Source organism: Nocardioides jejuensis (genome assembly GCF_004337475.1).
GTDB lineage: Bacteria > Actinomycetota > Actinomycetes > Propionibacteriales > Nocardioidaceae > Nocardioides > Nocardioides jejuensis.
The window spans coordinates 57,672-113,210 of record NZ_SJZJ01000001.1 but is presented as its reverse complement, the minus strand read 5'-3'; the positions used below and the strand labels follow the sequence as shown (position 1 = coordinate 113,210).

The window sequence follows — 55,539 nt, the reverse complement described above, 5'->3', positions numbered from 1 at the left end:
CCGTTCTTGGAGACGAGCTGGCGGTAGGCGGTGGAGTTGACGAGGCCCGGCGAAGCGGCCTCCTCCCACGTGAGGTGCTCCGGCTTCGGCATGAGCTGGTTGGCCTTGACCATGGCGACGTCGGCGAGGCCGCCGAAGTTGGTCTCGAAGCCCCAGATGCGCTGCGAGGGGTCCATCATCGTGTCGTTGTGGCCGTCGGGGGCCTCGAGCTCGACCGAGAGGCAGTGCGCGACGACGCGGTCGCCGGCCTTCCACTTGGTGACGCCCGCGCCCACGGCGAGGACGACACCGGACAGGTCGGAGCCGACGATGTGGTACGGCAGGTTGTGACGGGCGCCGAGCGCCGACTCCTTGCCGTAGCGCTCGAGGAAGCCGAACGTCGAGACCGGCTCGAAGATCGAGGTCCAGACGGTGTTGTAGTTGATGGCCGACGCCATGACGGCGACGATCGCCTCGCCCGGGCCGAGCTCGGGCATCGGGACCTCGTCGAGGTGCAGCGACTTGCGCGGGTCCTTGTCGCGGGACTTGACGCCCTCGAACATGTCGACCTCGTCCTTGTGGACGGTGACGGCGCGGTACGACTCGGGAAGCTCGAGGTTCGCGAACTCCGCGGCCGGTGCTTCGGCCAGGATCGCGTCGAGGATGTTCTGCACTGGGTTGACTCCCTGTGATCTCAGGTACGGCGGTGTTGCCAGCGTTGATTGGGGCGAAGCATAAGCGCGCGCACGGCCTCACGGGGGAGGCTGTGCGCGACGTCTCAGACCGGCATGAAGGAGTCTTCAAGCGGTCATTTCTGCAGGTTTCCCTGCAGTGGATCAGTGGTGCGCGTTCGGGTTCGGCTCGACGAGCTCGACGAGCACGCCACCGGCGTCCTTCGGGTGGATGAAGTTGACGCGCGAGTCGGACGTGCCGCGCTTCGGCTCCGGGTACAGCAGGCGCAGGCCACGCTCGCGGAGGATCGCGGAGACGGCATCGATGTCGGTGACGCGGTAGGCGAGCTGCTGGAGGCCCGGGCCCGACTTGGCGAGGAACTTGCCGATGGTCGTGTCGGGGGAGAGGGGGGCCAGGAGCTGGATGTGGGAGCCGGTGTCGCCGACGGCGACCATGGCCTCACGGACGCCCTGCTCCTCGTTGGTCTCTTCGTGGGCGACCTTCATGCCGAACTTCTCGGTGTAGAAGGCGATCGCCTCATCGAGGTCCGGCACGGCGATGCCGACGTGGTCGATGGCGATGAACAGGTGCTCGGGAATCTCGAGGGTCATGGGGTCATCCTGCCCCAACCGCGCGGGGGAGCGCCGTTCGCGGACGTCCTGTCACGGACACCGTGACGGGGTCCACATCCCAGTCACCTGTCTCGGGGTGCCAGGCGAGGACTACGCTCGATCTGTTCACAGATTTCGCTTCAGGAGGGACTTTCATGTCCGGAACTGTCATCGTCGCGGGTGCGCGCACCCCGATCGGTCGCCTTCTTGGTGGCCTCTCGTCGCTCTCGGCTGCTGAGCTCGGCTCGGTCGCCATCAAGGGCGCTCTCGAGAAGGCCGGCGTCTCGCCGGAGCAGGTCGACTACGTGATCATGGGTCAGGTCGTCCAGGCCGGTGCCGGCCAGAACCCGGCGCGCGTCGCCGCGGTCGGCGCGGGCATCCCGATGAGCGTCCCGACCATCACCACCAACAAGGTGTGTCTCTCCGGTCTCAACGCGATCGCCCAGGCCTCGCAGATGATCATCTCCGGCGAGGCCGAGATCGTCGTCGCGGGTGGCATGGAGTCCATGACCAACGCCCCGCACGTCCTGCCGAAGTCGCGTGACGGCTTCAAGTACGGCGACACCACCCTCATCGACTCGCTGGTCAACGACGCCCTCACCGACGTCTTCACCAAGCAGGCCATGATCAACCTGACCGACGCGTGCAACGCCGCCTCGGACAAGTTCACCCGTGAGCAGATGGACGCCTTCTCGGCCCAGTCGCACCAGCGTGCGGCCGCGGCCCAGAAGAACGGCGTCTTCGACGACGAGATCGTCCCGGTCACCATCTCCTCGCGTCGCGGCGACGTCGTCGTCTCCGCCGACGAGGGCGTCCGTGGCGACACGACCGTCGAGTCGCTCGCCGGCCTGCGTCCGGTCGCCAAGGACGGCTCCATCACCGCTGGTTCTGCCTCGCAGATCTCCGACGGTGCTGCCGCTGTCGTCGTGATGAGCAAGGCGAAGGCCGAGGAGCTCGGCCTCGACTACCTCGCCGAGATCGTCTCCGTCGGCCAGACCGCCGGTCCGGACTCGACCCTCCAGCTGCAGCCCGCCTCCTCGACCGCCAAGGCGCTCGAGAAGGCCGGCCTCACCGCCGCCGACCTCGACCTGGTCGAGTTCAACGAGGCGTTCGCCGCGGTCGGCATGGCCTCCGCTGCGCAGCTCGGCATCTCCGAGGACATCGTCAACGTCAACGGTGGCGCCATCGCCCTCGGTCACCCGCTCGGCATGTCGGGCACGCGCGTCGTGCTCCACGTCGCCAACGAGCTGAAGCGCCGCGGTGGCGGCCTCGGTGCCGCTGCCCTCTGTGGCGGTGGCGGCCAGGGTGACGCGATGATCGTCCGGGTCAACGCCCAGGCGTGAACGACAGCCTGAACACCGCAACGGCCGGCCGACCCTCGGGTCGGTCGGCCGTTGCCGTTCCCCAGCTCATCGAGCAGGCGCGTGCCGGGTCGCCCCGCGCCATCGCCCGGCTGATCACGCTGGTCGAGGAGGCCTCGCCGCTGCTGCGCGAGGTCATGGCGGCGCTGGCGCCGCACACGGGCCATGCCCGGATCGTCGGCCTGACCGGATCGCCGGGCGTCGGCAAGTCGACGTCCACGTCCGCGTTGGTCACCGAGCTGCGCAAGCAGGGGCAGCGCGTCGCCGTGCTCGCGGTCGACCCCTCCTCGCCGTTCTCCGGGGGAGCGCTGCTCGGCGACCGCGTGCGCATGTCCGAGCACGCGACCGACCCCGACGTCTACATCCGCTCGATGGCCTCGCGCGGCCACCTCGGCGGCCTGTCCTGGGCGACGCCGCAGGCGCTACGCGTCCTCGATGCGGCCGGCTTCGACACGATCCTCGTGGAGACGGTAGGCGTCGGGCAGAGCGAGGTCGAGGTGGCGGGCCTCGCCGACACGACGCTGGTGCTGCTGGCACCCGGCATGGGTGACGGCATCCAGGCCGCGAAGGCCGGCATCCTGGAGATCGGCGACATCTACGTCGTCAACAAGGCCGACCGCGACGGCGCGGCCCAGGTCAGCCGCGACCTGCGCGGCATGCTCAACCTCTCGGCTGCGATCGCGGGCCCTCCCGGCACCGTGTGGAAGCGGCCGATCCTGAAGACCGTCGCCCAGCAGGGGACCGGTGTTGCCGAGGTGGTCGAGGCGATCGCGGAGCACCGTGCGTTCCTCGTGTCGACCGGCGAGCTCGCCAGGCGGCGGGTGAGGCGGGCCCGGGTGGAGGTCGAGGAGATCGCCCTGGGCGAGCTGCGGCGCCGCTGGGGCGCCGTCTCCGGCAGCGCCGAGCTCGACGTCCTCGCCGCGCGGGTGGCGACCGGGGAGCTCGACCCGTACACCGCTGCCGACGAGCTGCTGGCCTGACCGCGCGCCGGTTGGCGGCGAGCCTCCGAGCGTACGCATGGGACTGGTGTTACCAATGAGGCGTAGAAGTGTGCGCCCGGTCCGGGGCACGCATCCCGGGACGTGAGGACGACGGAGAGCATGAACCTCAAGAAGCTGATCCTGCTGGTCGGAGCGCTGTTCATCGCGTTCTGGCTGTTCCAGGACCCGCAGGGTCTTGCCGACGTCGCTTCGACGTTCGGACAGAAGGGCTGGGACGTGACCCAGCAGCTCTTCAACTCGATCATCTCGTTCGTCCAGTCGCTCTCCTCGAAGTGAGCCGGGACCGATGGGCTTCGCCCGGCGGCTGACCGATCCCGACATCGGCAAGCACCTCCTCCGCGACGAGGGCGAGGTCATCGTCGACGAGGTCGGCCACCACTGGGTGGTCTTCCTCTTCCCGGCGCTCGAGGTGCTCGGCGCGCTGGCGCTGCTCCTCGCCACGCCGTTTGTCTCGGTCGAGATCGCCTGGCTGCCCATGGTGCTGGCCGTCGTGGTGCTCCTGCATGCCGGTTGGCGTGCCCTCGAGGAGCACATGGACCGCTTCGTGGTGACGAACATGCGGGTCTTCCGCGTGCGCGGGGTCCTGGGCCAGCAGGTCGCCACCATGCCGCTGAGCCGGATCCTCGACATCACGGTGCGCAAGCCGCTCCACGGCCGCATGCTCGGCTTCGGCCACTTCGTCTTCGAGTCCGCAGCCCAGGAGCAGGGTCTCCGCGACATTCGGTACGTCGCCCGTCCCGACGCCCGCGACCTGGCCATCCAGCGTGTGGTCGCCCGCGCCGGACTGCGACCCTCGGTCAACTGAGGCTGGCGCTGTTTGGAAGGATGGGGGCATGACGCAGCAGCCGTTCTCCCGTCCTGGTGCCATCGACCTCTCCGCGCTCAAGCGGCCGGCGGCTGCCGCCGCTCCGGCCGGTGACGCTGCAGCCGGTGGCATTGCCGGTGCCTATGCCGTGACGGTCGACGAGCAGAACTTCCAGGGTGTGCTCGAGGCGTCGATGCACGCGCCCGTGGTCCTCGCCTTCTTCGCGCCGGACCGCTCGCCCGAGACCGCGGCGTACGCCGAAGACGTCGCGGCGGCGATCGAGGGCTACGAGGGCCGGTTCCTCTGCGGCCTCGTCGACGTCGACGCGAACCCTCAGCTGGCCCAGGCGATGCAGATCCCGACCGTGCCGCTGATGCTGATCCTGCTCGACGGTCGCCCGGTGACTCAGCCGATCACCGGCCTGCTCGTCCGCGAGGAGATCGACACCCTGCTCCAGACGATGTCCCAGCAGCTCACCGCGCAGGGCATCACGCAGCGCCACCAGCCGCGTTCCACCGTGGTCGAGGGCGACGAGGACGCCGTGGACCCGCGCTACGCGCCTGCCCAGGCTGCGCTCGAGGCCGGCGACATCGACGCCGCTGTCGCGGAGTACGAGAAGCTCGTCACGGGCAACCCGGCCGACGTCGAGGCAGCCGCCGGGCTGGCGATGGCGAAGGTCCTCCAGCGGACCAAGGACGTGGACCTCGGCGCCGCCCGGACCGCGGCCGCCGAGAACCCCGACGACATCGAGGCCCAGACGCTGGTCGCCGACCTCGACCTCCTCGGTGGTCACGTCGACGACGCGTTCAACCGCCTGGTCCGGCTCGTAGCCCGCACGGCCGGCGACGAGCGCGCGAAGGCCCGGGAGCACCTGATCGGCCTCTTCGCCGCGGTCGGCAACGAGGACCCGCGCGTGCTGCGTGGCCGGCAGAACCTCGCCTCCGCCCTCTTCTGACGCCGACAGGGCAGCGCTGCTGCCCTCTTGGCGGAAATTGTGTGGCATCAGCATGCGTCGGCCGGGCAGACTCCGGGCATGAGCCGCCGTGACTCGCTCCTCGCCCTGCTCGTCATGGTGATCTGGGGCGTCAACTTCCTGGCCATCGAGTGGGGACTCCAGGACGTGCCGCCGCTGCTCTTTGCCGCGATCCGGTTCGTCGCGGTGGTGCTGCCGGCGGTCTTCCTCGTGGCGCGCCCGGCGGTGCCGTGGCGGACGCTGGCCGGCATCGGTCTCTTCATGTCCGCGGGCCAGTTCGGCTTCGTGTACGCCGCGATGGAGGCGGGCCTCCCGCCGGGCATCGCCGCGCTCGTGCTGCAGGCACAGGTGGTCTTCACGATCGTCATCGCGGCCGGCGTGCTGCGTGAGCTCCCGACGCCCGTGCAGGTGCTCGGCGTCGCGGTCGCCACCGTCGGACTCGTCGTCGTTGGTGCGGGGCGCGGGGGAGAGGTGCCCCTGACCGCGCTCGTGCTCTGCCTCTGCGGTGCCCTGAGCTGGGGTGTCGGCAACACCATCGCCCGTGCCGCGAAGGCGCCCGGCGGGCTCGGCGTCACCGTCTGGTCGGCCCTCTTCGTGCCGCTGCCGCTCTTCGCGGTGTCGCTGCTCGTCGAGGGGCCGTCCGCGATCGGCGACGGCCTCGCGGCGTTCGGCTGGAAGGCGGCAGCGTCGACGGCGTTCACCGCGGGCGTCAGCTCGCTGCTCGGCTACGGGATCTTCAACTCGCTGCTCGCTCGCAACCCCGCGCACCAGGTCGTGCCCTGGGTGCTGGTCGTGCCGCCCGTCGCGATGGTGTCGGCGTGGATCGCTTTCGGCGACCAGCCCAACGCAGCCGAGGTGATGGGTGGTCTGGTGATGCTCCTGGGCGTGCTGATCGCACTCCGCCCGCCCGCACGGGTGCGGACCGTCGTGCCGGTCGAGGCGCCCGCCTAGGGCCTGCCTGACAAACCCTGCGTCAGCGCCCGGACTCGGTGTACGCCGGACCGTCGGTCACCGCGGCCAGCGCGGCGCTGATCCGCCGTGCCGTGAAGTCGGCCGCGCGCTCGGCGACCTCTTCGGGGGTGCACCAGGCGACCGAGCGGATCTCGCGCTCCTCGCGGACCACGCGGTCAAGCGTGTCCGTGGGCAGGACGCCGCCGTCGAACACCAGGCAGATCGCGTCGTCCCAGCCGCCCCACGGCGGTAGCCAGTCGGTCAGCAGGAGGTCGCCGGGCGGAATCTCGAGCCCGAGCTCTTCCTCGGCCTCGCGCACTGCCGCGAGCTGCGGCGACTCGCCGACCTCGACGACGCCACCCGGCAGGTCCCAGTCCTTCTTGTAGGTCAGCTGGCACAGCAGCACGCGCCCCTCGGGGTCGCGCACCAGCACCTGGCCGATCGCGCGCTTGCGCGGCAGGAACGAGTTGAGCAGTGTCCGGAACCCGACCGGCTCGCTCACCGGGACGTCGGTGCTGAGGCGGGCATAGAGGATCCGGTCGACGCCGTCCGCGTAGCCCCGCAGAACGCCTTCGCGGTGCAGGCCGGACCACGTGGCGACCCGCTGGGCGACCGTGTCGTCGGGGTCGACCAGGACCTCGACGCGGCCGTGCGACGACAGTGCCTGCTGGACCGCCTCGGAGACCTCGCCCACGGCGTCGAGGAAGCTGCGTTCCTGCACGTGCAGGGCCCAGCTCAGCCGGGCGATGCCGTCGGCGATGGTCTGGACGTCGGTGCCGGGCTGGGTCACGGGATCACCCTACGGGGCTGGCGGGCGCGGGTCAGCCGGCCGTCAGTCCGCGCTGTCGGCGGCGTCGCCGGCCATCTCGGCCAGCTTGCGGGAGAGCTTGCGGGTCTTGCGCTTGTCGTTCCAGCGCATGACGCCCCAGACGACGAGCAGCAGGAAGACGCCGACGCCGATGGTGATGCCGACGTACGTGCCCGTGATGACCCCGTTGCCGTCCGTCTCGAGGACGTTGCGGGCCACCTCGGAGCGATGGCTGCTGCCGAAACGGATCGCGAGCGTCGCGATGTTGGGAAGGGCCACGATCGCGGCGAAGGCGAGGATCGTCAGGCGCACGCCGAACCCGAATCCACGCAGCGCCTGGCGGGCGATGATCAGCGGGATCAGGGTGCACACGAAGCCCAGCGAGAGACCCCAGAGGGTGCCGTTGACCATGCTGCCGTCGATGCGATGGCCCAGGAAGTTCGCCCACATCTTGAAGCCGAACAGGGTGGCGATCACGAAACCGATGAGGGCACAGACGCCCAGGAAGACGAGGAGGCCGACAGCCAGTGCGAACGACCTGAGGCCGCCCTTCGCCTTGTCGCTGCCGGAAGTGCCCGCGGTGCCCGAGAGGGTGGTGTCGTCCGTCATGGGCGTCACTCTCCCTCAGGGTGCCCCTCTTGGCTACACAGACGCGCCACGGCAGCGAGCGGGATGTCAGCCCAGTCCGGGCGGTTGCGGATCTCGTACGCGCACTCGTAGACGGCCTTGTCGGCCTCGAACGCGTCAAGCAGCAGCCGCTGCTCCGGCGACAGCTCGCCGCCGGCGTACGCCGTGAGGAAGGCGCGCCGGTTGTGCTCGACCCACTCCGCCCCGCGGTAGGCGCGCTGCTCGCGGGTCTGGCTGTCGCCGTCGAGCTCGCGCTGGACCACCGCGGACACGTAGTCGAAGGAACGCAGCATGCCGGCCACGTCGCGCCACACAGGCTCGGGCAGGCGGCGCTCCGCGAGCGGCCGGGCCGGCTCGCCCTCGAAGTCGACGAGCTTCCAGCCCTTGACGGTGCGCAGCGTCTGCCCCAGGTGCAGGTCGCCGTGGATCCGCTGCGCCTGTACGCCGGCCGCGTCACCCACCGCGGCCATCAGCGGCCGCAGCCGGTCGGCGTACGCCGCCAGGGCAGGCACCGCCTCGACCGCCGCGTCGAGTCGGCCCAGCATCACGTCGGCCAGGTGCTGCGCGCCTGCGTCGGAGAGCAGCTCGGTGGGGAACTCGGCGGCGAGCGTCGCGTGGGTCTCGGCAAGTGCCTCGCCCAGGCGTGCGGCCTCGGAGGCGAAGTCGCCGCCGACCTCGTGCGCGTGCAGGTCCGCCTCGGCGAAGAGGCTCCGGACGCTGCCGGTGGCCAGCGTCCACCCGTCGCTCGCGGTGCGCAGGAACTGCTGGAGCATCGCGAGCTGGATGACCTCGCCGTCGTTCGTACGCCAGTCGACCCACCCGTGCAGGGCAGCGACGTGGCTGGAGCCCGCCCGCGTCAGCAGGTCGTGGATCTCGATGTCGGGGTTGCCGCCCTGGGTGACCTTGCGGAAGACCTTCAGCAAGGTGTCCTCGCCGAAGGCGACCGAGGAGTTCGACTGGTCGGCGGTCATCAGCGCGGGGCGCTGGCTGGTGTCGAGCTGCGTGCGGTCAGAGCGCTCGAAGTGGAGGGGACCGGTGCTGCCGGGCGAGACGAAGGCCTCGAGCCAGGCAGACATGGCGGCGCGGTCGTGCACGGCGTCGTACGCGTGGACGTCGTCCCACTGGCCGAGCCACGCATGCTCGAGGCCGTCCTGCGGTTCGCGGTGCAGCGAGACCGGCAGCTGGTAGAGCTCGCTGTCGTCGCCGGCGTCCGGGTAGTCGACCTCGGCGAGGACCACCAGTGCAGGTGGACCCTGACCCGGGACCACCGCGACGCGCGTGCTGCTGACGCGGAAGGCGCGGCCCTTGCCGGCGAACCACCGCGCCGTGGCGAGGTAGCGCTCGATGTCGATCGGAACTGGAGTGATCATGCCGTCGTCTCCCGAGTGAGGCGGAACCAGTAGAAGCCGTAGGCGCCGAGGCTGAGCGCGTAGGGCCGCTCGCCGATGGTCGGGAACGGCACGCCGCCGAGCAGCTCCACCGGCGTCCAGCCCTCCCAGCGACGCAGGTCGAGGTCGACCGGCTGGGGGAAGCGCGAGAGGTTGTTGACGCAGAGGATGACGTCGCCCTCGCCCGTCGCGTCCGTGTGCTCGCGGATGAACGAGAAGACCGTCGGGTTGGAGCCTCCGAGGTCGTGGAACGCCCCCAGCCCGAACGCCGTGTGGCCGCGGCGGGCCTGGATCATCCGGCGCGTCCAGTGCAGGAGCGAGGAGGAGTTCTCCAGCTGCGCCTCGACGTTGACGGACTGGTAGCCGAAGACGGGGTCCTGGATCGTCGGCAGGTAGAGCTTGCCGGGCGTGGCGGTGGAGAAGCCGGCGTTGCGGTCCGGCGTCCACTGCATCGGAGTGCGTACGCCGTCGCGGTCACCGAGCCAGATGTTGTCGCCCATGCCGATCTCGTCGCCGTAGTAGAGGACGGGGGAGCCCGGGAGGGAGAGCAGGAGTGCTGTGAAGAGCTCCATGCGGTTGATGTCGTTGTCGAGCAGGGGAGCGAGGCGGCGGCGGATGCCGATGTTGGCCTTCATCCGGGGGTCGGTGGCGTACTCCGACCACATGTAGTCGCGGTCCTCGTCGGTGACCATCTCGAGGGTGAGCTCGTCGTGGTTGCGCAGGAAGATGCCCCACTGGCAGCCGTCGGGGATGGCCGGCGTCTGCTCGAGGATCTCGGAGATGGGGAAGCGCGACTCGCGGCGTACGGCCATGAAGATGCGCGGCATCACGGGGAAGTGGAAGGCCATGTGGCACTCGGTGCCCACCCAGTTGCCGTCGGCATCGTGCTCGCCGCCGAAGTACTCCACGACGTCGGCCGGCCACTGGTTTGCCTCGCAGAGAAGGACGCGCCCGGGGTAGTGCTCGTCGACGTACGAGCGCACGGACCGCAGGAACTCGTGGGTCTCCTTGAGGTTCTCGCCGTTGGTGTCGGGGCGTTCGTAGAGATAGGGGACGGCGTCCAGCCGGAAGCCGTCCAGGCCCATGTCCAGCCAGAACGTGAGCGCCTCGAAGATCGCCTCGTGCACCTTCGGGTTGTCGAAGTTGAGGTCCGGCTGGTGGCTGAAGAAGCGGTGCCAGAAGTACTGCTGGCGCACCGGGTCCCAGGTCCAGTTCGAGGGCTCGGTGTCGACGAAGATGATCCGCGCGTCCTGGTAGAGCTCGTCGCTGTCGGACCAGACGTAGAAGTCGCCGTAGGGGCCGTCCGGGTCGGAGCGCGATGCCTGGAACCACGGGTGCTGGTCCGAGGTGTGGTTCATGACGAAGTCGATGATCACGCGGATGCCGCGCTCGTGCGCCTGCTCGAGGAACCAGCGGAAGTCCTCGATCGTGCCGATCTCCTCGTGGACGCCCGTGTAGTCGGCGACGTCGTAGCCACCGTCGCGCAGGGGACTGGGGAAGAACGGGGGCACCCAGAGGCAGTCGACGCCGAGCCACTGCAGGTAGTCCAGCTTCTCGGCCAGGCCGCGGAAGTCCCCTGTGCCGTTGCCGTCGGAGTCCCGGAACGAGCGGACCAGTACTTCGTAGAAGACGGCGGTGCGGAACCACTCCGGCTGTCCATCAAGCGTCATGACGAGAACGATACGCAATCGTTTGAGTGATGGCGATCACGCTTGAGGCAGAATCCGGTTTGGAGAGTTCGGGCGTATTGCGTCATGGTTCTGTCGCTGCTCCGTTTCGTGGGCGTATGGCCTGCGACTTCTCGGGAACTGAGTGGAAGGTTTGAGGATGGAAGCGCTGCTGGTGCTGCTCTGTCTGGCGGGCGTCGTCGCCCTTGCCGTCGGTATCTCCCTGCGTAACCGACAGGTGCACGCGGAGCATTGGCTCTGGAAGAAGCAGCGGCTTGCCCGCAGCCGCTTCCTGCTGACCGGTGGCAGTGCCCTCACGATGGCCAGTGCCGTCGCCTTCTTCCTCGTCTGAGGTTCGTCTGACCCGCCGCGGCATCAACCCTTCCGCGCCGGTCGCAGCGTCAGCGCCGTGACCCGCGCAACGACCATCGCGAGATAGAGCATGCCCGCGATCTGCTCGACCATCACGAACGACCGCGCGTGCGGCTTGACCGGCACGATGTCGGACAGGCCGGTGCTGGTCAGCGTCGTGACCGAGAGGAAGAGCAGGTCGATCCAGGTCCGCGGTACGTCCGCGTCGACAGCGGCCGTGAACGATCCCGGCCAGAAGACCTGCACGGCGGCATACAGGTAGGCGAAGGCCCAGGCGACGACGGTGAACGTCGCGCCGGTTGCCCAGAGCTCGTCGGTGGTGACGACGTCGTCCTGGAACATGTAGCGGATCAGCGCCCACGCCGTGTAGCCGTAGAACGCCGCGTGGGCCAGGCCTGAGGTCGCCACGATGGCGCTGTTGTCCGGCGTCACGCCCTCGAGCACGGTGAGGACTACGACCGGGATGCCGAGCACGATCGCCACCCAGGTCAGCGCCGGGGTCAGGCGCACCGCGCGGACGGCCAGGGTCAGGACGACGAGGCCGAGGAGGCCGAAGATTGCCCGTCCGACCGGCTGGTCGCCCAGGTAGGGATACGCGAGCAGGCCGATGAGCTGGACGGCGAGGAGGACCCCGCAGGGATTCCGCTTCAGGGCGCGCACGTGCTGGTCGAGGTCGCTCACGGTGGTCACCGTAGGCCAGCGCCGGTGGGGCGCGGCAGAATGCGCGGCGTACGACGGCCCGGTGTGCCGTCCCTGACGTAGAGCGATCGAGGAGTGGCAGGCACATGGGCGAGTTCGTGAATCTCGAGGTTTCCGAGGACACCCCGGGCGTCGGCGTGATCCGGCTGGACCGGCCGAAGATGAACGCGATCAGCCTCCAGGTACAGGCCGAGCTCAAGGTCGCGTGCGCCGAGGCGACCGAGCGCGACGACGTGCGCGCCGTCGTGATCTGGGGTGGCGAGCGACTGTTCGCCGCCGGCAACGACGTCGCCGAGATGGCCGAGATGTCGTACGCCGACATGGTCAAGGCCACCCGTGGCGTCAACGAGGCCGCGACCGCGATCGCGAACATCCCGAAGCCCGTCGTCGCAGCCGTGACCGGCTACGCGCTCGGCGGTGGCTGCGAGCTGACGCTGGCCGCTGACATCCGCATCGCGGCGGACAACGCGACGTTCGGTCAGCCCGAGGTCCTGCTCGGCATCATCCCGGGCGCCGGCGGCACGCAGCGCCTCCCGCGCCTGATCGGTCCCTCGAAGGCCAAGGACCTGATCTTCACCGGCCGCTTCGTGAAGGCCGACGAGGCCCTGGCCATCGGCCTGGTCGACAAGCTCGTCCCGGCGGAGCAGGTCTTCGCCGAGGCCGTCGCCTGGGCGTCGCAGTTCACCAAGGCGGCCGCCCTGGCGATCCGCGCTGCCAAGGAGTGCATCGACCGCGGTCTCGAGGTCGACATCACCACCGGCCTCGCGATCGAGCAGCAGCAGTTCGCGTCGGTCTTCGCGACCGAGGACCGCACCACCGGCATGACGTCGTTCCTCGCCAGCGGGCCCGGCAAGGCGGAGTTCTCCGGCCGCTGACGGCTGATGACGGTTGTCGGCGCCGTGCGTCGGCTACCGTCTGCACCATCTCCATCTACGAAGGGGAGGGCCCGTGGGGTTCTCGATGACGCTTCCGCAGGTGCGCACCCGTGCCGCGCAGCTGCTGTGGGTCCTGTGCGTGCTCTTCGCGCTGTTCCTGGCGCTGGGTGCACTGACGTTTGCGCTGTCCGCCAACGCCGACAACGGCCTCGTGTCGTTCGTCCGCTCGGTGGCCGGCTGGGTGGACCTCGGGGTCTTCAGCCGCGACAACGGCATCAAGCAGTTCACCGGTGACAACGCCGACGTCAAGAACGCGCTGTTCAACTGGGGCATCGGGGCGATCTTCTGGCTCGTCCTCGGTCGGGTGCTGGACCGCGTCGTCCGCCCCTGACCACCGCATCTTGTGAGGGATCGCACGGTGGACGGACATACCGTGACGCCGTGACTCACCAGTAACATCACGACCAAATCCGACTGCACAGGAGGGGCCTCAGGGCCACACCACCATGAACATTGTTGTCTGTGTGAAGCACGTGCCGGACGCCACGGCCGACCGGAAGTTCGAGAGCGACAACACCGTCGACCGCGTAGGCGTCGACGGCCTCCTCTCGGAGCTCGACGAGTACGCCGTGGAGCAGGCGCTCCAGCTGGCTGAGAAGAACGAGGGCTCCGAGGTCACCGCCCTCTGCATCGGCCCGGAGGGCGCCGCTGACGCCGTCCGCAAGGCGCTGCAGATGGGTGCCGACAAGGGCGTCCACATCGTCGACGACGCGATCGCCGGCTCTGACGCCATCGCGACCTCGCTCGTCCTCGCTGAGGCGATCAAGAAGATCGGCACCCCCGACATCGTCATCACCGGCATGGCGTCGACCGACGCGGGCACCTCGCTCGTTCCGGCCGCCCTTGCCGAGCGCCTCGGCCTGCCGCAGGTCACGTTCGCCTCGGTCGTCGAGACCCAGGGCGACCAGATCCGCGCCAAGCGTGACGGCGACGCCGCCACCGAGGTCATCGGCGCCACCCTGCCGGTCGTCCTCTCGGTCACCGACCAGACCGGCGAGCCGCGTTACCCGTCGTTCAAGGGCATCATGGCCGCCAAGAAGAAGCCGCTGGAGACCCTCGGTCTCGGCGACCTCGGTCTCGGCGCCGACCAGGTCGGCCTCTCGGTGGCGTGGACCGCCGTCGAGTCGACCGCTGCCCGCCCGCCGCGCACTGCCGGCGAGATCGTCAAGGACGAGGACGGCTCGGGCGCCAAGGCGCTCGCCGACTTCCTCGCTTCCAAGAAGTTCATCTGAGGAGTCTGAAAATGGCTGAGATTCTGGTTCTCGTCGACCACGTCGACGGTGCTGTCCGCAAGACCACCAACGAGCTCCTCACGATCGCCCGCCGCATCGGTGAGCCGTCGGCCGTCTTCATCGGCTCGGGCGCTGCCCCGGTCGAGGCGCTGGCGAAGTTCGGTGCCGAGAAGGTCTACGTCGTCGACGACGCCGAGATCAAGGGCTACCTCGTCGCCCCCAAGGCCGAGGTGCTGCAGCAGATCGCCGCGACCGCGAACCCGGGCGCGATCCTGATCTCCTCCTCCGCTGAGGGCAAGGAGATCGCGGCTCGCCTGGCGGTCAAGCTCGAGTCGGGCGTCATCACCGACGCCGTCGACGTCGACGCCAACGGTGTGACCACGCAGTCCGTCTTCGCCGGCAACTACACCGTCCAGGCGAAGGTCACCAAGGGCACCCCGATCATCACGGTCAAGCCCAACGCTGCCGCTCCGGAGGAGGTCGCCGGCGCCGGCGCCGCCGTCCCGACGGCCGTGACCATCTCCGACGCCGCTAAGACCGCCACCATCGTGGCCTCGCAGCCGCGTCAGGCGACGGGTCGCCCCGAGCTCACCGAGGCCGCCATCGTGGTCTCCGGTGGTCGTGGCACCGGCGGTGACTTCACCGCGGTCGAGGCCCTGGCCGACGAGCTCGGTGCCGCGGTCGGCGCTTCGCGTGCCGCCGTCGACTCCGGCTGGAAGCCGCACACGTTCCAGGTCGGTCAGACCGGCAAGGTCGTGTCGCCGCAGCTCTACATCGCCAACGGCATCTCCGGTGCGATCCAGCACCGCGCCGGCATGCAGACGTCGAAGACGATCGTCGCGGTCAACAAGGACGAGGAGGCGCCGATGTTCGAGCTCGTCGACTTCGGTGTCGTCGGTGACCTGCACACCGTCCTCCCGGCGCTCGTCGCCGAGATCAAGGCGCGCAAGTGATCTGAGCCCTCGGGCTCCCACGGACGCCCCGGTCACCGCAAGGTGGTCGGGGCGTTCCGCATTTCCGCCGAGACGGGCCTCGTGCAACGCCGACACGGGCCTCGTGCAACGCCGAGACGGGCCTCGTGCCCGGCACGGGCCTCGTCTCGGCATGGCACGGGCCTCGTCTCGGCGATTACGTGGCGGCGGCCGACGCGGCGTCGCGCAGGGCCGGCAGCAGCAGGTCGTACGCCGCGGGAGTGAGGTGGAAGCCGTCGTCCACGAACGCCGCGGTCCCCAGCGGCGCGAGGACGGCCGGGGTGTCGAGCACGCCACTGCCCGCAGCCGTGACCAGCGCGGCGGCCTCGTCGGCGTACTGGCGCAGGCGGGTGTCGCTCCAGTGGTCGGAGGCGCGCTGCTCGTCGCAGCCGGGCGAGGTCATCAGCAGGACGGGCGTCGCGCCGGCCCAGTCCAGGAAGGCCCCGATCGCCCCGAGGAACGCCGGCAGCGGCACGTCGCGCCAGCCTGCGTCGTTCGTGCCGATCGAGACCACCACGACGTCGTACGCCGCCGGGTCGAGGCCGTCGACCTGGTGGAAGAGGTCGGTGGCGACGGAGCCGCCGAAGGCGACGGAGACGGCGTCCGCGCCGATCGACCAGCCTCCGCGGACCGGGCGGGCGAGGTGGCTGTCTCCGGTGATCAGGACGGGCATGGCTGCACCCTACGGACGGCGCGGAAACCGGCAGGACGGCACCCGTACGATTTCCTCGTGAGCATCGAGCAGGACGTCCAGGCAGCAGCACTCCGCGCCCGCGAGGCCAGCCACGAGCTGGCGGTCGCCACGCGCGCGACGAAGGACGCGGCGCTGCTCGCGATGGCCGACGCCCTGATCGCGTACACGCCGGAGGTCCTCGCGGCCAATGCCGACGACGTCGCGCGCGCAGAGGAGGGCGGCACACCGCCCAACATCATCGACCGCCTGCGCCTCACCGAGGAGCGCATCGCGGACATGGCCGACGGCCTGCGCATGGTCGCCGGGCTGGCCGATCCGGTGGGTGAGGTGGTCCGCGGCAGCACGCTGGCCAACGGGCTCGAGTTGCGCCAGGTCCGGGTGCCGTTCGGCGTCGTGGGCATGATCTACGAGGCGCGTCCCAACGTCACCGCGGACGCCGCGGGCATCTGCCTCAAGTCGGGCAACGCCGTGCTCCTGCGTGGCTCCGGCAGCGCGGCCAGCTCCAACGCCGCGATCGTCGACGTTCTCCGCGCCGCCGTCGCCGGCGCGGGCCTGCCCGAGGACGTCATCCAGCTCGTGTCCGCGGAGAGCCACGACTCGGTCAAGGCGCTCATGCAGGCGCGCGGCCTGGTCGACGTCCTCATCCCGCGCGGTGGCGCGGGCCTGATCAACGCGGTCGTGACGGAGTCGATCGTCCCCGTGATCGAGACCGGCATCGGCATCTGTCACGTGTACATCGACGCCGCGGCCGACCTCGACAAGGCGCTCGCCATCGTCATGAACTCCAAGACCCACCGCACCTCGGTCTGCAACTCGGCCGAGTCGCTGCTCGTGCACGAGTCGATCGCCGACGAGTTCCTCCCGCGCATCATCGAGGCGCTGCAGGGTGCCGACGTCGAGATCCACGGCGACGACCGCTTCCAGGAGTACGACGGGGTCACCGGCGCGAGCGACGAGGACTACGGCACCGAGTGGCTGGCGCTGGCCATGTCGGCCCGCGTCGTGAGCGACCTCGAGGACGCGATCGCCCACATCCGCCGCTTCTCCAGCGGCCACACCGACGCGATCGTGACCGAGGACCAGCGGGCGGCCCGCCGCTTCACCGCTGCCGTCGACAGCGCCGCGGTGATGGTCAACGCGAGCACGCGCTTCACCGACGGCGGCGAGTTCGGGTTCGGTGCCGAGATCGGCATCTCGACGCAGAAGCTGCACGCCCGCGGCCCCATGGGCCTGCCCGAGATGACCAGCACGAAGTACGTCGTCACCGGCGACGGCCACATTCGCTGACAGCGGCACTTTCCACCCGGTAGCGTCCGCACCCGTGAAGGCGATCCTCGGCACCCTCGGTTACTCGGTCCTGGGTTCCGTGATCCCGCTGTTCAACGTCGAGGTCTACCTCGTCGGCATCGCCACGCTGATCCCGAGCTCCGCGATCATCCCGGTCGCGATCGCGGCGGGAGCGGGCCAGGCCGCGGGCAAGGTGGTCTGGTACCACGGCTCGCTGCGCAGCATGAGCATGCCGTGGATGCAGAAGCGGCTCGAGACGCCGAAGTTCAAGGCGCGCTACGAGCGCTGGGAGAAGGTCGTCAACGGGCACCCGCTGGCGGGGGCGGGGCTGACCTTCGCGTCGGGGCTCGTCGGCGTACCTCCGCTGCTGGTGATGGGCGTCCTCGGCGGCGCGCTGAAGATGAACCAGGTGATCTTCTTCGGCGCGATCTTCCTCGGGCGGGCGCTCCAGTCGTGGGCGATCCTCGCCGGCTTCACGTCGCTGCTCGACGTACTGCCGTTCGGCCACTGACGTCACACGGGCACTACGCCCGCCGGGGGCGGGCGACCGGTATCGTGTGCGCCATGCTGAGCACCTTCGTTCTTGCCCTGGCCGCGACCGCTGAGAAGGCGGAGGAGTCGACCAACGCGCCGTACATCATCGGCGGCCTCACGCTGGCCATCCTGATCATCTCGCTGCTGCTGGTCGTCTTCGCCATCGGTGGCGGCCGCGAGCACAGCTGATCGCATGACTGCACGCCGTCGCGTAGGCGTGATGGGTGGCACGTTCGACCCCATCCACCACGGCCACCTCGTGGCGGCGAGCGAGGTCCTCGCGTGGTTCGACCTCGACGAGGTCGTCTTCGTCCCCACGGGTGACCCGTGGCAGAAGGCGGCGCGCGCCGGCCGGGCAGTCAGCCCGGCCGAGCACCGCTACCTGATGACGGTGATCGCGACGGCGGCCAACCCGAGGTTCCGCGTGTCGCGCGTGGACATCGACCGCAACGGTCCGACGTACACGATCGACACGCTGCGCGACCTCGCAGCGGAGATGCCCGATGCGGATCTCTACTTCATCACCGGCGCGGATGCGCTGACCAACATCTTCACCTGGCGTGACGTCGAGGAGCTCTTCGGGCTCGCTCACTTCGTCGGCTGCACCAGGCCGGGCTATGAGATGGACCCGGCCGCGATCGCGAACATTCCGTCCGATCGTGTTTCCATCGTCGAGATCCCGGCGTTGGCCATCTCCTCGACCGACTGCCGCGAGCGCACCGAGCGCGGCGAGCCGATCTGGTACCTCGTGCCGGACGGCGTCGTGCAGTACGTCGCCAAGCACCGCCTCTACACATCTGCCCTCGAAGGGGACACCGCATGACTGCCCACGAAGAATCCGTCCGCCTGATCACCGTCGCCGCCCGCGCGGCCGCGGACAAGAAGGCGACCGAGATCCGGGCGTACGACGTCAGCGAGGCCGTGGGTATCACCGACGCCTACCTGCTGGCGACCGGCAACAACGAGCCGCAGGTCAAGGCGATCGTCGAGGAGATCGAGGACAAGCTCCGCGAGGACAGCAAGCTCAAGCCGATCCGTCGCGAGGGCGACAAGGAGGGCCTCTGGGTCCTGCTCGACTTCGGCGACATCGTGATCCACGTGCAGCGCTCGGAGGAGCGGGAGTACTACGCGCTCGAGCGCCTGTGGCGTGACAGCCCCCTCATCGAGCTCCCCAAGGACCTGCACGGTCCTGCCGACGCCTGATCCGGGCGTCTGACCTCTCGTGAGTGCGGAGCACATGCCGGGGGCGGCCTCCGGAGAGGTACGCCGCCTGGTGGTGCTGCGCCACGGGCGCACCGCCTGGAACGCCGAGGGGCGCGCCCAGGGCCACTCCGACGTCTCGCTCGACCGCTTCGGGCACGCGGAGGCGGCTGCGGCCGCGCCGTGGATCGCTCGTCTGTCGCCTGTTGCCCTGTGGTCCTCGGACCTGGCCCGGGCGCGCGAGACCGCGGCGTACGTGGCGAAGGAATCGGGTCTTGACCCGGTCCTCGACGACCGCCTGCGCGAGTTCGCGCTGGGGGAGCGCACCGGCCTGACGAACGCCGAGTTCGAGGCCCGCTTCCCGGAGCAGGCCGCTGCGCTGCGTGCTGGCCGCTGGGACCCGGTGCCGGGCATGGAGACCTCCGAGGAGCTGGCTCAGCGGGTGTCCGCGGCCCTCGTGGACCTCGTCGCATCGATCGAGCCGGGGGAGACCGCGGCTGTCGTGGCCCATGGTGGAGCGATCAAGGTCGGCGTCTCGGCGCTGCTCGGCTGGACCCCGGAGACCGCCCAGGCTCTGCGTCATCCGGTCAACTGCGGGTGGGCGCTGCTGGAGCACGAGGGCCCTCTCGCCGACGGCCGCTGGCGGCTGGCTGCCTGGAATCTGTCCGCCCCCGACCCCGATTTCACATCCGCGCCACCTGTTCGCTAAAGTTCTCGTCGTTGCCCGGGAGACCGGGGAGCAACCCACCTGGGGGTGTGGCGCAGCTGGTAGCGCACCTGCATGGCATGCAGGGGGTCAGGGGTTCGAGTCCCCTCACCTCCACAGGAACCACAAACAGCCTCTGATCTGCGAAAACGCGGACCAGAGGCTGTTGTGATTTGTGGCCAAAGGCGCCGCTTTTCTAGGGGTGGCAGCAGCAAGTGGCAGCAACGGGTCACGAATGACCCCCTTCCGCCAGCCTTGAGCCGAGATTTGCCAGCGCTTCACGAGCTGACGACGACGCCACCTGGCTGTAGATGTTCATCGTTACCGAGATCTGGCTGTGCCGCATGATCGCCATCGCGACGCGGGGGTGCACACCGAGCTCGACGAGCAACGATGCGCAGGTGCGTCGGGTGGAGTGAACCGGGATTACCGGGACGCCCGAGGATTCTGTGCGCTTCTTGAAGGACCGGTTGAAGTTGCGCGGGTCGATAGGAAGCCCGAACTTCGTGGTGAACACGAGGTCGGTGTCGTGCCATGCCTCACCTGCCTTGAGCTTCCAGCGGTTCGTCATCGCACGGTGGGCCTTCAGCGCGTCGATGCAGATGTCGGGGAGCGGCAGCACAGCCTCTGAAGATGCCGTCTTCGTCCGCCGTCGTGTCAGCTGACCCGAGATCCGCTGGATCTGCCACCGGATCCGAGCTTCGCCGCGCTCCAGGTCGACGTCCTCCCACGCGAGCCCGAGCAGTTCACCACGCCGGAGACCGAGGACGAGCATCAGGACGTAAGCGGCGTGGAAGGAATCCCGTGAGCTAAGTGAGGCTTCGAGAAAGGTACGCACGTCGTCCACGCTCCAGACGGTCTGCTTCTCGGAGCGTGGCACCGGCATCCGCACCATGCCCGCGACATTGCGCGTGATCATCTCCTCGCGCACAGCCTGGGCCAGACCCGCTCGAAGTACCGCCCACGCCTGACGCACAGTCCAGTCCTTTGGGAACTGCTGACAACACTTTCCGGCCGAGCAACACCGCTTCTTTTCACGCCGTTCGTCCTTGCCCTGTGCGCAGCACTGGCAGGTGATCCGGAGCTTGTTCACCCAGGTCTGCACGTCGCGCAGTGAAAGTCGGTCGAGGTGCTTCCGGCCGAGCGACGGAACGATGTACAGGCGGATGAACAGGTCGTAGTTCAGAACTGTCGTCGGAGCCAGGGTCGGGCGGACCACGTCCTCGAGCCAACCGCGAAAGTACTGCTCGACAGTTGGGCTACCGACCGCCACGGGCGCAATTGCAGATGCGGCACTGATCTTGGTCAGCTGGGTGACGACGTCAGCGCGGGTGTCGCCGCGAACGTACTTCCGCGTACGGCGGCCACCGGGCGTGGTGACCCAGACGTAGCCGCGCCAACGGCCGTCCATCTTGTAGACGGAGCCTTCGCCGTTGTGTCGCTTAGGCACAGTCCTCAGCCTCCGCGGCACGCTGGGCGACGTACTCGTCGACCCACTCCGGCAGCACCTTGCGAGAGCGACCGTCTTTGAGCGAGCGGAGGCGTCGCTCCGCGATGAGCATGCGGACCTTGGTCTCGCCGTAACCGAGCAGTTGGGCGACCTCAGTGACCGAGTACCACCGCGGTCGGAGGCCGACGTCTTCTTCGAGGGGTCGTGCCATGAGTGTTCTCCTTCGGAAGCAGGTATTGGGAAGGCGCCAGCGCGCAGAGATGTTGGACGGTCAGTCATGCCCGCGCGACCGAGACCGGATGGCGGACTCCACGGCGCGCGCCGCCTGGTCGAGCTCCAGGTATCCGCGGCCCACGTAGAGCCAGGACGACACGAGTTCGAAGCCCTCTGGGACCTCGTCGTCCGGGAGGTCACGGACGTCGGCGTTGGGATCGACGTGGGAGGCCCTCCTGAACACGCGGCGTGCACGACGAAGCTGACCGAAGGTGACGGAGTACGCGCGCGACTTCGTGATTGGGTGCCCGCGGTAGCCGAGCGTCGCGTAGTACATGGCAAGCCGCTCATACGGTCCACCTTCGCGCGCTATGCGCTGGCACGTCTCGACGATCTTCGCCGCCTGTGGAGAAGCACCGCACGAACGTGCGTGGATGGCGGATCGCACGCGCGTCGGGAGCCCGAACTCAGCGGTCGCCTTCGTCAGATACTTCGCCAGGTACGACGCAACTTGCTCTGGATGAGTGCCGTGCGACGAGCGATCGGCGTCGCGCGAGTGTTCGCTGCTGATGGTCCGCAGGTCGACCTGCTTGCCCCAGCGAAGACGCACGACCGTTCCATCTCGCAGTGGCTCCGAGTCGACCCAAACCTCCTCCGCAGCTGCCTTCGCAACGTGCTCGAGGACCTCAGCGGAGATTGGCAACTCGCAGGCCGGCCCGTCAGGCCCGAGGGGACCGTCGAGGCGCATCGGTACGTGGAAGTGGACAACCCCTCGGATCTGGAACTCGGCGACCTTCGAGTACGAGACCTTCGCGTACTTCTTGAAGTCCGTTGCGGCGATGCCGGCCGCAGCCGCGAGCAGGCGCTGGAGCCGGATGATGAACCGGCGCCACAGCTCGGGCACGTGCCACTGCCACAAGACGTGCGCGACGTAGTCATAGCAATCCCGGCACAGCGGCTCACCGTTCATGGGATCCCCCGGGAAGTGTCGACGGTTGCACCACAGGGCTCGACCGTGGCGGCAGCGCGGGTGGTCACGCCGTGGCCGGCAGGGCGCGTTCTCGCGTAGGCCATGGACCGGCCCGAACGACGGTGCCGTGAGTGTCAAGAACGTGGCCGGCCGGCTCGCAACCTCAGCCGGAATTCCCTTGCCTCCCGATAGACCGGCGACGAGTAGGTGCCAGGCATCGCCCTTGTACTCATGGCTGCACGACTCGCACTCTGCCTCGCGCCGGTTGCCGCACCGGACGTAGGTCGTGCCGTCGAGTTCCTGATCGGAGGAATAGAGAGTGGTGAGCTCGCCGGTCTTGACGTTGACGAGGGACTTCGAGCCCTTCAGACGCACCGGACGCTCGCACCCATTCGCTGCCGCCGCGGCCTTTGTGGTCGCAGCCTCCGCGGCCATGCGGAGCAGCTCACGGTCCGGAGCCGCGGTGGTCATTCGCTTGCCTCCACGGTCCGCAGGCGCCGGCGATCGGCCGGCTCTCGAAAGGTCGGAACCTCGAGGCGCTCAGGGGCCGAGTATTGCTGGGCGGTAGCCCTGATCGCCTCGTCATCGGCGTAAAAGGCGCGGACCCGCATGGGGTGGCTCAGTTCCTCGCTGGACACGTAAGCGACGCCAGGCAGAGCGCGGGGAATCTGGTGGCACAGGGCACCAGACTCAGTGGCGCCATCGCCCAGGACCATCGTCGTCTCGCTCCGATCCTTGAGTCGGAGCCCGATCGTCTGGGTAAACAGGCCGCGTGATGGCACGACTTCCTTGCGAGGGTCCTGCAGGCAAGCGAGGACCATGAATCCCGGCGCACGGCCCTGGGAGCAGAGCAGGTTGATCGCGGTGTCCGCGCGACGCTGGAGGTCGCGGTCGTTGGCGTAGGCGGTCAGAGCGGCCAGCTCGTCGATCATCACTACCTCGAGCGGGTCGTCGGCCGTCGGTGTGTGCGAGCGCACGCGGCCGGCGTACCTGACGGTGCGTTGCTGCATGAGTTGGACGAGTTGCTCGAGCAGCGCGACGGCATCCTTGGCGTTGGTGGCAACGGACGTGAAGAGTCCCTCGCCAACCAGCACTTCCATCCCTCCCTTGAGGTCGATGCCGTGGAGGCGGACCGTTCCGGTTGGGACGTGCGGCGCCAGCGCGAAGGCGGTGCTCCAGAAGACCGAGCCCTTGCCCGCACCTGAGCAACCGGCGACGAGAGTGTGCGGTCCGACAGCAATGCGCCACGGCGCCCCGTCCTCGCGGACTCCGATCGTCAGCGCGTCCAAGTCGGAAGTTTGTGAGATGTCAGCGGGGGACACGGCGGCAAGCGGGTCGCCGACAGTGAAGGCGAGGTCGAGCTCACGGGGGCCGGCTGGCTCGATGCGGAGACGACTCGCGTTCATCGCCATGCGTATCGCCTCGCTGGCGGCGACGAAGTCGGTCGCGGTCTGGCCAATGAGAGGACGCACACGCGCCGAGACGTAAGGCCAGGTCGCGGTGACCTTCATGAGCTGGGGGAGATGGAGCGCATTTCCTGATCCCCGTGCCAGGCCGGCCGATTCGCAGACCTCAGCCCAGCGGCTCCGGACTCGGCGGCAGCCGATCAGGCCGAGCACAAGGCAAAGCAACCGGTTGGGATTGGCTGTGGCTCTGACCCACAGGAGCTCGCCGGTCGACAGGGCGACCGCGAGGATGAAGGCGGGGAAGGCCGACCAAGGCCACCCCAGCCAGATCAGCGCGATTGCCACGAGGGCCAGGCCGGGTGCCGCGCGCAGGTGGCGGAGCACCCGGCCCGCGTTCACCGCCAATGCTCGCGAGAGTGTGGTGCTGGCGGCGTACATCTCATGCCCTCAGCTCGCCTGCTCAGCGACCGCGGCGCGGATGGTGCGGACCGTCGTGCGGAGCTCCTCGAAGGAATCCTGGACGCAGTCCTTGGCGACGCGGAGATCGTTCTCAACCGCCTCGTTAGGGCACCCCGCGAGGAAGCGAACTGCCCAGAGCAGTGCGTCCTCCACCTCATCGAGCCGCTTGACGACCATCCAGAGGTCATCGGCCGTACGGGCGAGACCCTGCCCGCCGAAATGACGATCCCAGCGGTCCAGTCGCTCCACGCTCATCATCGCCGGTCACCCCGCGGTACAGCTACGAGCAGTCGGACACGGTTGATCTCCGCCTCCCACGCCCAGGGTGTCGGCCGGCTGAGGAACATGTACTCGTACTCGCCAGATGTGGCCTCGGCCTGGAGCCGTGCGACCTCCTCGGGGCCCGGTACGCCGAGGGCGACCGTCACCGTCCCATCAGGCCCTTCGTGTGCGGCGATGCCGGACACATTTGCGTTGGGCCCGACGACCTCGACCGCCCGGCACACGGCAGCCGCGAGGTCGCCGAAGGCCCAGCCTTCCCAGTTCGGGGCATCCCGAGTGAACTCGACGTGCATCACGCGGCCGCCTTGTCGTTCGGGTTGCCGGCACCTGCGGGCTTGCTGGACGAGCTCGGGAGGAGAACCGACTCGGCATTCCAGTACTCGGTGATGCCGCCGGCCTTGTTGACGCGAACTTCCGCTCGCAGCGCGACGAAGCCGATCGGACTCAGGTCTCGGGGCTTCGGCTCCTCCTCGGCATCGACCGTGACCATCGCGGTTGCGGTCGATCGGCGGCCGAACACGACCTGCGTGTAAAGCACCTCGACCTGCCACAGCGGCATCCCGGTCGCTTCGTTGCGCGCCTGCGTCTCGGAGGGCCGACGGCGGCCGTCCGGCGTCTCCTCCCACTCGAAGACGGGCTCGACGATCCCAGTGGCGGTCATCGGCTGACGCTTGCTGTCGATTGCGTAGCTGGGCATTGCTTCTTCCTCTCGAAGTCCCGCCCCTCTGGCGGGTGCTCTTCAAGTGGAAGCGCGATTAGTCGGACGAACCCCGAAAAGTTTTCAGGGGTCGAGAAGCGGTTGGCCCACGGTCCAGATGACGCGCACTCGATTGAGGGAAGTGCCGCGGCATGTGCAAACGCATTGCACGGCCGTGGTGGCAGTGACGTCACCTCGCGTTGACGAAGTCGCTCGCCGAATTCTCGGGAATTCAGCGGCAGCCCGGACCGCCAAGGTTCTGCTCGGATAAGTTCTCGGCCATGGCCGTGACCACCGATGAACAGACGTACAGCTACGTCCGCCCGTCGGAGCTGACTTTCAGCGGCGGACGAGCCGACCTGTTGCTCGCGACCAGCGGCGGGCGTACCGCAGCCGGCCCGGCCACCCACCCTGTGTTCTTCGATGGCTTCCTCGGGCATGCCGAGCAAGCGGCGGCGGCTTTACTCGCGGTCGCCAAGGTCGCCCGTACTCGCTTCTATGTGCCACCCGGAATGGTTGCCGCGATCCTGCGGGCCGCCGACCCCGTCGTGACCAGCAACGGCGATCGGCTCCGATTCGAGAGCTTCTCCGCGTGCTGCGGGGTGTACGCGCGCTACGACGCCCTGCCGGGCAGCCTTGACGGCACCCTGCTCGACACCGGCACGACCAATGTTGACTTCAACCCGCCGATGCGCGATGCCCTCGCCCGCATCGGCGGTCTGGAACCGCTGCATCTCCAGGTCGGCGAGGACGTCGTGGTTCGCACTCTTGACGCTGAGGTGACCGAAAAGAAGGTTCCTTTGCCCGAACGATGGCTCAAGGGCTTCGCTGAGGTTCAGATTGCTTGCGCGACCGTCTCCCCGGCCTTCGATGTTGCGGCATCCGAGGCGCGACGCTTCATCCGGGGCCTGCCGAGCTCCGGTAGTCGCAAGCCAGTCTGGGTCGTCCCGGCCGGACGCGGGCTGCGCATCACTACGCGCCCGACTCCGGACGCGGTATCCCTGTCGGGGCTCGATCGGCTCAAGCCGCTTGAACCGCTGCTCCGCTTCGCCCGCTCCCTGCGTGCGTATGCAGCTCCGCATGACGCACAGGGTGCCACTGGTGTGTGGGAGCTCGAGCTCGACGACGCGCGCTTTGTCCTCGTCCTCAGCCCCGAGTCCAGCCGTGGGTTTTCCGGAGAAGGCGGAGTTCTCTGGGACCTCGCCGACGAGCAATCCGCCGAAGACGCGGACCTCATCAGTGCCCTTCTCACCTTTGAGCCGAGGATCGACATCTCGGGTCTTTCGGCCGAGGCAGGCCTCGCCGAGGACCGGGTCACCCGCGCGCTCAGCCGCCTCGGGGCGGCGGGCAGGGTCGGGTACGACGTCGCTGAAGGCGGCTACTTCCACCGCGAACTTCCCTACGACGCCGACAGGCTCGCCACGATGCATCCCCGCTTACGGGACGCGATCACCCTGGTCGAGACGAGCGCCGTGCGACTCGACGGCGAGACCGCCTACGTCCGAAGCGGCGACACCGAGCACGTCGTACGCCGCGTGGTCGACGGCGACCGGTGCACCTGCCCCTGGTATGCAAAGCACAAGGGAAACCGCGGCCCCTGCAAGCACGTACTGGCCGTCGACCTGGTCCGAAAGCGGGAGCGATGAGCCTGGACGCGATCCTCACTTGGCTGGTACGCGGGGACACGGACGAGGTCATGTCAGGCCTCCTCAATCTCAGCGACGCTGACCGCAAAGCGCTGGGTCCGAAGGCGCGCGGATGGCTCACCCGGGGGAACCCCACCCGGGTCTCTTCGGCCCACGCCGCTCTCGCGGTCCTCGCAACAGCGGGCGGCCACCGGCAGGCCATGGTCGCCCAGCAGGCCTTCGGGTTTGACCGCTTCCACGTGGATCACGCAGTCGCCATCCTGAAGGCCCGCAACCCCGGTTGGCTGCCCGAGTTCGTCGACTCCTTGCTCGACGACGAATTCGGGAACTGGCGACTCGCTCGTGGACTTGTCCGTGCCGGCGTGGCACCGGTGCCGGACCATCCCGAGTACTTCCGGGGCACCGTCAGGGGCGTGCCTGACTACTGGGCGAAGGAGCGTGCGCCGCTAATCGACCAGCTCGATGCCGACCCAGCGCTCGCTGGTGACCACCTGATCACGATGCTCGCAACCGAGGGGACTGGCCGGCTACTCGCCTACCACGACAAGTTCGCAGAGACCTTCTACGCACACACGCCCCGCCGCCTGCCCATGGCTGCCGCGACCTGGCGTGTGACCCTCCTGGCGTTGTCCCAGGAAGGACGGCTTGACCGCGGGAAACTGCTCGACACGGTGCTCGCGGCTCCGCTGCGTGACTGGGCAGCCATCGATCTTGGCTGGTTTGTGGTCATGCACGACGCCCTCGCGCCGACCCTTGACGAGGTCGCCGAACGTCAAGGGACCTATGCGCGGATACTCACCGCCGAACATGGACCGTCAGTGAGGGCAGCCCAGCGTGAGCTACTCAGACTGCTACCCGACACGCGCTTTGAACCAGAGCCGGTCATTGCTGCGAGCCGAGGAACCCTTGGGCGTGCCGACAAGGCAACTGTCGTCGCCCAACTGCGCCTGCTCGAGAAGATCGCCACGGCGCACCCCGAACTCTCCATCGTGGCCACGGTGCAGATCGCCATGGAGCACAGCCGGGCCGACGTACGCGATCAGGCGGCCACGATCCTGAAGCGGCTTGGAGTCGACGCAGGCAAGGCTGACGAACCGCAAGAGTTTGTCGCGGCCCAGCCCGAAGCACGCCCCCAGCCGCCGTTGTGCGGCCAGTCGAATCGGCTGACGAGCTTGCCGAAGTACTCCTTGACCTCTTCGAAGAGCTCGACGCGCTCGAGATGGAGCGCGCGATCGACGGGCTGCTGCGGTTCGCCGACCACCGCCCATCGACTGCTGACCTCCTGCTGGAACGGGCGATGAAGACTGAGTACTACGGGGAATGCCCGTATAGCGCGGTCCGCACCCTGACACTCGCCTGGCTCACGCCTCGCAAGCGCGTCCTCGACGGCGACTGGAGGGTCGTACTCGGCCAGGCAATCCTCCCCACCCAAGCGGCCCTCCCGGAATCGTTCGTCGGAGCGATCGGCCGACGCCTTTCTGGCGTCGCGCACGCTGTCCGCGAAGGAGGCCAGGGCTCGCTAGCACTTCCATCGCGGGCCGACTTCACGCTGGACGCGGATGAGCTCAACCGACGCGTTGAGCTTGCGGGCCGGTCTCGCTCGATCCTCGAACTCGAATTGACCATCGCGCTGCTAAGGATCCCGCCAAGCGCGCGATCAGGAGTCATGATCCCGCGATCGCTGCGCAAGTCCGCTGCCGTCGCCCAGGCTCAGCGGGCGAACCACCCCGGTTGGCTGCGAGAGGTCGCCTCATACCAACGCATGAGTTGGGAGCCCGAACGACGGGTCGCCACCTTCCGCGACGTGAAAGGGAGCGAAGGGCATGCCGGAGCAGGCATCTTCGCAAGATCCAGCCCCGCAGCAACGGCCGAGCCGGAGTCGGCGTACGGCGAATACGAACCGCACTTCGAGCAGACACTAGGACTCGGGGCAGCCCTTTTGCCGCACGACCACGACGTACTGGCGGCTCACGCTCACCCGTACCTCCACCGCGACCTTCGAAAGGACCGCGCGTGCTCCGTCCAGGTAATTGATGCGATCGCGCGAGCCCGGACCGTCAACGGCTCGCCGTCATCTTCTGCGCTCGTACTAGCGCTCGCGGCCAAGGATGCGCGCAGCCGAACTGCAGCCCAGGACGCCATCCTGGACCTAGCGCGCCACGGTGTACTCGACGGCAAGGAGCTCGGCCGGCAGGCAGCCCTCCTGCTTGCCGACGACATCGTCATCGGGAAACGAATCAGCGATGGCCTTGCGGAATGCACTCGCGGAAACGATGCCGCCGTTCCGCACGTGTTGCACGCCCTCCGAGAAATCGTCGCCGTGCTGCCCGGACGACGCGATGCCGGGGCATTCCTGGAAGTGGCCGCGGTCCTCGCTGAGCGGACGGGCACCACAATCGAACTACCCGTTGCGTTCCGTGAACTCGCAACGGGCAAGTCGTCATCGATGCTCGCCAAGGCCGCGCGCCGTCTCATGCGCTGAGGCCAATTCGGTGCGCCGACTCGTGCCCGCCGGTCCAAGCAGGCCAACTTCGACGAGTCTCATGGCGCCCCGCGTAGTACCCCATTGGATCGATGCCGGCCCCGCTTCGCCGGCGCGGTTTCGAGGCTGGAAACCGAACAATCCACGTGCGAGGGGATTTCGACAGATTGCGGTGCTTCTGTCACAGGTCGGTCAGGACGCCGAGATCCACTCTCGGTGGCTGGACGAAGTCGGATCGTTCACGAAGTCGGCGTTCGATGCGGCTGGCGTGGATCTGGCAGGTTCCGAGGACTTCGACGCTGCCGGGTCCGGCGCAGATCCTCGACGCTAAGCAGGGTATTGGGCGTCTCCGGTAGCTCGAAACCTCTCGTGCGATCGTGCCCTTGAGGAGGCGCAGCAGTCGCCGCGCACACTGACGAGCACAGACGCACCAGGTGTATATACACGGGCGGCTAGCCTCGCCGGCATGGGAAGCCGACTGACCGGGCTGCAGCTCGACACCCTTCAATGGATCGCTGACGGCCACGCCGACGGTGACGCTCCTAACTCGCGCAGAACCTCAGCCAGGTCACTGGCAACCCGCGGCCTAGCCACCGTGAAAGGACGCGGCCCCCGCTGGAGTGCCTCCATCACCGAGCTGGGGCGAGAGTGGCTCGCGAATGACGGGCAAGCTCCGAACCCGCCTGCACCTCCCGAGCCCGAGCGCGTCGCGGTCACCGCGACCGCCGAGCGAGTCACGTTCGCCTCGCCCAGCTACAGCACAGCGCGAGTGACCCGGACGCGACGGCGGTCGACCCCGCCGGCACCGGACCGGACGGTCGACTCACCAGCTGGCAAGCGAAGGGCCAGCCACCGTCCCCGCGGCGATGCCCTATTCACCGCAGAGAGCCCGGACCCGTGGGACGAGAAGATCCTCGTCAACGTGAAGGAGGCTGCATGGATGCTGAGCCTTCCCGAGCACGCCATCCGCCAAGCAGTCACGAATGGCGACGTTGACCGGGTCTTCATCGGCGAGGGAAAGAGCCGCTACCGGATCGTCTACGGCTCATTGCTGGCGTGGGTGAACGACATGCCTCGCGAGTCTGCGAGGCGCTGGTGGTGAACGACCCGAACGAGTGGGACGCCCCGGACCCACCGCGTCTCCTCGTATCCGCGAAGCGGGTTGCGGCTGAGCTCGACATCCCCATCTGGAAGGCGCACGAAGTCTGCTGGTGCCTCGACCGGCGCTTCTATTCACCCGGTCAGAGCCACTTCCGTGTCACCGTGGCATCCCTCGAGGCGCTCAAAGATTTGCTGAACCTCGGTCTCGACTTAGCAGGCGCCCGTGCCGTGATGTGGCAGTTCAAGACCCGGGGTGACCTGCCGCCTCCGGACCTATCACTGGAGGAAGCCAAGCGGATCTACTGGCTCGCGCGACGACGCTGGTAGGTCGACCGCTGCGCGAATGGTCGCAAGTTGCGGGAACGGTCCGGTCAGGCTCCGGTTGTCGGTGTGGCCAGATGTGAGCGTGGTCCGACGAGCGCACCCTTTTGGTGCGTTCGCCGAATCCCGCGAACACCGCTCGTCAGGCGGTTCCGTGTTCTAGGTACGTGCCTAGGTGTCCCTGGTCTGCGCGGGCGGCGGCAAGGATTCGTCGTCCGAGGCGCGGGGGAGTGACCGACGTGATCAAGCCGGCGGGCCAGTACTTGGCTTCAGACAGTTCATCGGGCGGAAGTGTCAGAGCAGACAGTTCAACGTGCGATGCATCGAAGATGAAGAGCAGTTTGTCACCCTCTTGCTCGGCCGGCGCCCAGTCCACGACGAGCAGGTTCCCAACGGGGTGGTCGACTCCGAGTTCCTCCCGGATCTCACGGATGCAAGCGGCCCGCGGAGATTCGCCAGGCTCCACGTAGCCGCCGGGGATCTCCCAGCCGTCCTTGTAGGTCGGCTTGACCAGCAGGATCTCGCCCGCGGAGTTCCGGATCAGTGCTCCGGCCGCAACACGGGGCGTCGCCATCGGGGGAGTGTCCGCGTGAGTCACGCTCCGACCCTAGGCGCAGACTGGCTAGCCGAGGTGCAGGCGGGTGGCGAGTTGCGCGAGGTCCAGGGAGGGCTTGCCCTTGACGGACCGCATCCACGTCTGCACGAGGTAGCGAGTCAAGAAGTGGTACCTGACTTGCTCGGGGGCTCGATATTCGGCATCGAGGACTGTTGCGAGAGCCTCGTCACGGCGTCCTGCAGTCGTGAGGGCGCGGGCGACCTCGAGCGAGTGCCGCGCCCTGCGCTCAATCGGAACAGATCGAGTGTCCAGGTCGGGCCCGAGCTTCAGGGCAACCGGGACGTCCCCCAGCTCCATGGCCGTCGAGACGCGATGGATCGCGACGTTCGTCGGACCGAAGGCGGTCCACAACTTGTTCTCGTCCCGCCCGAGACGACGTGCGGCGTCGCTCGCGGCGTTCAGAAAGTCTCGAGTCGTTTCGCGGTCGCCGGCTCGTGCAGAGGCCATCGCTCCTGCGAGCAGCGCAGTGCCGTACACGGACAGCATCGTGGAGCTTGGGCGGTGAAGGTGTGGCTCGAAGAAGTCGGCTGCGTCGTTCGTGATCCGCACTGCGTCGACGTACTGGCCCGTGGAGAGCAGCGAGTGCGTGATGGAGCGGAGCAGTGAGCCGATCACGACGGGGTTTCCGCTCTCGTGCGCCATCGCGATTCCGCGTTCGGATGCCGTCCAAGCCAGGTCGACCTCACCGAGCTTGGTCAGAGTGGACGCGGCGACCTGGTACGCGAGGGCGAGTCGGCCGGCAGCGATTGCCCGCTCGTCTCCTGCGTACGTCGCGACTGCTGCTCGGGCGCGCGGGATCAGCCTCACGAGGGCAGCAACGACGAAGCCGAAGCGAGCGTCTTGGTACGCCGACCAGACCTCGTCGACGTCGGTCTTGAGCTGCTGCAGATCCGTAGGATCAGCAACCGCGCTGGTCGTGCCGAGAAGGATCCGATAGTCCATCAGCACTTCCCGCAGGGCCGGCACGGTGCGCTGACCTGAGTCGGTCGTCCACTCCATCAACGATGGTTCTGCGAGAAGGTCGCCGAGGGCTATGTCGAGGCATTCTGCGACTGCTCGCAACACCGACAGACGGTCAAGTGTGATGTCGTCGTTTTCGAGCTTGCTGAGCCAGCTGACTGTCCGGCCGAGCATGCCCGCCAGGACTTCCTGGGACATTCCGCGGCGCTGGCGATACCAGGCGATTCGGCGCCCGAGAGTGAGATCCGTGGTCATCCCGCGCATGACGGCGACTCATTCCACCCAGACCAGATGAGCGGCCCACGGGGCTTTTCGTGGTTCCTTGCCGAGCAGCATCCAGCGATACCAGGCCTCTTCGGTCACGATGTCGACGAGGTCGCGGCACTCGGCGTCGATGTACCGCTCTCCCGCCGCCCGCATGTCGTAGACGAAGCCCTCGGGAGTCGACAGGATCACGCGCTTGCCCATCAGCGCGGGGACCTTGGCTGACGGCTGAGGGGTGCGCGCGGGCGGCTGGCCGAACCACGGATAGCGATTTTCAGCTGTGCTCATGGCTTGAGTCCCTTCTCACGGAGGAACGGATCCGGATTGGTGGGCTCACCGTTGTGGCGAACCTCGAAGTGGAGGTGGGGCCCGGTGGAGTTGCCGGTGCTGCCGACCTTGCCGATGAGGTCACCTGCCTGGACCTGCTGTCCTGCGCGCACCACGAATGCGGAAAGGTGGCCGTAGTAGGTCTCGATATTCCCCGCGTGGCGGATTCGGACGAGGTTGCCGTATCCGCTGACCACGCCGGCCCAGGTGACTTCGCCGGCGGCTGCCGCGCGAACCGGTGTGCCGGTCGGAGCGGCCATATCGAGGCCTGCGTGGAAACGGACCTCGCCGGTGATCGGGTGCACGCGGGAGCCAAAACCGGAGGTCAGCGTGTATCCGGTGCTGATCGGTAGCGTCCAACTTCCCACCGCCAGAGGCTCACAGGTGCTCGTCGCGCCCGACAGCTTGGTGACCACGTCGTTGGCGAGGCCCTCCCACTTCGCGTAGGCGGTGGGGAAGCCGCTCCTCTGCACCGCCTGCGCAGCCTCCCAGAGCTCCATGTCCTGCCAGCCCTTGACGGACAGCAGACCACCGTTCTTGACCGGCGACGCTGGGCCACCAAAGAAGGCACTGGCGGCACGCGCGGGATCGCGTACTTCAGAGGGAGACCCCCAACCTTGGCTCGGTCGCTGCTGGAAGAGTCCGAGGGAGTCACGGTCGCCGTAGGCGAGATTCCGAAGGCCGGACTCCTGCATGGCCGTCGCGATGGCAATGGCCTGACCCCGCGGTGGGACCTTCAACGAGACGGCCACGCCGATGATCGTCGCGGCGTTCTTGAGCTGTTCAGTATCGAGGTCGTCGACGGTCAGGCCACTCGCATCGACAGTGCAGCTCGAGACAGGAGCGAGGGCAACGTCGGAAACGCCCATTGAAGTCATCATCGCGAGGGGCAGCAGTGCTGCGGTGCTGCCGACGAGGGCGGCGCCACCGACAAGCGAGCCGACGAGGATCTTCATCGCCCCTCCGGTTCCACGGAGGCGATGCGGATGCCCGCAGGCTCCCGCACAACATCGACCAACAGCCGGACGTCCGGCAGCTCAACGGCGAAGATCGTGGAGAACGGGCTCGCTGCGTCGACCTCCACCTTCCGGACGGGGCCACGAGGGAGATTGTGCGGGTTGGCCACCTTCAGGCCACGCCAGAGCTCCTCGGTTGCGAGCGGCTGGAGCCGGAGGAGTTCGGTCGGCGTCGTTGGTGCCAGGTAGGAATCGAGGAATCGATCAAGGACGCGTCGTGCCTTAGGCCCGAGAGTGCGGTCGCCGTGAACTGGATCCTCTTCGACGGTCGTCGCTGACGGTGCCGGCAGGACTGCTTCCGCAATCGGTCCGCGCTGTTTCTCCCCAGCCCCTTGGGACGTCGCCCAGGGCGTACCGATGGCCGTCGCGAGCAACAGCCCAACAGCGACAAGACCCAGCGCAATCAGGCCCGCAATGAACCGGGCTGGACTGTGAAGGAGCCAGATCAGAGGGTTATGCGACATCGTCGTCTTCCCGTTCGCTGTCCCCGGGACGGTAGATGGCGTACACCTCGTCATCACCGTCCATGTCGGGCTCGGTCGGCATCAACGGCGGCACCTCAGCGCCTGCGCTTGCCGGACGGAAGGCGGTGCCGGACGACGCGCCCCAGCCTGATGCGTCGGACCGTCCTTCCTGCCGTGTCGATTGGGGTCCCTCCGGAGAGCTCGGCCCATCGCCGGGGTGCGGCCTGGTCGAAGACTTCGCCGAAGCCAGCGCGAGCGGCTCTGGATTGAGGCGCGGTGATGGGGTCGGCCGTGCCTCAACACGATCCGTCTCCTCGTCACTCTGGCTCTTCGCAGCCTGCTGGGCTCCGACCGCTGCTCCTGCCCCTCCGCCAAAGGCCGAGGCTGCGGCCGTGATCGCGACTTGCTTTGCGAGCGACATGGCAGAGCTGTCCGCACCTGCCGCGCGTCGGAAGTGGTCGTCGTCCGCCTTCACCATTGACGTCAGTCGCCTGAACGGACGCAACGCCATCCACATGATGAAGCTGAACAGCGGCATGAGGACCAGGCCGAGCCACGCAGGTGCGCCAGCAGGGGCGAGCAGGATCCCCAGCACCGAGATCGTCACGCCGGCGCCGATGCCGAAGACGATGGAGTTTACGACCGCCGCAGCGACGGTTCGACCAAGCCCAGTCACGATGCCGCGTGCGGTTGGGAACGCGCCGAGCGTCGCGAACGCCGGGAAGAGCATCACGGCGAGCCGGACGATCATGAAGCAGCCGAGCAGGAGCAGTGCTGACACGAGGAGGAAGGGGAGCGAGAGGAATGCGCCGAGGGCCGCCAGCATCGCGTAGCCGACCCGCGTGTCGGATCGCTTGCCGGTGAGGTACTCATACGCCGCCGGGTCCTTCTCCTCGATCTCACCGGCCAGGCGCTTCCAGGTCTCCTGCTTTGCCTCGACGAGCTTCTTGCCGGCTTCGGGATCGCGCTCGAGCAGATCCGCCTCGCGCCAGGTCAGCGCCTGCGCCGCGAAGATCTTCGGGCCATACTCACGGGCGGTCCGAGAATCCGCCGAGCCGAAGGTGCCGGCGAGCCAAGCGCGGTAGAAGATCGAGTCCACGACGTTCGATGCAACTGCGGTGCCGGGATCAACATCGGCCGAGTTACCGTCGAGCTTGGCGACGACGGTTCCCAGCGTCCTTGTCACGGTGAGGTCGGCGGCGTGGCCGGCTTCCACGGGCCAGCGGAACAGCGCGGTCGCGATCATGATGACCATCAGCGCCCAGCCGACGGCAGCAGCCGAGGTAGCGAGGGAAGCACGGTTCGCACGCCAGATCAGCAGGATGCCCAAGAGCGCGAGAACCGCCGGGATCCAGGTGGCGAAGAGGTTCTCGTGGAGTGCATCCGACACGCGAATGATCACCGGATCGAAGACGTTGAGGAACGTCGGGTTGAACGCCACCTCCGTGACGGAGCCTGTGAGTGCCGTCAGTGCCAGCGGCGCTTGCTGGACCCAGTTCGCGAACGCCGTGCCGATGACTGCGTCGGGATTTCGCATGGCATCGGGGCCACATCCGAGGTCGTAGGTGCTCCAGCGAAGGCCGGCGTAGCCGTACTGCTGGTAGATCGTGGTCGACGGGTTCGTTGTGAACGGGTCTCCCGGGGCAGGGAGCGTGTCCGGAGTGCGGCTGAAGAATCCAGCGATGCCTTGCCCTGGGATGTCAGGGGTAGGCGCGTCCTTGCAGTCATCGAGTCCGGGAATCGCATCCGCGAGGCTGAACCAGCTCGGCAGCACGAAGATGCCGAGGAGGGCGAGAAGGACAAGCGCACGCCGCACATGCCGCTTCATGCCACGGCCTCGTCGTCATCGCCATCGCCAGTGGCCGGTGCCGAGTCTCGGCCGGCGGTGGTGTTGAGCGCCTCGAGCAGCGCCGGGTTACCCGTCAGGTCAACGCGCAGCTTGTCGACGTTGCCATCGACGTCCCGCATGACGAACTCGCGGAAGCCGATGGCGCCTCGGGATGCTGAGAGGCTCGCGAGCGCGCGTTCGTATCCGATGCCCGTTGGTACTCGGAGCATCCGCAGGCCGTCGCGAGCGGCGTCCTCGTCCTCGATGCGACCGACGAACGCCGCCGACATGAAGTTCGCGACATCCATGCCGAGCACATCCGACGGGTTCTGCGATGCGGCCAGGACACAGGTGTTCCACTTGCGGGAATCGCGACCGAGGCGCGTGAACAGCGCCCGGCCGGCCGACCATTCGCCGAGGAAGTGGGTCTCGTCGAGAGCCACCAGCTTGCGGTCCTGCATGCTGCGCCCGTAAACCGCGCGGCTGGCGTACCAGGACGCAAGGTGGAGAAGCGGAACAGCGAGTTGTTCGGACGTTGACCAGTGGTCGCGGGGCACCGACTTGGGTGGAAGTACCAATCCCGGCATGGTCAGCACGGTGAGCGTCGCGCCGAGCTGCTCCGCGGGTGCATCCGCACTGGGGAAGAACAACCGCGACAGCGGCAACTCCGACATGTCGCGCAGGTAGTTCGCGACGATCCGCCCGTGGGGGTCCTCGAGATTCTCGAGGTTCTTCACGACGTCCCACAGAGAAGCTGTCCGCTCGCCACCCGTCGCCCGAATGGCGTCTGAGATGACCAGCGAGGTCTGGGGGAGAGCGTCGACTGAGGCTGGAAGGAGCATCTTCACGACGTCCATCGCCAGGAGCTTGCGGTCCTGAGCAGCGAAGACCTCCGCCTCGGACAGCGCCTCCGGCGTGCGGTAGGCGGAACGCTGAGGCGCCGCCACGACGGCGAACGGGTTGAGCGTGCCGGAAGCCGCGGTCGTCAGGTCGATGTGCTCGGAGTGCGCGGTGAGCTCAGGCAATGCAGTGAGTCGAGCCAGCGGTCCCGAAGGGTCGAGCACAACAGACGGAATGCCGCGGCGTACGGCCTCGTAGACGAGCTGCCCGAGCAGCACGCTCTTGCCCGCGCCGAGTCCGCCTACGACTGGAACGAGGCCCGACGTCTCTTTGACCTCCGTTGCGTAGTGGGTGTCGAACATGACCGCTCGACGTGAGGCGCCAGCCGTGTAGCCGACGTACGGGCCGCGACGGTCTCCGAGTCGGCTCGAGGCCGTCGGGACGCCTGCTGCGAGGTAGAGCATGGGCAGACGGCGCTTGTAGGCGCTGGTGGAGACGGGTTCGCCGGGGATGAACTCGCGAAGCAGTCCGTACTGGCCCTTCGGATGCTCGATTGTCACTCGACGCGATCGGTAGGATGTGACGACCTTGCGAGCCCGTTCCAGGCATTCCTGCTCGGTCGGAGCCGCGACAGCCACACGGAACCAACCGTGGATGCGAGTTGCGGCCACGTCGACCCCTCGCGTCATCTGGTCCTCGATCTCGCGGGCATGGCGTGCCTGGCGATCGAGCGCGAGAGGCTCGTCAAGGTCGTGTTCTGCGAAATGGCGCTGCATGTCCCGGACGACGAGCAGCTTGTGCTGGATCGCCTTGCGAGCATCGACCCCGGAGAGGACGTCGAACTGTGCGGACCATTCGACAGGGAACGGCAGCCTGTCGGTGTGTGCCAGCCACGGCTCGTGGGAGGGATCGGGTGCCTCGATCTCCTCAAGACGCCCCACCGACATGACGGCGACGTGCCGCTCGACCACACGGTTGCTGCCCCGGGACGTCAGCTTGACCGTGCGGCCGAGCGGCTGCGCGGCGTACTCCACCTGATCGGTGAAGGACGCCAGGTCCTCTCGCTCCCAGCGGGGGTCGTCGCTGGGGGAGAGGTCTGAGGGGGACGGCATGCCAAGCGCGATGGAGCGCCGAAGCAGCCACTCCATCTCCTGCGCTGTCGCGGGTCGTCCCTCAAGACCGGGAAGGGCCATGGTTTCCGTGACTCGCTCGATGTCCGGCAACAGACGAGCATGTTCGATGTACGTCGGGCGCCGCGTGATCGCGGCCATCACACGGTGGCTAGCCGGCCGAGACCGCAGCCGCACACCGAGGTAGATCTCCTTGTCGGCCATCGTCTGATGGCGGAGGTGCTGCTGCATCTCGACCATGTGGTCGGACCACGTCGGTGCACCAGGTGTGGTGAGCGGCTTCGGAGTCAACTGGTGCAGTTGTCGCGCCCACTCTGCCGTCGGGTACGGCCGGGACGTGACCCGAAGGTGCAGACGATGGCCTGACAGCCAGGACAAGCCATCGCCGAAGCCGAGCAGGAGTTGCTCGCGCTGAGTATCGGATCGAAAGGCCCAGAGTTGCGTCGGCAGCACGTACCAAGCCCATGCTTCGTCCGCGGTGAAGCAGATGTGATCGTCGATGTTGCGGAGCGCCAGCTGGCCTACGGCAGCTGCGTCACCGGGATGCCTCTTGAACATGGTTCTCCCTCACCCGCACGCGTGCCGCATTGATCAGCACGGGACGGGACTCCCTTGGTTCGCGCGGGGCAGTCAGCTCGACTCGGAGCGTCTGCCAGGCGCTGGACAGTGGACGGTCGTGATCGATCACGCCGGTCAGGCCGTAGGTGGCCAGGATCGTGAGCACCAGCTCCCAGACTGGTGGCAGGCTGACCCGCATCGGCAGGATCGCCTCGACGATCAGCACCGAGACGAAGAGCGCCACCCAGATGCCGTACGCCGAGTAGCGCGCGGCCCAGGGGAGGGTCATTCCTCGCGGGCCAAGCCAGACCGCATCGACGCGGTAGACGTCGTCGTCAGGCCGGATCAACATCGGTCACGACTGGAAGACGAAGGACGCGATGTTGTCGGCGAAGCCGTAGAACAGAGCTGCGCCGGCGATCACGATGCAACCGAGCAAGATGTTCGTGACAGTGAGCGCGTTCTGGCTCATCTGGCCCTTACGGGCCGAGGCGATGATTCCGATCCCGACGAACAGCAGGATGATCGGAATGATGTTCTTGACGCCCCACTGGACGATGCCGTCGGAGTTGAGCTGGGGTGCGGCAGCGGCCACCAGGGCAGCAACGAGCGTGTTCATGTGTGTCCTCCCGAGACTTTGATGGAAGCTCTCGGGGGAGCGGCGGTGCCGTCTCCCCGAGATGAGAGCGGTCCTGCAGCTGTGTTGCAAGAGAAGACCACCACGCCGCAGGACGATTGCGCTAGGCCCACTTGGTTTGCCTGTGGAAGACGAATCGGCCTTCCGTCACAAGTGCACCCCGACGCGCGCGAATGAACCCCGAAAAGTTTTCGGGGGTCCCGCCGCCCGGTGTCGTGTGCAAAGAGGGTTCCCGATCGAACACATGTTCGACTATGTTGGAGCTGTGCGGCATGGCTCGAACAGACGGAACCCGGCGAGCGCCGACCGCGTCTGGGCTGCATCGCTGATGGGGCAGAGCCTCAACCTGCTGGCGCGCGGAGTCCCTGCCGACGTTGCTGTCGCTCAACTGCGTGAGGCAGTTCGGCTGCGCCCGGGGTCGCCGCATCTCCGACTCGATCTCATAGCTGATGCCGTGGGGCATCACGAGGCTCGGATGCTGCTCGCTGCCTTTCACATCCCGCACAGCAGCGCTGCGATCGACCTGCTCAGACAAGTTGGCGAACTCGACGAGGAACTCATTATTCGGACCCGTGACGAGGTGCTTCGCCGCAGCGGCGACCGGCCGCCTTCAGCTCCGACTATCCACAAGCCCGGTGCTTCGGGGCGCTAAGGGCCGCGCGGCCCTGGACGCCGCCGTCATTCGAGGGGCTCGATGGCTCCTTCCGAACTGATTACCCAAACCTCGATACCGGCGGCCGCCAGTGGTGCCGCAGTCTTCGCGTGCAGGCTCCGGTACTTAGGGAAGTCCGGGAAGGCCATCACGCTGAGCCATGACGGCTGCGCGACGCGGAGCTTCATCGCCGCAAGAATTGCGTGCGAGTACCAGTGGCCGGCCTGGTTCGTAGGTGAGGTCGGCTTTGGCAGGCCCTTGTTGGGGCCCCTTGCGTAGGTCTTGGACGGATATCCCTTGACTTCAACGCCGATAGTCGTGCCGTGGCGCTCAGCGACAACGTCGACGCCATGCTCCCCCGTCGCGGTGTTGGCCGTGCGCACGATTGTCCAGCCAGTTGAGCGGAGTCGGTCGACGAGCAGGCTCTGAACGTTCTCCTCAGTATGCCAATCGGAGGCGTCATCGGCCGGCGCGAGTTTGGGTGCCCCTGCCGTTTTGGGGGCTGCCGTGCTCGCGTCGCGCCATGCCGAGAGCTCTGCCTCGGTAGCCAGTCGGAACCAGCCGGTGTCCACCCGAGTCAGGAACGGGGGGCGACCCGAGAACTGGCTTCGGTCGCCGACGTTCCACGCCGCTCCGCGAACGTGAGATCGAACCGTGCCGTCCTTGGCTTGGTCAGGAGCATGCCGTCGGAACCAACTGACGATCTCCTCCTGCTTCCAAGCTCCTCGCTGTGCCTCAGCAAACTGGCGGACGAGGTCCCACACCGATGGCTGCGCGTTCATGTGGGCATTCTGCGCCCGACTCCCGACAGGAGTAGCGCAGTCGACGCAACGCATGGCAAATCCGTTGGCGGAGACGCGTGGGATCGCGCACGCGTGTCGGGTGGTCCTGCCAAACTTCGGACGTGAGCGTGATGAGCAAGGAAACTGAGCGGGCAGAACTCCACAAGACGATCTGGAAGATCGCGAACGATCTGCGCGGAAGCGTCGACGGGTGGGACTTCAAGGCCTACGTCCTCGGCATGCTCTTCTACCGGTTCATCTCCGAGAACCTCACTGCCTACCTCAACGCCTTCGAGCACGAGGCCGGCAACGAAGGCTTCGACTACGCGAAGCTCTCCGCCGAGGAAGCCGAGCACGGCCGCCAGGAGACGGTTGCCGAGAAGGGCTTCTTCATCCTCCCGGAGGACCTGTTCGCCAACGTCCGCAAGAGCGCACGCGGCAACGAGAACCTCAACGAGAAGCTCGCCCAGGTCTTCGCTCACATCGAGGCCTCCTCGGTCGGCACCGCCTCCGAGGACGACTTCAAGGGCCTGTTCGCCGACCTCGACGTCAACAGCGCCAAGCTCGGCCCCACCGTCGCCAAGCGCAACGAGAAGCTGGTCAAGCTCCTCGACGCCATCGGCGACCTCCCGCTGGGTGGCGCGTTCGCCGACAACACCAACGACCTGTTCGGTGACGCCTACGAGTACCTGATGCAGATGTACGCCTCGTCGGCGGGCAAGTCCGGTGGCGAGTACTACACGCCGCAGGAGGTCTCCGAGCTCCTCGCGAAGATCACCGTGGCCGGCAAGACCGAGGTCAACAAGGTCTACGACCCCGCCTGTGGCTCCGGCTCGCTGCTGCTGAAGTTCGCGAAGGTCCTCGGCCCCGGCAAGGTCCGCAACGGCTACTTCGGTCAGGAGATCAACCTGACCACGTACAACCTCGCGCGCATCAACATGTTCCTGCACGACGTGCCGTACGAGAAGTTCAACATCGCCCACGGCGACACCCTCACCGACCCCGCCCACTGGGACGACGAGCCTTTCGAGGCCATCGTCTCCAACCCGCCCTACTCCATCTCGTGGCCTGGCGACGCGGACGTCACGCTCATCAATGACGAGCGCTACGCCCCGGCAGGCGTTCTCGCGCCGAAGTCCAAGGCGGACCTGGCGTTCGTCATGCACATGCTCCACTGGCTCTCGGTGGACGGCACGGCCGCCATCGTCGAGTTCCCCGGCGTGCTCTACCGCGGTGGTGCGGAGCAGAAGATCCGTGAGTACCTGGTTGCGAACAACTTCGTCGACGCAGTGATCCAGCTACCCCCGGACCTCTTCTTCGGCACGACCATCGCCACCTGCATCATCGTGCTGAAGAAGTCGAAGACGACCAGCGACATCACGTTCGTCGACGCGAGTGCCGAGTTCACGCGTCAGGGCAACAAGAACAAGCTCACCATCGACCACCAGGACCGTATCCTCGAGGGCCTGACGGGTCGGGCCGACATCGACCACTTCGTGAAGGTCGTCTCCAACGAGGATGTGCTGGAGGCCGGCGCCAAGCTCTCGGTCACCTCGTGGGTCGAGGGTGAAGACACTCGCGAAGTCGTCGACATCGTTGCGCTCAACGCCGAGCTCAAGGAGATCGTGAAGCGCCAGGCAGTGCTGCGCGAGCAGATCGATGCCATCGTCGCGGAACTGGACGGCGACCAGTGACCTCGTTCGCAGACCTCGTTTCTCAGCTTTGCCCTGCTGGGGTTGAGTTCAAGACGCTCGGCGACGTTGGCAAGTTCACCCGCGGAAATGGCCTGCAAAAGAAGGACCTCGTCGATTCGGGCGTGGGAGCGATTCACTACGGCCAGATCTTTACCCACTACGGCACGTCCGCAACGGTGACGAAGTCCTGTGTCGCCCCGGATGTTGCCAAGAAGCTGCGCAAGGCCAAGCCAGGCGATCTGGTGATTGCAACGACCAGTGAGAACGACGCTGACGTCTGCAAGGCCGTGGCCTGGCTGGGAAGTGACGAAGTCGCCGTGAGCGGCGACGCCTACGTGTACTCCCACAAGCTTGACCCGCGCTTTGTCTCCTACTTCTTCCAGTCGTCGGACTTCCAGCGTCAGAAGGCTCCGCATGTGACCGGAACCAAGGTTCGTCGCGTCAACGGAACCGACCTCGCAACTGTGAAGATTCCTGTGCCGCCCACGGCGGTTCAGGAGCGTGTGGTCGCGATTCTCGACAAAATGGAGCGGCTCAAGTCCGAGCTGGAGTTCGAGCTGGAGTTCGAGCTGGAGTGGCGTTCCCGCCAGCTGGCCTTCTACCGGGCGCATCTGCTTTCGGCGCCGCTCCACTCCGCCAAGTCGATGAAGCTCGGCGATGCGTTTTCGCTCAAGGCTGGCAAGTTCATTCAGGCGAGCAAGATCGCTTCGATCGCGGACGATGAGCATTCTGTGCCCTGCTTCGGCGGTGGCGGTCTCCGTGGCTACGTCGCCGAGAGCAACCAAACTGGTCCCCGCGCCCTTGTTGGTCGGCAGGGTGCGCTCTGCGGCAACGTGAAGTGGGCGGATGGGGACTTCTACGCGACCGAGCACGCGGTTGTTGCAACTCCGAACGAAGGCGTGGACCCGCGTTGGGGCTACCACATGCTGGTCGAGATGAACCTGAACCAGTACGCGTCGAAGTCGGCGCAGCCAGGGCTATCGGTGAAGGTCATATCCGATCTTGAGATCCTGGTGCCGCCGGTCGATGAGCAACGGCGCGTGGCGGCGGTTCTAGATGCACTGGACGAGCTCGCGAACGACATCTCCATCGGCCTTCCCACAGAGATCGAGGGCCGGCGCAAGCAGTACGAGTACTACCGCGACAAGCTCCTGACCTTCGAAGAGAAGACAGCATGAACGGCTTCGACGAACTCGGTGCACCCGGCACGGCCACGCACTTCGAACCCATCTCCGTCACCGACGAGTCCACCGTCGTCGCGACCTACATCCCCGAAGGTGGCGACGGCGACGGGCACCAGTCCGAAGCAGAGCTCGAGAACGCGTTCATCGCCCAACTCATCGCCCAGGCATACGAGCGACTCGTCATCACCAAGGCCGCAGACCTCGAGAACAACCTCCGCACCCAGCTCGAACGGCTGAACAAGATCCAGTTCACCGACGCCGAGTGGAAGAAGTTCTTCATCGAGAAGGTCGCCTCCAAGGCCGACGGCATCGTCGAGAAGACCACCAAGATCCAGGAAGACCACGTTCAGGTCCTCACCCGCGACGACGGCACCGTCAAGAACATCGCCCTTATCGACAAGACCAACATCCACAACAACGGGGTCCAGGTCGTCAACCAGTACGAGGTCGACGGCGCCGCGGCCGGTGCGAAGCGCGCCAACCGCTACGACGTCACGATCCTCGTCAACGGCCTCCCGCTCGTGCACGTCGAGCTGAAGCGCCGCGGCGTCGCCGTCAAGGAAGCGTTCAACCAGATCGACCGCTACCAGCGCGAATCGTTCTGGTCCGACTCCGGCCTCTTCGAGTACGTCCAGCTCTTCGTCATCTCCAACGGCCGGCACACGAAGTACTACGCGAACACGACCCGCGAGCGCCGCATCAAGGAAGCGACCGGCGGCAAGCGCGGCAAGAACCAGACGTCGAACACCTTCGAGTTCACGTCCTGGTGGACCGACGCCGACAACAAGCGCATCGGCGACCTCACCGCCTTCACCAAGACGTTCTTCGCCAAGCACACGCTGCTGAACATCCTGACGAAGTACTGCGTCTTCGACGTCGGCCGCACCCTGCTCGTGATGCGGCCGTACCAGATCGTCGCCTCAGAGCGGATCCTTCAGCGGATCGTCACTTCCACCAGCTACAAGCAGTACGGCACCGTCGCCGGCGGCGGCTACATCTGGCACACGACGGGCTCCGGCAAGACGCTCACCAGCTTCAAGACCGCCCAGCTCTCCTCGCGTCTGCCTGGCGTGGACAAGGTGCTGTTCGTCGTGGACCGCAAGGACCTCGACTACCAGACCATCCGCGAGTACGAGCGGTTCGAGAAGGGCGCCGTCGACGGCACCAACAACACCGCCCACCTCAAGAAGCGGCTCGAAGACCCCGACTCGAAGATCATCGTCACGACCATCCAGAAGCTCGCCCGGTTCATCGAGCAGAACAAGGGCCACGAGATCTACGCAGGCCACCTGGTCATCATCTTCGACGAATGCCACCGCTCCCAGTTCGGCGACATGGGCACCGCCATCCGCAAGGCGTTCAAGAAGTTCCACATGTTCGGATTCACCGGCACCCCGATCTTCGCCGACAATGCTGGCTCCTCAGGTGGCGCAGCCCGCACGACCGAGCAGCTCTTCGGCGACCGGCTGCACACCTACACGATCGTCGACGCCATCAACGACGGGAACGTCCTGCCGTTCAAGGTGGCGTACCAGAACACCGTGAAGGTCGCCGACCACGTCTCTGACAAGGAAGTCGAGGCCATCAACACCGAAGAAGTGTTGATGCACCCCGACCGCATCGAAGACATCACCGGCTACGTCCTCGACCACTTCGACACCAAGACCAAGCGCTCGTCGGCCTACACCGTGGGTGACAAGCGGGTTCGCGGCTTCAACTCGATGTTCGCCGTTTCCTCCATCCCCGCGGTGAAGCTCTACTACGACGAGTTCGCGAAGCAGCAGAAGCAGCGGGCCGAGCAGAATCCTGGCCACCAGCCGTTGAAGGTCGCCACGATCTTCTCCTACGCAGCCAACGAGGAAGCCGGCGGCATCCTCGGCGAGGAAGGCTTCGACACTGGCAACCTCGACGCCTCGTCGCGCGACTTCCTCGAACGCGCCATCGCTGACTACAACGCCATGTTCGGCACGTCGTACGACACGTCTGCGAAGAAGTTCGAGAACTACTACAAGGACCTCGCCCGCCGGCTCAAGGACCGCGAAGTCGACCTCGTCATCGTCGTCAACATGTTCCTCACCGGCTTCGACGCCACGACCCTGAACACCCTGTGGGTCGACAAGAACCTGCGTCAGCACGGCCTCATCCAGGCGTTCTCCCGCACTAACCGCATCCTCAACTCGGTCAAGGCCTACGGAAACATCATCTGCTTCCGCAACCTCGAGGAGAACGTCGACGACGCCCTGGCGCTCTTCGGCAACAAGGAAGCCCGCGGCATCGTCCTGCTCAAGTCCTACGACGAGTACTACTCCGCCTATGAAGGCCTCGCTAACGACCTGCTGTCGGAGTTCCCGGTCGATGAGGACCCGCTCGGTGAGGAGGCGGAGAAGCGGTTCATCAAGATGTTCGGCGCCATCCTCCGGCTGCGGAACATCCTCACCTCGTTCGACGAGTTCGAGGGCAACACGCTGCTGACGCCGCGGCAGCTTCAGGACTACCAGTCGATCTACCTGAACCTGCACGACAAGCACCGCAGCAAGGAAACCCCGGAGAAGGAGTCGATCCTCGACGACGTCGTCTTCGAGATCGAGCTCATCAAGCAGGTCGAGGTGAACATCGACTACATCCTGCTGCTGGTCCAGAAGTGGCGCGAGGCGAAGGGCAACGGCTCCGACAAGGAGATGGAGGCCCTGGTCAACATCCAGAACGCCATCGACTCCTCACCATCCCTGCGCAACAAGCGCGACTTGGTCATGGCGTTCCTCGACTCCATCACCGTCTCCGACACGACCGAGGACTGGTCAAAGTTCATCGCCGAGCGCCGCGAGAAGGAGCTCGCCGAGCTCATCGCCGAGGAGAAGCTGAAGGAATCCGAGACTCGGGCCTACGTCGCGAACGCGTTTCGCGATGGTGCGCTGTCGACGACTGGTACGGCCATCACGCAGATCCTTCCGCCTGTCTCCCGGTTCTCGGCCGGTGGCGAGCACGGAGCCCGGAAGCTGCGGGTAATCGAGAAGCTGACTGAGTTCTTCGAGCGCTATTTTGGGCTGGGATGACGTTCATGGAGCAGGACGAGTTCTTCATCGCTGGTGCGACGCCGGATGTATGGGGAACGCCATCAGAGACGTTGAACCGTGCGCTTGTCGACAGCCTCCTCCGGGGCCCGGTTGCGGAGCGGCGGGATTTCGAGACCGCTGAGTGCCTTGTCGATCTTGTGCACGATCAGTTGCGGGGCTTCGGCACAGATGGCGTGGGCCTCAGAGTGGACAACAACGAGGCGCGTGTCCTGCTGCGCGCGATGACCACCGTTCTATCGCGGATCCGGATCACTGACGTGCGCTTCCCGTTCCGAGACTTAGACACCTTTAGGACGTACTGGATCAAGCAAGGTGCCGCGGGCACTGGTGGATATCAAGCGCGCCGCGAGATCCTCCGCGAACTGTTCCAGCCCCTTGAGGATCGACTTGGCACTCTGCGGAGCAGCGGCCACTCTGAGAGTCTCGCGCCAGTCTTCGCGGTCCTGGATAACCCGGCCGCGATTCTCGATGGAGTTGAGCGCGCTCACAGGAGTCTGGATGCCGACCCGCGTCTAGCGGTTGGTATGGCTAAGGAGATGGTTGAGTCCACGTGCAAATTGGTCCTGGACAAGCTGACAGTGCCGCACGGCAAGGCCGATGACGCGACGCAGTTGGCTGTTCGAGTGCACCAGTCGCTCGGCCTCCACGCGAAAAGCCTCGACCAGCAATTGGAGAACATCCAGGGCCTGCGAAGCGTGCTCGGCGGCCTAAACAGCATCTCGCAGGGCATAGCTGAACTTCGGAATGCGGCCGGGACGGGGCATGGCCCCGCCGAGTTGCCTGCGTGGCTCCAGCCTCGGCACGCACGACTCGCGGTCGGAGCAGCGAGTGTCTGGATTCGGTTCATTCTTGAAACGCTGGAAGTTCGTCTGGCCCACATGGACAGCGAGCCGGGCGCATGAAGCAGCCGAGGCGCAGTGTCGCTCTCGAGCCGGATGGTGGGTTGTGATGGCCAAGATCGTGTACATCGACGAAACGGGATCAGCGGGTAGGGGCGCCAAGCAACAGGACCTGCTGACGGTGGTCGGCGTGCTCGCTCCTGCTGATCGAGTACGTGATTTGGACTCCGCCCTCCGCGCCATCGAAAAGACGCATTTTCAACTCATGAGGATCGCTCCACGCGAGTTTCATGGCGTGGAGATCTGGAATGGGACCGGCCAGTGGGCATCGAAGACGCCGCCCGAGCGCTTGTCGGTGCTGGAAGACGTCATCTCTCTCATCCCACAGTTCGACATTCATATCGCACATGCGAGCATCCACAAGCCGCGGCTCGCCTCGCGCTGGGGAGCAGATGGCCTCGACCGCGCGTACCTGTTGGCTCTGCAGTTCCTGCTGGAGAAGGTGGATGCGTTCGGCAGCGAGGTGAAGATCGTCGTTGCGGATGAGGCCAAAGAGCATCAGCTAACGGCAGCGAAGATGGTGGGGGATCTCAGGAACATGGGATATGGCGAGGTATCTGGTCGGGTCCTATCCACCATCGTCGACACGGTCCATTTCGTGGACTCCAAGCTCTGCGCCGGCGTTCAGCTCGCCGATGTCATCGCTTACCTCATGCAACGCACTGACCGCGGGACGGAGAATCATCCTGATGTTCAGGCAGCGCGTACGCGAATGATGGCCGTGATCCGGGACCACACCGTGACGTGGCGCGAGCCCTGGCCGCGCGCCCCTCAGTAACGCACGAGCTGCGGAGGATGGCCCCAACCCGGTCGGCGCTCGACGCACGCGGAGTTCTTGCCGGTCGCTGCTCAAAGCCATTTGCTGAAGACTTCATCGAGTCTGACGACGTCCGACGGCTGGATCACGATGATTTCGATTCCAAGTTCCTCGGCCAGGGCAACCTTGGCGGACATCTTGGCGGCGTAGTCACCCCGCGACATCATGCCGGCTGCCTCGACGTGCACACCGCCGGGCAGGAGCCAGTCAGCTCGGCGGAGTCCGGTCGGGTTGTGCGTTGCGTGATAGGGCCAAGTTGGTTCGCACTGGTGCGGAATGTGATTTTGGGAAAAAAAGTCATCAACGTGGCGTTCAAACATCGACCGACAGTGGTGTCCGTCGTTGGCGATGGAGATGATTCCTCGCGACGCGCGCCATCCGCCCTCGAGCACGCCGGCGGCTTGTAGCCACTGCATCCAATTACCGGTCGAGTGTTGCCCCTTCGCCGGAAGCACGCTCCGCAGTGCACAGGCCAATATGCGGTCCGTGACACCGTCGGCGATAGATAGTTGCAGTAGGGCCAGTGAAGGAGCCGTGCCGACTTCCTCAGCGAGACTCTTGAGGGCATGAGGCATCGCTGCTTCGCGCGCACTGGTCCAGGAGCCAGGCATCCCGTAAGCAGCGGCCAACCCGCATGGCCAGCACAACTCCTCGGTCTGCGTAAAGACCACGATGTTGAATCGGTGGGTTCCGAGGTGGAAGTCAAGGCCGCAGAGTGCGCAGCGTCTTTGTATCAGCCCGAGATCAACGTCGAACAGATCCGCCTGCGCCAAAGCGCTGACAGCCAACCAAGCTCGCATCTGATCGTTGAGCCCGAGGTCGGTCGGCCAGTGAACTACCGGCCAGCTGCTCCCCATGTGGGAGACGAGGCGGATGAACTCAGCCTGACCGGATTCCTCGATGACCCCATGCGTGACGTGCTTAAAGGTCGAGGCCGGACCTGCCCCGTTCCGGCTGACATCGTTCAGGTCACTCCAAGGAAGAGCCTCCCACCAGTCGGGGTGCGCATCGCGGAGTTCGAGCGCCAAGCGGAACGGCGCTTGCGACGGCGAATCCCGTTTGACGGAGTTGTGGGTTTCGGAGAACCCCAGGGGTAAGGGAATGGTTGGAGTCAGATCCTTGAGTTTTTCGACTTGTTCGGAGGTCAAGCAGTTCCCGTGCGCCGCCGCCTCGAGTGACCATTCTCGGCCACGTGCTACATCGCCGCCGGAGCGGCGGAGTTCCCAGGCCTCCTCGATCGCAGCCGCGACAAGCGGAGGTAGCTTTGCTGCCACGTCGGACTGCACCTGCGGAAGCGGAATCAGACGTGCCCTGCGGGTCGCTTCGAGCTTCGCCTCCTGATCCGCAAGGTACGCGACTAGCGCCGGCGCGAGCTCATAGTCGTCTTGGTGCACCCGGGACGAGGGGCGTAACGCCTTCGGCCGCCACTCGAGCGATTCGACATCTGTCGTCGCAAAGGGCCCCGGAAGGTCGCTGGGCGACACGAACTGGTCGACGGGGAAGCCGAGTTCGGCGGCGCGATGCCGCATTAGGTCGTGGAACTCTTCAGCGATCGCGACCCCAATGCGGCTCTGGAGGCGCAGGAGTCCGATCTCTCGCGCGCTGGGGTCTTCCGCATCATCACGGGCAAATACGCTCGCCGGCACAGTAAAGCGAATGAGATCCCTGCTGACCTCGAAGCGGCACGTGACGGCGGTGGGCAACGGCAACGAGGGGAGGCTTCGGCGCGGGACCTCGCCGCGTGACCTCAGCAAGCCCTCGACAGAGGGCCGACACCATCGCGGTACGTCGAGAATTCGCGGCTCGAGAAGGTACCGACCGATCTCTGTGCCATCGAGTTTGATGATCAGATTCGGGCCCATGGAGCTGCCGGGGCTTCGCCGAAGAGAGATCCTGGCGTGGTCAATGACCTCAACAATGTCGGTCGCAGCGGTCATGTTCTTGAGCGCCAGCGCCGCTAGTGCTGATCGCTCGGCAATGCCGCGGCTCGCTCGCTTGCGAAGTTGGGCCCGTCGCTTCTCGTCAATCGCCACGTGTGCTCACGCGCCCTCGGCGAGGAGACCGATCATGAACGCCGTCACGCCGACACCAGCAAACCATCCGATTACGGTTGAACCGGTGATCGCGGCCGCGATAACGCCCACGATGACAGCAGCGAAGAGAACGAAGGGCAGAGCCGCACAGCCCATTCCCACCAGAATTCCGGTCATCGAGCGCGAAATCCAGTCACCGTTCCCCATATGTCCGAAGTTATCGGTCACGCCCGACAGAAGTACGAGTTTCACGCGCTTCGAACGGCTCGCCGAGGAACCCTGACCCTTTCCAAGTCGCGCGGGCGCCCGCCGACCCACACGCCTCCATCTGGCAGAAGCCGGCGCAGTCTGGGGTGCGATTGCGGATCGTTTGGGCCTTGTTGCCCAATCGCTCGACAGGCATCCGCCCACGATCGGCCAGGTTCGAAGGACCTGTTTCCGCGAGCGCCATGCGGGCGAGTTGAGACCTCAAGTCACCGCACATCGCCCAGCTGCCTAGCGGAGTCGGGATCGGTGAGGATCCTCTTTACTCCGTTAAAGCGCCGGCTCCGCCGGCGCGGGCCACGGCTGCGGGCGGCGCTGGCGCGCCGTCCTCGCCGCGGCCCCAAGCAGTGACGACGGCGGGGGAGTAGCCGATCCAGCTCCGGCATCGCCCCAGCGGTTACCGCCTCACCCATCACCGTCGGTGGAGACGTCGTCACGATCTCCGGGGCCGCCCCGAAGCCTCACCGCCCTGCCCGGTTGCGGTCGTCAGTGGTCACCGCCGGCGCGCACCTTGCCGACCGAAGGTGGCAGCAGCAAGTGGCAGCAACGCTGCCGCGATCTGGCGCGACTCGATGGCCACCCGAGCCTCGGCTCGAGCGTGAACGACCCCCAACGAGGCTGGCGGCTCGACATGGCATGCAGGGGGTCAGGGGTTCGAGTCCCCTCACCTCCACAGGAACACAAAACAGCCTCTGATTTGCGGAAACGCGGATCAGAGGCTGTTTTGGTTTCGCCGGGCCACGCCAGTCTGGACGCAGTGCGCACACAAGAGTGCTGCAACGGGCCCGGCAGCCGGTCATCCGACCTGTACGTCGATGTCGGGGTGTGGATTGGGCCACTTGCCCGTGCGATTCCGGGCAGCTCGTGGTCTGCGCGGCAGGCTCGCATGGGGTGCCGCAGCCCGTGGCTGACGCCCTCGCCTGCTCGATGGATACGCTCCCGGCATGAGTGCTGGCGAGTTTGCGGGAGCTCCCGAAGCCGTGGCGGCAGAGCTTCGACGCACGGCCGCGGAGCTCCTGGAGGATGTCTCCTCGTACGCCGACGACATGCTGGCCTACATCCTCGAGCGGATTCCCGAGGCAGGTGCGGACGACGACCTGCGTGGGCTCACCCTCGGGTCGTGCTCGTCGAACCTCGAAGGTGCCCTGTCGATGGTCCGTCACGGCATCGACGTCAGTGCCGCGACGGCGCCGGTCACCGCTCTCGAGCATGCCCGTGCCATGGCATCGCGCGGCTACAGCGTGGACGTCATGCTGCGGTTCTACCGCATCGGCCACGCGTATTTCAGTGAGCGGATCCTGAGCGGCATCACGGAGTTCGTCGCCGATCCCCGCCTCGCGATGCAGGTGGCCGCCGATCTCCAGCGTTACGGGTTTGCCTACGCCGACCGGATCTCCAGCCAGGTCGCGGCGGAGTACGTCGCCGAGCTCGACCGCATGCAGAACCGGGCACGGGCCGCCAGGACTGATGCCGTCAGGGCGCTGATCGCGGGTCAGGCCGTCGACCTCGGGCGTCTTGAGCGCACCCTCTCGCACCGTCTGACCGGCTTCCAGACCGCCTTCGTCTGCTGGACCGACACGGAGGATGCCGACCTTGCTCGCGTGGGTGCCGCCGTCGGATCCCACTTGGGAAGCACGCACCCGCTCCTGGTGCCCGATGGCGTGCAGGCGTTGTGGGGCTGGGTGGCTACGGTGCGGGCCCCGGATCTGGAGCTCACTGCGCTGGAGCCACTGGCAGCCCGGATCCCGGCCGGGGTGCGCGTGTCGATCGGAAACACGGCTCACGGCGCCACCGGCTTTCGCGCATCGCACGCCGAGGCCCAGCGCGGCCGTCGCATCGTCGAGCTGTCCGGTCGCGACGCTCGCCTGACGGTCTACGCCGACGTTGCCCTCGTGGATGCCATGACGGGCGACCTGGACCTGGCTCGTGCGTTCGTGGCGGCAGAGCTGGGTGCGTTGGCCCAGAGGGGCCGCCGCGAGGACGAAGAGCGCCAGACGCTCCTTGCAGTCCTCGATGCTCAGGGAGGGCTGGCTGCCGCGGCCTCGCAGCTGGGACTCCACCGCAACACCGTCCTCCAGCGTCTTCGTCGGGCCGAGGAACGCCGCGGCCGTCCTGCGACCGAGCGCGTCGTGGAGCTCCATGCAGCCCTGCGACTCACCGAGGCCCTCGGCCTCGCCGTGCTCCCGCCACCCGACTGACGGCAGGTGTGCGGAGCGCACATCTCCCTGGGCGCGGCGTTGCTGGTCGAGCGCAGGTGACCATTCGTACCGTCGCGGCATGTCAGCAACCATCGAGCAGCCTGCTCCCTCCGGCGCCCGCCACGCTCTGCCCGACCCCGGGGAGCGCGTCCCGACGATCTCCTGGCCGATCGTCGCGATCTTCACGGCAGCCATCACGACCTTTGCGGCGTCCACCTGGGCGGCGTTGGCCGACAGGCTTCCCGTGCCCGCCACGATCCTGCTCAGCGGAGCGGCGATCTTTGTCCTGTTCACGGTGCTGCACGACGCTGCGCACTACTCGGTGAGCACCCACCGCTGGGTGAACGTCGCCTTCGGCCGCATCGCGATGCTCTTCGTGTCGCCGCTGATCTCGTTCCGGTCGTTCGCCTTCATCCACATCGAGCACCACCGCAACACCAATGACGGAGAGAACGACCCCGACCACTTCGTCAGCGGTGCGCCGTGGTGGCAGCTGCCGATCCGGTTCCCGCTGATGGACGTGCCGTACCTGACCTTCCTGGTGCGCAATGTACGGCGGCGTCCGCGGTCGGAGGTCGCGGAGACGATCGTCCTGATGGTCGTGACGATCGCGGTGGTCGTCGCGTGTGCGCTCACCGGCCACTTCTGGACCTTGGCCGTGCTCTACCTCATCCCGGCGCGGGTCGCCATGTTCGTGCTGGCGTGGTGGTTCGACTGGCTGCCTCACCACGACCTCGAGGACACCCAGGCGGAGAACCGCTATCGCGCCACCCGCAACCGGGTCGGGGCCGAGTGGGTCATCACGCCGCTGCTGCTGTCGCAGAACTACCACCTGGTGCACCACCTGCATCCGTCGATCCCCTTCTACCGCTACGTCGCCGCCTGGCGGCGCAACGAGGAGGCCTACCTCGAGCGCGACGCCGCCATCGGGACGGTGTTCGGCCAGCAGCTCGATGTCGCGGAGTACCAGGAGTGGAAGCGGCTCAACGGGCGCCTGGCACGGCTCCTGCCGATCCGGATCCCGAAGGGTCCTTCCCCGACGGCGGCGGCATTCCATTCCCTGCGGGTCGGCCGGGTTGCCCGGCTCACCGACGACAGCGTCCTCGTCACGCTCGACGTGCCGGACCACCTGAAGGACGCCTTCTCCTTCCAGCCCGGGCAGCACCTGACGGTGCGCGCCGACATCGACGGCCGAGCCGTACGTCGCAACTACTCGATCTGCTCCGGGGCGACCTCGGACGTCCTGGAGTTCGCCGTGAAGCACATCGCGGGTGGCGCGTTCTCGACGTACGCCGTGGAGGCACTCCGCCCGGGTGCCATGGTCGACGTGATGACTCCGACCGGGTCGTTCGGCGCCGCGCTCGATCCGTTGGCCAGCAAGAGCTACGTAGCCCTTGCAGCCGGCAGTGGCATCACGCCGATCCTGTCGATCGTGCGGACCACGCTGGCCGTCGAGTCCGAGAGCGAGTTCACGCTGTTCTACGGCAACCGTGACGCAGGCAGCACCATGTTCCGTCGTGAGCTCGACGAGCTGGAGTCCCGGTACGTCGACCGCCTCCGGATCATCCACTTCCGCTCGCGCGACCCGCGCCACCCCGAACACCTGCGCGGCCGGATCGACCGACACCGGCTGGACGGTTGGCTGCCCGACCGGGCAGATGACTGGTTCCTGTGCGGACCCGTCGGCATGGTCACCGACCTGCACCAGCTGCTGCTGGAGCGAGGCGTTGAACCGGAGCGTGTGCACGTGGAGCTCTTCCAGGGCATCGACAAGCCCCGGTCCACGGACGGTTTCCGGCCGGCAAGGGTCGACGTCACGCTGCGAGGACGTGAGCAGGCGGTGTCACTCGACGCAGGCGACACGGTCCTCGAAGCCGCTCTCAAGGCCAACCTCGACGCTCCCTACGCCTGCCTCGGTGGAGCCTGCGGCACCTGCAAGGCGAAGCTGCTCACAGGCACGGTCCACATGGACCAGAACTTCGCGCTGCCTCCCGGCGAACTCGAGGCCGGCTACGTGCTCACCTGCCAGTCCCACCCGACGAGCGACGAGGTGAGCGTGGACTACGACGCCTGACCTGGACGTCGGGGTCTCCTCAGCTCTCCAGGATGTCGCTATCCGAGACGGTGCTGCCGGTGGTTGCGGCGTACGACCGATCGATGCTGACCAGGACGTGGTCGAGGGTGGCAGCGCGGACGTCCGGGCTCGCCGAGGCGAGGGGGCCGTCGATGTTCAGGTCCGAGAAGCCGTGGACGGCGGACCAGCACGTGACTTCGGCGCCCGGACGTGCGGCGGGGGAGAGGAAGCCGACGTCGACCAGCTCGTCGAGCGCCGAGCCGAGCAGCGCGTAGGGCCCCGCGGCCGACGCCAGGGTGTCGCCACGGGACGGGGCGGTGAAGGCGGCCCGGAAGAGGCCGGGCTCCGCCACGGCGAACTCGACGTACGCGCGGCCGATCTGCGCGAGCCGACGGCGAGCGCGGAGCACCGGGTCGACCGTGTCCACAGCGGCGACACGTCGATGCATCGCATCGACGAGGCGCTGGTAGGCGTGGTCGGCGACCGCAGCCATCAGGTCGTCGCGGTTGGCGAAGTGTCCGTACGCCGCGTTGTGCGAAACGCCCACGCGGCGTGCGAGGTCGCGGATCTTGATCGCGTCCGGGCCCGACTCGCGGGTCACGGCGACAGCCTCGTCCACCAGGGCCTGGCGGAGATTGCCGTGGTGGTACGAGGCTGTCGACATGGGCGTCACGGTAGTCGAGTCGTGTGCGGTGATGCCGGTTCAGTGCCGGGCGGTGAGCTGCGCG

At 67.0% G+C, this 55,539-nt stretch carries 58 protein-coding genes, 1 tRNA gene and 1 pseudogene (2 of these 60 running past the window's edge); 30 read left to right on the top strand and 30 right to left on the bottom strand.

The genetic code is table 11. The features are described 5' to 3' along the window. Positions 1-653, bottom strand: the start of a protein-coding gene (gene ccrA, locus EPD65_RS00525; RefSeq protein WP_131580871.1) for a crotonyl-CoA carboxylase/reductase. It extends 685 nt beyond the left edge of the window; only the first 653 of its 1,338 coding nucleotides appear in the window; it begins with the start codon at positions 651-653; the stop codon falls past the left edge of the window. Positions 654-815: 162 nt separating this feature from the next. Further along, entirely contained in the window at positions 816-1,262 is a 447-nt protein-coding gene (gene mce / locus EPD65_RS00520; RefSeq protein WP_131580869.1) for a methylmalonyl-CoA epimerase, read from the bottom strand. Between the two features lie 155 nt (positions 1,263-1,417). Here mce and EPD65_RS00515 point away from each other — a divergent pair, with 155 nt between their 5' ends. From EPD65_RS00515 to EPD65_RS00495, 6 genes are all read left to right on the top strand, one after another. Further along, positions 1,418-2,605 carry an acetyl-CoA C-acetyltransferase gene (locus EPD65_RS00515; RefSeq protein ID WP_131580866.1) on the top strand — a complete coding sequence of 396 codons (1,188 nt, stop codon included), beginning with the start codon at positions 1,418-1,420 and terminating at the stop codon, positions 2,603-2,605. Continuing rightward, the gene (gene meaB / locus EPD65_RS00510; protein ID WP_165872829.1) at positions 2,602-3,603 is read left to right on the top strand and encodes a methylmalonyl Co-A mutase-associated GTPase MeaB; all 1,002 of its coding nucleotides are present in this window, start codon (positions 2,602-2,604) and stop codon (positions 3,601-3,603) included. The genes EPD65_RS00515 and meaB overlap by 4 nt, the downstream gene beginning before the upstream one ends. Before the next feature lie 120 nt (positions 3,604-3,723). Beyond that, entirely contained in the window at positions 3,724-3,900 is a 177-nt protein-coding gene (locus EPD65_RS16115) for a hypothetical protein (protein WP_165872828.1), read from the top strand. A 10-nt stretch (positions 3,901-3,910) separates the two neighbouring features. After that, entirely contained in the window at positions 3,911-4,429 is a 519-nt protein-coding gene (locus EPD65_RS00505) for a PH domain-containing protein (protein ID WP_131580863.1), read from the top strand. A gap of 28 nt (positions 4,430-4,457) precedes the next feature. Beyond that, positions 4,458-5,384, top strand: a complete 927-nt coding sequence (locus EPD65_RS00500; protein ID WP_131580860.1) for a co-chaperone YbbN — start codon at positions 4,458-4,460, stop codon at positions 5,382-5,384. 78 nt (positions 5,385-5,462) lie between these two features. Continuing rightward, positions 5,463-6,353 (top strand): EamA family transporter, encoded by an 891-nt coding sequence (locus EPD65_RS00495; protein WP_131580858.1) that lies wholly within the window; start codon positions 5,463-5,465, stop codon positions 6,351-6,353. Between the two features lie 22 nt (positions 6,354-6,375). On the opposite strand, the gene EPD65_RS00490 is transcribed toward EPD65_RS00495, so the two are convergent. From EPD65_RS00490 to treS, 4 genes are read right to left on the bottom strand one after another with little or no spacing between them, the layout of a single operon-like run. After that, the gene (locus tag EPD65_RS00490; protein ID WP_131580856.1) at positions 6,376-7,143 is read right to left on the bottom strand and encodes an NUDIX domain-containing protein; all 768 of its coding nucleotides are present in this window, start codon (positions 7,141-7,143) and stop codon (positions 6,376-6,378) included. A 42-nt stretch (positions 7,144-7,185) separates the two neighbouring features. After that, positions 7,186-7,770, bottom strand: coding sequence for a hypothetical protein (locus EPD65_RS00485; protein WP_131580854.1), 585 nt, complete (start codon positions 7,768-7,770; stop codon positions 7,186-7,188). Between the two features lie 5 nt (positions 7,771-7,775). Beyond that, positions 7,776-9,158: a maltokinase N-terminal cap-like domain-containing protein gene (locus EPD65_RS00480; protein WP_131580852.1), complete on the bottom strand. Its 1,383-nt coding sequence runs from the start codon at positions 9,156-9,158 to the stop codon at positions 7,776-7,778. After that, a complete protein-coding gene (treS, locus tag EPD65_RS00475; protein WP_131580850.1) occupies positions 9,155-10,846 on the bottom strand; it encodes a maltose alpha-D-glucosyltransferase in 1,692 nt (563 codons plus the stop codon). The genes EPD65_RS00480 and treS overlap by 4 nt, the downstream gene beginning before the upstream one ends. 157 nt (positions 10,847-11,003) lie before the next feature. Between treS and EPD65_RS00470 the strand changes: the two genes are divergently transcribed. Next, entirely contained in the window at positions 11,004-11,195 is a 192-nt protein-coding gene (locus tag EPD65_RS00470; protein ID WP_131580848.1) for a hypothetical protein, read from the top strand. Positions 11,196-11,218: 23 nt separating this feature from the next. Here the strand turns inward: EPD65_RS00470 and EPD65_RS00465 are convergent, their stop codons facing one another. Further along, positions 11,219-11,896, bottom strand: coding sequence for a potassium channel family protein (locus EPD65_RS00465; protein WP_131580846.1), 678 nt, complete (start codon positions 11,894-11,896; stop codon positions 11,219-11,221). Positions 11,897-12,000: 104 nt separating this feature from the next. Between EPD65_RS00465 and EPD65_RS00460 the strand changes: the two genes are divergently transcribed. From EPD65_RS00460 to EPD65_RS00445, 4 genes are all read left to right on the top strand, one after another. Beyond that, entirely contained in the window at positions 12,001-12,789 is a 789-nt protein-coding gene (locus tag EPD65_RS00460) for an enoyl-CoA hydratase/isomerase family protein (RefSeq protein WP_131580844.1), read from the top strand. A 73-nt stretch (positions 12,790-12,862) separates the two neighbouring features. Further along, the gene (locus tag EPD65_RS00455; protein WP_243640359.1) at positions 12,863-13,180 is read left to right on the top strand and encodes a hypothetical protein; all 318 of its coding nucleotides are present in this window, start codon (positions 12,863-12,865) and stop codon (positions 13,178-13,180) included. Positions 13,181-13,313: 133 nt separating this feature from the next. Further along, complete coding sequence (locus EPD65_RS00450) at positions 13,314-14,081, top strand: electron transfer flavoprotein subunit beta/FixA family protein (RefSeq protein ID WP_243640358.1); 768 nt, start codon at positions 13,314-13,316, stop codon at positions 14,079-14,081. An 11-nt stretch (positions 14,082-14,092) separates the two neighbouring features. After that, entirely contained in the window at positions 14,093-15,034 is a 942-nt protein-coding gene (locus tag EPD65_RS00445) for an electron transfer flavoprotein subunit alpha/FixB family protein (protein WP_131580839.1), read from the top strand. 175 nt (positions 15,035-15,209) lie between these two features. Here the strand turns inward: EPD65_RS00445 and EPD65_RS00440 are convergent, their stop codons facing one another. Beyond that, entirely contained in the window at positions 15,210-15,725 is a 516-nt protein-coding gene (locus tag EPD65_RS00440) for an SGNH/GDSL hydrolase family protein (RefSeq protein ID WP_131580837.1), read from the bottom strand. A gap of 57 nt (positions 15,726-15,782) precedes the next feature. On the opposite strand from EPD65_RS00440, the gene EPD65_RS00435 reads away from it, so the two are divergent. The 7 genes from EPD65_RS00435 to EPD65_RS00410 all read left to right on the top strand — a co-directional run bounded on the left by EPD65_RS00435 (position 15,783) and on the right by EPD65_RS00410 (position 19,590). Beyond that, entirely contained in the window at positions 15,783-17,033 is a 1,251-nt protein-coding gene (locus EPD65_RS00435) for a glutamate-5-semialdehyde dehydrogenase (protein WP_131580835.1), read from the top strand. 34 nt (positions 17,034-17,067) lie between these two features. Then, positions 17,068-17,544, top strand: coding sequence for a hypothetical protein (locus tag EPD65_RS00430; protein WP_131580832.1), 477 nt, complete (start codon positions 17,068-17,070; stop codon positions 17,542-17,544). A 53-nt stretch (positions 17,545-17,597) separates the two neighbouring features. After that, the gene (locus EPD65_RS16110; RefSeq protein WP_165872827.1) at positions 17,598-17,756 is read left to right on the top strand and encodes a hypothetical protein; all 159 of its coding nucleotides are present in this window, start codon (positions 17,598-17,600) and stop codon (positions 17,754-17,756) included. Positions 17,757-17,760: 4 nt separating this feature from the next. Further along, a complete protein-coding gene (gene nadD, locus EPD65_RS00425; protein ID WP_131580830.1) occupies positions 17,761-18,390 on the top strand; it encodes a nicotinate-nucleotide adenylyltransferase in 630 nt (209 codons plus the stop codon). Then, entirely contained in the window at positions 18,387-18,770 is a 384-nt protein-coding gene (rsfS, locus tag EPD65_RS00420) for a ribosome silencing factor (RefSeq protein WP_131580827.1), read from the top strand. The genes nadD and rsfS overlap by 4 nt, the downstream gene beginning before the upstream one ends. Before the next feature lie 19 nt (positions 18,771-18,789). Further along, entirely contained in the window at positions 18,790-19,476 is a 687-nt protein-coding gene (locus tag EPD65_RS00415) for a histidine phosphatase family protein (RefSeq protein ID WP_131580825.1), read from the top strand. Between the two features lie 41 nt (positions 19,477-19,517). Next, a tRNA-Ala gene (locus EPD65_RS00410) sits at positions 19,518-19,590 on the top strand. Between the two features lie 112 nt (positions 19,591-19,702). Here EPD65_RS00410 and EPD65_RS00405 read toward each other — a convergent pair. Genes EPD65_RS00405 through EPD65_RS00375 form a run of 7 tightly spaced genes read right to left on the bottom strand, consistent with a single transcriptional unit; the run spans position 19,703 to position 24,950 of the window. Next, positions 19,703-20,923, bottom strand: a complete 1,221-nt coding sequence (locus EPD65_RS00405) for a tyrosine-type recombinase/integrase (protein WP_207891357.1) — start codon at positions 20,921-20,923, stop codon at positions 19,703-19,705. Further along, complete coding sequence (locus EPD65_RS00400) at positions 20,916-21,134, bottom strand: excisionase family DNA-binding protein (protein ID WP_131580822.1); 219 nt, start codon at positions 21,132-21,134, stop codon at positions 20,916-20,918. Before EPD65_RS00400 ends, EPD65_RS00405 begins: the two co-directional genes overlap by 8 nt. A gap of 60 nt (positions 21,135-21,194) precedes the next feature. Next, positions 21,195-22,577 (bottom strand): replication initiator, encoded by a 1,383-nt coding sequence (locus EPD65_RS00395; RefSeq protein ID WP_131580819.1) that lies wholly within the window; start codon positions 22,575-22,577, stop codon positions 21,195-21,197. Further along, positions 22,574-23,950: an FtsK/SpoIIIE domain-containing protein gene (locus EPD65_RS00390; RefSeq protein ID WP_131580816.1), complete on the bottom strand. Its 1,377-nt coding sequence runs from the start codon at positions 23,948-23,950 to the stop codon at positions 22,574-22,576. Before EPD65_RS00390 ends, EPD65_RS00395 begins: the two co-directional genes overlap by 4 nt. A 9-nt stretch (positions 23,951-23,959) precedes the next feature. Beyond that, positions 23,960-24,220: a hypothetical protein gene (locus EPD65_RS00385; protein WP_131580813.1), complete on the bottom strand. Its 261-nt coding sequence runs from the start codon at positions 24,218-24,220 to the stop codon at positions 23,960-23,962. Between the two features lie 5 nt (positions 24,221-24,225). Continuing rightward, on the bottom strand, positions 24,226-24,546 hold the full coding sequence (locus EPD65_RS00380) for a hypothetical protein (RefSeq protein WP_131580811.1): 321 nt from the start codon (positions 24,544-24,546) through the stop codon (positions 24,226-24,228). Next, complete coding sequence (locus tag EPD65_RS00375) at positions 24,546-24,950, bottom strand: hypothetical protein (RefSeq protein WP_131580808.1); 405 nt, start codon at positions 24,948-24,950, stop codon at positions 24,546-24,548. The genes EPD65_RS00380 and EPD65_RS00375 overlap by 1 nt, the downstream gene beginning before the upstream one ends. A gap of 281 nt (positions 24,951-25,231) precedes the next feature. On the opposite strand from EPD65_RS00375, the gene EPD65_RS00370 reads away from it, so the two are divergent. The 5 genes from EPD65_RS00370 to EPD65_RS00350 all read left to right on the top strand — a co-directional run bounded on the left by EPD65_RS00370 (position 25,232) and on the right by EPD65_RS00350 (position 30,506). Continuing rightward, complete coding sequence (locus tag EPD65_RS00370; RefSeq protein ID WP_131580806.1) at positions 25,232-26,596, top strand: SWIM zinc finger family protein; 1,365 nt, start codon at positions 25,232-25,234, stop codon at positions 26,594-26,596. After that, the gene (locus tag EPD65_RS00365) at positions 26,593-27,897 is read left to right on the top strand and encodes a DUF6493 family protein (protein WP_131580802.1); all 1,305 of its coding nucleotides are present in this window, start codon (positions 26,593-26,595) and stop codon (positions 27,895-27,897) included. The genes EPD65_RS00370 and EPD65_RS00365 overlap by 4 nt, the downstream gene beginning before the upstream one ends. Then, positions 27,816-29,078, top strand: a complete 1,263-nt coding sequence (locus EPD65_RS00360; protein WP_131580799.1) for a hypothetical protein — start codon at positions 27,816-27,818, stop codon at positions 29,076-29,078. Before EPD65_RS00365 ends, EPD65_RS00360 begins: the two co-directional genes overlap by 82 nt. A gap of 922 nt (positions 29,079-30,000) precedes the next feature. After that, positions 30,001-30,180, top strand: a complete 180-nt coding sequence (locus tag EPD65_RS16480; RefSeq protein WP_243640357.1) for a hypothetical protein — start codon at positions 30,001-30,003, stop codon at positions 30,178-30,180. Beyond that, positions 30,177-30,506: a hypothetical protein gene (locus EPD65_RS00350; RefSeq protein ID WP_131580794.1), complete on the top strand. Its 330-nt coding sequence runs from the start codon at positions 30,177-30,179 to the stop codon at positions 30,504-30,506. Before EPD65_RS16480 ends, EPD65_RS00350 begins: the two co-directional genes overlap by 4 nt. A gap of 136 nt (positions 30,507-30,642) precedes the next feature. Here the strand turns inward: EPD65_RS00350 and EPD65_RS00345 are convergent, their stop codons facing one another. From EPD65_RS00345 to EPD65_RS00300, 11 genes and pseudogenes are all read right to left on the bottom strand, one after another. Further along, positions 30,643-31,074 carry an NUDIX domain-containing protein gene (locus EPD65_RS00345; RefSeq protein WP_165872826.1) on the bottom strand — a complete coding sequence of 144 codons (432 nt, stop codon included), beginning with the start codon at positions 31,072-31,074 and terminating at the stop codon, positions 30,643-30,645. Between the two features lie 48 nt (positions 31,075-31,122). Beyond that, positions 31,123-32,115 carry a hypothetical protein gene (locus EPD65_RS00340; RefSeq protein ID WP_243640356.1) on the bottom strand — a complete coding sequence of 331 codons (993 nt, stop codon included), beginning with the start codon at positions 32,113-32,115 and terminating at the stop codon, positions 31,123-31,125. Between the two features lie 45 nt (positions 32,116-32,160). Continuing rightward, positions 32,161-32,331: pseudogene (locus tag EPD65_RS16705) on the bottom strand (helix-turn-helix domain-containing protein); the annotation flags it as partial. Between the two features lie 18 nt (positions 32,332-32,349). Continuing rightward, complete coding sequence (locus EPD65_RS00335) at positions 32,350-32,628, bottom strand: hypothetical protein (RefSeq protein ID WP_131580789.1); 279 nt, start codon at positions 32,626-32,628, stop codon at positions 32,350-32,352. Further along, on the bottom strand, positions 32,625-33,623 hold the full coding sequence (locus EPD65_RS00330; RefSeq protein WP_131580787.1) for a M23 family metallopeptidase: 999 nt from the start codon (positions 33,621-33,623) through the stop codon (positions 32,625-32,627). The genes EPD65_RS00335 and EPD65_RS00330 overlap by 4 nt, the downstream gene beginning before the upstream one ends. Then, on the bottom strand, positions 33,620-34,147 hold the full coding sequence (locus tag EPD65_RS00325; RefSeq protein WP_131580785.1) for a hypothetical protein: 528 nt from the start codon (positions 34,145-34,147) through the stop codon (positions 33,620-33,622). Before EPD65_RS00325 ends, EPD65_RS00330 begins: the two co-directional genes overlap by 4 nt. Continuing rightward, positions 34,137-35,975 carry a hypothetical protein gene (locus EPD65_RS00320; protein WP_131580783.1) on the bottom strand — a complete coding sequence of 613 codons (1,839 nt, stop codon included), beginning with the start codon at positions 35,973-35,975 and terminating at the stop codon, positions 34,137-34,139. The genes EPD65_RS00325 and EPD65_RS00320 overlap by 11 nt, the downstream gene beginning before the upstream one ends. Beyond that, the gene (locus EPD65_RS00315; RefSeq protein ID WP_131580781.1) at positions 35,972-38,503 is read right to left on the bottom strand and encodes an ATP-binding protein; all 2,532 of its coding nucleotides are present in this window, start codon (positions 38,501-38,503) and stop codon (positions 35,972-35,974) included. Before EPD65_RS00315 ends, EPD65_RS00320 begins: the two co-directional genes overlap by 4 nt. Continuing rightward, positions 38,481-38,855, bottom strand: a complete 375-nt coding sequence (locus EPD65_RS00310; protein WP_131580779.1) for a hypothetical protein — start codon at positions 38,853-38,855, stop codon at positions 38,481-38,483. Before EPD65_RS00310 ends, EPD65_RS00315 begins: the two co-directional genes overlap by 23 nt. Positions 38,856-38,858: 3 nt before the next feature. Next, on the bottom strand, positions 38,859-39,122 hold the full coding sequence (locus EPD65_RS00305; RefSeq protein WP_131580777.1) for a hypothetical protein: 264 nt from the start codon (positions 39,120-39,122) through the stop codon (positions 38,859-38,861). 696 nt (positions 39,123-39,818) lie between these two features. Beyond that, on the bottom strand, positions 39,819-40,574 hold the full coding sequence (locus EPD65_RS00300; protein WP_131580775.1) for a DUF7669 domain-containing protein: 756 nt from the start codon (positions 40,572-40,574) through the stop codon (positions 39,819-39,821). Positions 40,575-40,705: 131 nt separating this feature from the next. On the opposite strand from EPD65_RS00300, the gene EPD65_RS00295 reads away from it, so the two are divergent. From EPD65_RS00295 to EPD65_RS00275, 5 genes are read left to right on the top strand one after another with little or no spacing between them, the layout of a single operon-like run. Beyond that, complete coding sequence (locus EPD65_RS00295; RefSeq protein ID WP_131580773.1) at positions 40,706-42,268, top strand: type I restriction-modification system subunit M; 1,563 nt, start codon at positions 40,706-40,708, stop codon at positions 42,266-42,268. Continuing rightward, positions 42,265-43,446 carry a restriction endonuclease subunit S gene (locus EPD65_RS00290; protein WP_131580771.1) on the top strand — a complete coding sequence of 394 codons (1,182 nt, stop codon included), beginning with the start codon at positions 42,265-42,267 and terminating at the stop codon, positions 43,444-43,446. The genes EPD65_RS00295 and EPD65_RS00290 overlap by 4 nt, the downstream gene beginning before the upstream one ends. Continuing rightward, a complete protein-coding gene (locus EPD65_RS00285; protein ID WP_131580769.1) occupies positions 43,443-46,505 on the top strand; it encodes a type I restriction endonuclease subunit R in 3,063 nt (1,020 codons plus the stop codon). The genes EPD65_RS00290 and EPD65_RS00285 overlap by 4 nt, the downstream gene beginning before the upstream one ends. A gap of 5 nt (positions 46,506-46,510) precedes the next feature. Continuing rightward, complete coding sequence (locus EPD65_RS00280) at positions 46,511-47,428, top strand: abortive infection family protein (protein WP_165872825.1); 918 nt, start codon at positions 46,511-46,513, stop codon at positions 47,426-47,428. 46 nt (positions 47,429-47,474) lie between these two features. Beyond that, entirely contained in the window at positions 47,475-48,203 is a 729-nt protein-coding gene (locus EPD65_RS00275) for a DUF3800 domain-containing protein (RefSeq protein WP_131580765.1), read from the top strand. A gap of 71 nt (positions 48,204-48,274) precedes the next feature. Here EPD65_RS00275 and EPD65_RS00270 read toward each other — a convergent pair whose 3' ends face one another. Together EPD65_RS00270 and EPD65_RS00265 are read right to left on the bottom strand one after the other, a co-directional pair. Then, positions 48,275-50,275: a hypothetical protein gene (locus EPD65_RS00270; protein ID WP_131580763.1), complete on the bottom strand. Its 2,001-nt coding sequence runs from the start codon at positions 50,273-50,275 to the stop codon at positions 48,275-48,277. Positions 50,276-50,281: 6 nt separating this feature from the next. After that, complete coding sequence (locus tag EPD65_RS00265; protein ID WP_131580761.1) at positions 50,282-50,503, bottom strand: hypothetical protein; 222 nt, start codon at positions 50,501-50,503, stop codon at positions 50,282-50,284. Between the two features lie 980 nt (positions 50,504-51,483). Between EPD65_RS00265 and EPD65_RS00260 the strand changes: the two genes are divergently transcribed. Then, complete coding sequence (locus EPD65_RS00260) at positions 51,484-52,737, top strand: PucR family transcriptional regulator (RefSeq protein WP_131580759.1); 1,254 nt, start codon at positions 51,484-51,486, stop codon at positions 52,735-52,737. 79 nt (positions 52,738-52,816) lie between these two features. Then, entirely contained in the window at positions 52,817-54,811 is a 1,995-nt protein-coding gene (locus EPD65_RS00255) for a fatty acid desaturase (RefSeq protein ID WP_131580757.1), read from the top strand. Between the two features lie 19 nt (positions 54,812-54,830). Here the strand turns inward: EPD65_RS00255 and EPD65_RS00250 are convergent, their stop codons facing one another. Both EPD65_RS00250 and EPD65_RS00245 read right to left on the bottom strand, forming a co-directional pair. Further along, positions 54,831-55,475, bottom strand: a complete 645-nt coding sequence (locus EPD65_RS00250) for a TetR/AcrR family transcriptional regulator (RefSeq protein WP_131580755.1) — start codon at positions 55,473-55,475, stop codon at positions 54,831-54,833. A gap of 39 nt (positions 55,476-55,514) precedes the next feature. After that, a protein-coding gene (locus EPD65_RS00245; protein WP_131580753.1) for an MFS transporter crosses the window boundary here: on the bottom strand, positions 55,515-55,539 show its end. It continues 1,511 nt past the right edge of the window; only the last 25 of its 1,536 coding nucleotides appear in the window; the start codon falls outside the window, past its right edge; the stop codon is at positions 55,515-55,517.

Coding starts and splice junctions, on each gene's coding strand:
- mce (WP_131580869.1), bottom strand. CDS start 1,262: ATGACCCTCGAGATTCCCGAGCACCTGTTCATCGCCATCGACCACGTC.
- EPD65_RS00515 (WP_131580866.1), top strand. CDS start 1,418: ATGTCCGGAACTGTCATCGTCGCGGGTGCGCGCACCCCGATCGGTCGC.
- EPD65_RS16115 (WP_165872828.1), top strand. CDS start 3,724: ATGAACCTCAAGAAGCTGATCCTGCTGGTCGGAGCGCTGTTCATCGCG.
- EPD65_RS00505 (WP_131580863.1), top strand. CDS start 3,911: ATGGGCTTCGCCCGGCGGCTGACCGATCCCGACATCGGCAAGCACCTC.
- EPD65_RS00500 (WP_131580860.1), top strand. CDS start 4,458: ATGACGCAGCAGCCGTTCTCCCGTCCTGGTGCCATCGACCTCTCCGCG.
- EPD65_RS00495 (WP_131580858.1), top strand. CDS start 5,463: ATGAGCCGCCGTGACTCGCTCCTCGCCCTGCTCGTCATGGTGATCTGG.
- EPD65_RS00485 (WP_131580854.1), bottom strand. CDS start 7,770: ATGACGGACGACACCACCCTCTCGGGCACCGCGGGCACTTCCGGCAGC.
- EPD65_RS00480 (WP_131580852.1), bottom strand. CDS start 9,158: ATGATCACTCCAGTTCCGATCGACATCGAGCGCTACCTCGCCACGGCG.
- treS (WP_131580850.1), bottom strand. CDS start 10,846: ATGACGCTTGATGGACAGCCGGAGTGGTTCCGCACCGCCGTCTTCTAC.
- EPD65_RS00470 (WP_131580848.1), top strand. CDS start 11,004: ATGGAAGCGCTGCTGGTGCTGCTCTGTCTGGCGGGCGTCGTCGCCCTT.
- EPD65_RS00460 (WP_131580844.1), top strand. CDS start 12,001: ATGGGCGAGTTCGTGAATCTCGAGGTTTCCGAGGACACCCCGGGCGTC.
- EPD65_RS00445 (WP_131580839.1), top strand. CDS start 14,093: ATGGCTGAGATTCTGGTTCTCGTCGACCACGTCGACGGTGCTGTCCGC.
- EPD65_RS00440 (WP_131580837.1), bottom strand. CDS start 15,725: ATGCCCGTCCTGATCACCGGAGACAGCCACCTCGCCCGCCCGGTCCGC.
- EPD65_RS16110 (WP_165872827.1), top strand. CDS start 17,598: ATGCTGAGCACCTTCGTTCTTGCCCTGGCCGCGACCGCTGAGAAGGCG.
- nadD (WP_131580830.1), top strand. CDS start 17,761: ATGACTGCACGCCGTCGCGTAGGCGTGATGGGTGGCACGTTCGACCCC.
- rsfS (WP_131580827.1), top strand. CDS start 18,387: ATGACTGCCCACGAAGAATCCGTCCGCCTGATCACCGTCGCCGCCCGC.
- EPD65_RS00400 (WP_131580822.1), bottom strand. CDS start 21,134: ATGGCACGACCCCTCGAAGAAGACGTCGGCCTCCGACCGCGGTGGTAC.
- EPD65_RS00395 (WP_131580819.1), bottom strand. CDS start 22,577: ATGACCACCGCGGCTCCGGACCGTGAGCTGCTCCGCATGGCCGCGGAG.
- EPD65_RS00390 (WP_131580816.1), bottom strand. CDS start 23,950: ATGTACGCCGCCAGCACCACACTCTCGCGAGCATTGGCGGTGAACGCG.
- EPD65_RS00380 (WP_131580811.1), bottom strand. CDS start 24,546: ATGCACGTCGAGTTCACTCGGGATGCCCCGAACTGGGAAGGCTGGGCC.
- EPD65_RS00375 (WP_131580808.1), bottom strand. CDS start 24,950: ATGCCCAGCTACGCAATCGACAGCAAGCGTCAGCCGATGACCGCCACT.
- EPD65_RS00370 (WP_131580806.1), top strand. CDS start 25,232: ATGGCCGTGACCACCGATGAACAGACGTACAGCTACGTCCGCCCGTCG.
- EPD65_RS00365 (WP_131580802.1), top strand. CDS start 26,593: ATGAGCCTGGACGCGATCCTCACTTGGCTGGTACGCGGGGACACGGAC.
- EPD65_RS00360 (WP_131580799.1), top strand. CDS start 27,816: ATGGAGCGCGCGATCGACGGGCTGCTGCGGTTCGCCGACCACCGCCCA.
- EPD65_RS00345 (WP_165872826.1), bottom strand. CDS start 31,074: ATGGCGACGCCCCGTGTTGCGGCCGGAGCACTGATCCGGAACTCCGCG.
- EPD65_RS00340 (WP_243640356.1), bottom strand. CDS start 32,115: ATGGAGTGGACGACCGACTCAGGTCAGCGCACCGTGCCGGCCCTGCGG.
- EPD65_RS00335 (WP_131580789.1), bottom strand. CDS start 32,628: ATGAGCACAGCTGAAAATCGCTATCCGTGGTTCGGCCAGCCGCCCGCG.
- EPD65_RS00330 (WP_131580787.1), bottom strand. CDS start 33,623: ATGAAGATCCTCGTCGGCTCGCTTGTCGGTGGCGCCGCCCTCGTCGGC.
- EPD65_RS00325 (WP_131580785.1), bottom strand. CDS start 34,147: ATGTCGCATAACCCTCTGATCTGGCTCCTTCACAGTCCAGCCCGGTTC.
- EPD65_RS00320 (WP_131580783.1), bottom strand. CDS start 35,975: ATGAAGCGGCATGTGCGGCGTGCGCTTGTCCTTCTCGCCCTCCTCGGC.
- EPD65_RS00315 (WP_131580781.1), bottom strand. CDS start 38,503: ATGTTCAAGAGGCATCCCGGTGACGCAGCTGCCGTAGGCCAGCTGGCG.
- EPD65_RS00310 (WP_131580779.1), bottom strand. CDS start 38,855: ATGTTGATCCGGCCTGACGACGACGTCTACCGCGTCGATGCGGTCTGG.
- EPD65_RS00305 (WP_131580777.1), bottom strand. CDS start 39,122: ATGAACACGCTCGTTGCTGCCCTGGTGGCCGCTGCCGCACCCCAGCTC.
- EPD65_RS00300 (WP_131580775.1), bottom strand. CDS start 40,574: ATGAACGCGCAGCCATCGGTGTGGGACCTCGTCCGCCAGTTTGCTGAG.
- EPD65_RS00295 (WP_131580773.1), top strand. CDS start 40,706: ATGAGCAAGGAAACTGAGCGGGCAGAACTCCACAAGACGATCTGGAAG.
- EPD65_RS00285 (WP_131580769.1), top strand. CDS start 43,443: ATGAACGGCTTCGACGAACTCGGTGCACCCGGCACGGCCACGCACTTC.
- EPD65_RS00280 (WP_165872825.1), top strand. CDS start 46,511: ATGGAGCAGGACGAGTTCTTCATCGCTGGTGCGACGCCGGATGTATGG.
- EPD65_RS00275 (WP_131580765.1), top strand. CDS start 47,475: ATGGCCAAGATCGTGTACATCGACGAAACGGGATCAGCGGGTAGGGGC.
- EPD65_RS00260 (WP_131580759.1), top strand. CDS start 51,484: ATGAGTGCTGGCGAGTTTGCGGGAGCTCCCGAAGCCGTGGCGGCAGAG.
- EPD65_RS00255 (WP_131580757.1), top strand. CDS start 52,817: ATGTCAGCAACCATCGAGCAGCCTGCTCCCTCCGGCGCCCGCCACGCT.
- EPD65_RS00250 (WP_131580755.1), bottom strand. CDS start 55,475: ATGTCGACAGCCTCGTACCACCACGGCAATCTCCGCCAGGCCCTGGTG.